The organism is [Mycobacterium] fortunisiensis (assembly GCF_019050325.1).
GTDB lineage: Bacteria > Actinomycetota > Actinomycetes > Mycobacteriales > Mycobacteriaceae > Mycobacterium > Mycobacterium fortunisiensis.
Genome location: NZ_VOMB01000009.1, coordinates 1 through 57,671, shown reverse-complemented (window position 1 = coordinate 57,671; position 57,671 = coordinate 1). Strand labels below are relative to the sequence as shown.

The following is a 57,671-nucleotide window of genomic DNA, read 5'->3' as shown; positions in this document are numbered from 1 at the left end:
GTACCTGCATTCCGGCCTGGCTCGGGACCGGCACGGCCACCCCGAGCCGGGCGCCCGGCGGCGGCTGTTGCTGCGCGTCACCCGATACGACGTCGGGCTGGCGATGCTGGTGGCCGGCGCGGTGAACCTGGCCATGCTGCTGGTCGCGGCCACCAACCTGCAGGGCCGCGACAACACCGACTCCATCGAAGGCGCGCATGCCGCGGTGCGCGACACCCTCGGCCCGACGGTTGCCCTGTTGTTCGCCATCGGGCTGTTGGCCTCCGGGCTGGCATCCACCTCGGTCGGCGCCTACGCCGGCGCGATGATCATGCAGGGGCTGCTGAAGCGCAGCTACCCGCTGCTGTTGCGTCGGGTCGTCACCCTGATTCCGGCCCTGGTCGTCCTGGCCCTCGGCGTCGACCCCAGCCGAGCCCTGGTGCTCTCCCAGGTCGTGCTGTCCTTCGGCATCCCGCTGGCCCTCATTCCCCTGGTCCGACTGACCGCCAACGCCGCCCTCATGGGCGGGGACGTCAACCATCGGGTGACCACCGCACTCGGTTGGTGTGTGGCCGGGCTGATCAGCGTGCTCAACGTCGTGCTGATCTATCTGACCGTCACCGGTTGAGTGACTAGCATCGGTTGATGCCCAACGATTTCCGCTTCGGGGTCAGCCTGCGTACCGCTGAATCCCAATCCCAGATCTCCGATGCGGCGCGTCGCGCCGAAGACCTCGGCTTCGACGTGCTGCACATTCCCGACCATCTCGGTGCGCCGGCCCCTTTCCCCACCCTGGCCGCCGTCGCCGCGGCGACCAGTACCTTGCGCGTCGGGACGTTCGTGCTCAACGCCGGCTTCTACAAACCGGCCCTGCTGGCGCGCGACGCCGAGACCCTGCGCGACCTGTCCGGCGGACGGTTCGACCTCGGCCTCGGCGCGGGCTACGTGCGCGAGGAGTTCGAGGCCGCCGAACTGCCCTTCCCCAGCGCGCGCAACCGCATCGACTACCTGCGCCACACCACCGAATACCTGCGCGAGCACACCCCCGACATCCCGATCCTGATCGCGGGCAACGGCGATCGGCTGTTGACGGTGGCCGCCGAGCACGCCAATATCGTCGGCCTCACCGGCGGCGAAGGCGTCGCCGCCGGTGACCGCGACCCGCTCGCGGAGCGAATTGACTTCCTGCGCAACGCCGCCGGCGATCGCTTCGGCCACCTCGAACTCAACATCGCCATCACCGCGATGCCCGCGCCGGGCAGCGAAGCGCCCAATCTCAAGATGCCGCGGCATTACCTGCCCGGCCTCAGCGACGAGCAACTCCTGAAGCACCCCGGGGTGTTGTCCGGGTCGGTCGACGTGATCGCCGAGCGGCTACGCGGGCTGCGCGAGACCTACGGGGTCAGCTACTTCATCGTGCAGTTCAACCACATCGAGGCGTTCGGGAAGGTCATCGCCGCGCTCCGGTGAACTTGACCCGCCGTTTCAGCCGCGCGCTCCTGAGCACCTGGACGGCCATGTTGGTGGACGTGAGCATCGGGATGACGCCGAGAAACGTGCGCTCCGACGGAGGATGGCCGTGCAACTGCTCGAGACTGCCGAACACGTAGAAGCATCCGAGGCAGAACAAGGTGGCGGGCACCGCCAAGGCCAGCACGCTGCCGCGATCCGCGAGCACCTCCCTCGCCAGACGCAGTTCGTCGTCGGTGAGCACGTCGCGGTCGCGGACCTTGCGCAGCGTTGCCGGCAGGGTGCCGACGGCCAGCGCGGTGGTGACGTGCGAACGGGCCCGCATCCGCCGGGTGAAGACGAAAGCGAGCGTGGCGAAAACCCAGATCAGGACGAAAGAGATGATCGCGAGGATGCCGAACAGGCTGGTGGTCGTCATCGCGCCCCTGTGCTCGTCGGTCGATGCTGTCGCAGCGGACGCTGCCGGACGAATGTGGGCCACCAGAACCAGGGGCCGCCGAAGCGCAACAGGCACGGCACGATGAACGAGCGCACGATCAGCGTGTCGAGCAGCAGCCCGATACTCACCGTGGAACCCAGCTGACCGATGGTGCGCAGATCACTGATCAACATGGCCAGCATGGTGAATGCGAACACCAGACCCGCCGAGGTCACCACCCCGCCGGTGCTGCCGAGTGCGCGGATGAGCCCGGTGTTCAGCCCGGCGGCCGTCTCCTCCTTCACCCGCGCGATCAACAACAGGTTGTAGTCGGAACCGACCGCCACCAGGATGATGAATGTCAGCGGCAGCACCAACCAGTGCAGGTGCAGCCCGATCAGGTGCTGCCATACCAGCACCGAAAGCCCGAAGGCGCCGGCATACGAGAACGCCACCGTCCCCGGAATGACCAACGCCGCCACCAGACTTCGGGTCAGATACAGCATGATCAGGAAGATCAGCACGAACGCGGCGATGGCCACGATGAGCAGATCCGATGCGGCGTAGGTCGCGATGTCATTGTTGTTCGAACCGGCCCCGCCGATGTAGATCCGGGCGCCGGCCAACGAGGTCTCCTTGAGCGCCGCCTTGATCGCGTCCGGGAACTGTTCGACGTGCTCGATGCCTTCCGGTCCCATGGCGTTGCCGTCGTGCGTGACGATGAAGCGGGCGGCCTTGCCGTCGGGCGACATCATCAGTTCCATGCCGGTCCTGACGTCCTCGTTGTCGAACGCCTCTCTGGGCAGGTAGAAGAAGTCGTCGTTGCGGGATCGGTCGAAGTCGTTGCCCACGTCGATCAGGTCGTCATACGTCTGATCGGTCTGGGTGGTCTGCAGGTGGCCCGGCCCGTAGTTGTTGGTGACGACGCCCAGCAGCGCACGGCTGTCGGCCATCATCCGCTCCAATTGCGAGATCATCTGCGGCATCAGCCGGTCGATGGCCTCGAACGAGGTTACGGCGTCGGCGATCTCGGCGTCGAGGCTGTCGATTCCGTCGAGCGCATCGAACAGCGAGCGCATCGCCCAGCACGCCGGGATGTCGAAACAGTGTGGCTCCCAGTAGAAATAGTTCTTCAACGGCCGCAGGAAGTCGTCGAGATCGGAGATGCCGGCGTTCATGTCGTCGGTGACCTGTTCGAGGTTCTCCAACGTCAACACCGTCGAATGTAGTTCGTCGGAAAGCTGTTGGGTGAGGCCGATGACCTGCTGCAGCACCTCGACCGACTGCTCCTGGATCTCGGCCTGCTTGTCGGCGTTCTCATTCTGCTGCTCGCTGAACGGCAACTGCTGACCACTTCCGCTGCCCTGGGCGGTGAACAGGTAGGGAATCGTGGCGTGTTCCAGCGGGCGTCCCAGCGGTCGGGTGATGCTCTGCACCATGGCGACACCGGGAAGCCGGATCAGGCTTTTGGCGACGCGGTCCAGCGAGATGAAATCGGCCGAGTTGCGCATGTCGTGGTCGGTTTCGATCATCAACATCTCGCTGAACAGCTTGCTCTGTGAGAAATGCCGGTCGGCGGCGGCAAAGCCGAGATTGGCCGACGCATCAGCAGGCTGGTACGCGCGGTCGTCATAGCTGACCCGGTAGGTGGGCACAAAGACTGCTCCGAGCAACACCACGGCGGTGGCGGCGACGAAAACCGGCTTGGGCCAACGCACCACGCTCGTCCCGATCCGCCGGTACAGGTGGCCCTTGGTAATCCGCTTCGGGTCGAAGAGACCGAACAGGCTGCCCAAGGTGAGCAACGACGGTGCAAGGGTCAGCGCGGCGGTGATGGTGAACAGCATGCTGATCGCGACCGCGGGCCCCATGGTGTGGAAGTAGTCCAGTCGCGCCAGGCTCAGGCAGTAGCAGGCTCCGGCGATGGTCAATCCGGAGCCGATGATGACAGGAGCGACGCTGCGATAGGCGGTGTAGTACGCGTCTTCTCGGCTTTCACCGGCTTGGCGCGCCTCCTGATAGCGGCCGATCAGAAAGATGCCGTAATCGGTTCCGGCTCCCAAGGTCAGCGCCACGACGATGTTCACCGCGAACGACGACAGACCGATGACACCGAAGTGCCCCAGGGTGGCGATGACGCCCTTGGCGACGAGCATCTCGATCAGCACGCTGACCAATGGCACCAGCAGGTTGGACACCGAGCGGTAGACCACCAGCAGCATGATCACGATGAGGATGATGGTCAGGATCGTGATGTTGTTGAGGCTGGAGTTGGCGATCGCCAGGGTGTCCGATGCCAGCGGTGCCGCGCCGCTGACGTACACCTTGAGGCCCGCCGGCGGGGTGTGGTCGGCGATGATGGTGCGCACGGCGTCGACCGACTCGTTCGCCTGGAGCTGGCCGATGTTGCCGGCCAGCCGCAACAGGACGAAAGTCGCTTTGCCGTCGACACTTTGGGCGCCCGCCGCGGTGATGGGTCTGCCCCACAGGTCCATCACGTACTGGACGTGTTCGGTGTCCTGCTTGAGCCGCTGCATCAGATCGTCGTAGAACCGGTGGTCGCCGGCGTCGAGCGGCCGGTCGGCCTCCAGCACCAGCATGGTGAGGCTGGTCGACGTCGACTCCTGGAACTTCTCGCCGATGCGCAGCATCGCCACCTGTGACGGTGCGTAGCTGGGGATCATCGACCCCGCGAGTTCCTCGGCGACCCGTTCGACCTGAGGGATGAAGGTGTTGGTGCCGATGGCCACCAGCGCCCAGAAGACGATGATCGGCACGGCCAGAACCCGCACGGCCCGCGCGATGAGCGGCCGGCCGGCCCGATGCCCGCTCACGCGGACTTCACCCGGCAGGTGACGTCCGCATCGGCATGAGTCGACGAGTGTTCGTCGCGCACAATGTCGTTCACGAGCATCCGGCAGCCCACCTGGCCGCCGTCGACCTGCACCGAGATGCTGCCGGACACCACGGTCAGCGTCGTCGTCTCGGTGTGCGTCCACGGCAGCTCGGTGAGGTCGACCCGGTGCGGGTGCCCGTCGATGTCGACGTAACTCAGCATCCCGCCGTCACCGACCGATCCGAACACCTCGTAGGTGAGCCGCTTCGGGGTGAACTGCTCAGGCGCCTGCGCGGCGAGAACGGTGGGAACCGGTCCTGGTTCGGAGATCTGGTGCACCTTCCAGACGCCGAGGCCTCCCGCTGCGACGACGAACAGGGTGACCAGTGGCAGCCAGGCTTTCGCCAGGATGGTCCGGAAGACCTTCATACCTCGACGATCACACCGGCGACCGTCGCGGCGAACCCCGGAAAGCCCGTAGTCTCCCCCGGTGCCCCCGAAGTTGGATCAGGTGCCGATGAACGGGCTGCGGAACAGGTATCGACTGGTCGGCACGGTGTCGATGTTCTCGTGAGCGCCGAATCTGATGCAGCTCTCGATCATCCGGGTGGCCCGGTCCTGCAGATCGGCCTCGTCGCGCGCGCCGTAGAACACCTGAAGGTCTGAGACCGCGCCGTCGGGGAAGAGTTCTTCGACGATGCCGTCGATGGCCGGGGCCTCCGGGGTGAGGGGCCGGACGACGACGTTCTGGGTGTAGCCGAACGTTGCCTGGGTGTCGATGGCCACCTGGGTGTGGTCGACGTGCCAGCGATGCAGCCAGGTGGCTTGATCCAGCTCGGCCGGCCGGCGCAGCAACGCCACATTGGCCAATCCCGGTGTACGCACGCCCGCGCCGGCGTCCGGCGGCGGCATCGGCGTCGACTCGGTGACCAGATAGGCATCGACAGCGTCGGCCTCGGCCCGCAACAACTCAATGGCCGCCCGGATCTGCTCGCCGTAGTACTGCTGGGTCCACAGGCTGATCACCGCGGCGCCCGGCGGGTCCAGCGTCGTCAACGTCATCAGCGAGTCGCGCACCGGCTCGTCACGGACGTTCACCGCCAACCCGGGCAGGCCCAGCTCCAGCAACGCGCTCGCCACGGGGCCACGGATTCCTCGGCACCACTGCTCGTCCACATTCGCGGCCCGCACGATGACCACCACTTTTTCCATGTACTGAACCTATCTCCCTCCGTGGTCATGGCTGGGCACGATGGTGATCTGGTGCCGTACCGCGTGCAGCCGGTGCAGCGTCTCCCACGCCGCATCCCGTTCGGCGTCGGCGAGCATCCCCGGGTAGGTCGCCTTTTGCCGAAACCGATCGACCTGGATCCGGCTCCACACCGCGTCCCCGGCGAGAAGAATTGGGCCAGAGTCTGTTTGGGCGAGTATCCCGATGCTCGCCGGGGTGTGTCCGGGCAGGCCGACCAGGATCACGGACCGGTCGCCGAATAGGTCGAGGCTGTGCGGGAAAGTCAGGATGGGCGGGCCGTCGAGGTCGTAGAGCGTCACCGGCCGGTCGCGCAACGCAGGACGCACTCCGCCGTGGGGGGCGAGTCGTCTGCCCGTCATCCAGGCGTGCTCGGGGCGATGAAGGTGCACAGGCAAGCCGGGAAGGTCGAGCAGCCCGGCGACGTGATCCCAGTGCAGGTGTGTGGGCAAGGCGAAGTCGATGTCGGCGTCGGCGATCCCGGCGAGGGCAAGCGCCTGGCGGATGTCGATGACATCGTGTCGCGGCGTCACCGCGACCCGCAGCAGCCACGGCAACTCGGACACCGCGCGAGCGATGACATCGGCACAGACGCCGGGGTCGACCAGGAAGGTCGCCTTGGGATGACGGACGACGAACGCGTTGATCAGGTTGGCGGTCCGGCCCGGTCGCCAGACTCCTTCGGCGATCGCCGGAGTCGGCACCATTCGTTCCCGTTGCGGCAGCGTGATCACCTCGACGGTGGCGCCGGCGGTGGGCAGGCCATGGTCGGTGAGCGACGCCAAGAATCGTCTGTCCGGGCGCCGCGGGTGGACCGCCCCCAGCGGCAGGCCGGCGAGCGCCTGGCAGCACGTCAGCAGGCTCGGTCGGGCGACGTCGGGATCAGTCATCAAGCCTCCCTGGCGATTTGACACCCGACCATGTCATGCCCACACGAAGTTTGCAACCTTTTAGGCACAAAAATTACCAATCAGGCAATACGGGGGCGTAGAGTTATCCCGTGGCAGAGCTCGAACACCATGACGACAGCTGGATCGGCAGGCGGGTCGGCGAGTATCGCAGGGACCGCAACTGGACGCTGGCTACCCTCGCCGAGAAGGTCGGCCTGTCCACCACGCAGCTCTCCCGCATCGAGTCGGGCACCCGCCAACCCTCGGTGGGCACCCTCATCCAGATCGCACATGCCTTCGGGGTGTCCCTCAGCCGCCTCGTCGACGAGCAGTACACCGCCCCTTACCATCTCACCCGCGCAGCCGATCGCGTCCCGCGCCAGGGAACGAAGAAGGGTCTGACGTTGCTCAGCGGCGACTTCCCAGGACTACAGGCCGTTCACCTGACCGTGCCGACCTCATCGGATGCGCCCGATGCCCGCCACAGCGGCGAGGAGTGGGTCTACGTGTTGACCGGCAGTGTCGATATCCGGATCGGCACCGACACCATCACCCTTGGCGCCGGGGACGCCATCCACTTCCCGTCACACACCACCCATCGCGTCCACAATCCCGGTGTCGCCCCTGCGGAGATCCTGCTCGTGGCCACACCCACCACCGGGTGACACGAATCGGTCGAGCAGCAGGAGTCAACGAGCCGCGTGATCGCGCCGGCCGACCACCTCGACAACCACCGGCGCCGCCAATTCGATGCCGAGCAGCAGATCATGGAACCGGTGCGGCCGGCCCAGAGTCGCCCGGGTGACGAGCCGCCCGATACCGCCCAACGCCATCAGCCCCGCCAGCGTCCGCATCCGGTTCAGGTCCGGCTGCGGGGCTGAGGCGGCGTCGAGCCAACCCAGTCCATATCCGGCGAAGACCGGACCCATGAAGCGGATGTGTGAGTCCACCGTCGCGTCATTGGTCATGCCCGGCTCTGCACGCACCCCGCCGATGAGCTGGATGCCTCCGATCGCGATGCAGGTCCAACCGGTCACGCGCCCCAAAATTCTCATCCCCGTCATGGCTTCAGCCTCCCACGGGTCCGGGTGCCAATCAGGTGATCGACACCCGACCGTCTGATTCCACCGGCTCGCCGGCCGTTCGGGGTTAGCGCGAAACCTTCTCCGCCGACCGCTATCCGACGAGGTCGAAGGACTGCAAATCGGCGATCGCCGCGCAGGAGCGGTTCGCCATGGTCAAGAACATCTCGTCGATGTCGGCCGAACGCTCGCCAGGTGAATACATGCAGCCAAGTGTGGTGATCATGGGCGCCTGGAGTTGACCCAGGCGGTAATCATCGAAACAGCGTTCGGCGCTGTAGCCACCGACTCCCTGACGTATCAGTTCGTCGTGGTACCTGCCCACCAAGCGCTGTTCTTCGCGCCGGCGGAGATCCACGTCGAGACTGGTCCCGAGGAAGTAGGCCACGTCGCGCGCGGCAGGCCCCAACGACAATGTCTGCCAGTCCACCGCGACAACGTCGGCGCCGGCAGAGAACATCAGGTTGTCCAGCCGGTAATCGCCGTGCAGAGGGGCGAACGGTTCCTGGCGGCTCTTGAGCCAAGCTGCGCTTTGCTCGGCAGCGGTACGCAACGTCGTGGCCGCGCCAGGCTCGAGTCGGTCGCCGAAGTACTCGATGAATGCCTCAGTCGCGCCCGCCTGCAACTGCGCAACGAAATCGGCTGTCGCACCGTAGAACTGCAGGCCATCATCGAGCAGAGTTTGATCATTCCACCGTGGGCCGTGCAGTTTCGCCACGTTCAGCAACGCGGATTCCGCTTGATCGACGGTGCAACCTCGGGCTTGCACCCCGGGTGTGGCGGGATCGAGGTCTTCCAGTAGCAAGGTGAATGTCGTCGCGTCCGGCGAGATCGCTGCGTAGCGGCAGGACGGTGCACGGACAGCCACAGTGGGAGCGAGCGTTTGATAGAAGGTGACCTCTTTGCGGTACCCGTCCGCCACCAAAGCCCGCACGTCCGGGTTCTCGGCGGCCAGTTTCGCGATAAGTCGGCTCGGTCCGGCTGCGCCGTCGGCGTAGTCCAGAAGAAGGCGATAGGTGGTGCCCATCTGGCCGGTGCCCACGCGCTCAGCAGCCACAGCCGCCACAGTGACCGCCTCTCCGGTCGTGCTCAGCGCGGCCGAGACCCACTCAGCGGTGAGGTCGCGAGCAGTCTCGGCGATCATCCATCCACTCCTTCACCTGCGGCGCGGAACCGTTTGCGCCGGAACGTCTTCAAAATCGATGATGCCCTACAGCGTGACACTTCTACGCACATTCGTAAAGCCCGTCCCGCACCGTCACGATGTCGCGGCATACCCGTCGAGAAAGCCGGTCAGGCCCGTCGGATGGTGCTCGCCCAGCGGGAACTGTTCGAGCACGCCGATACCGACCTGGTCACCCATGTACGCCCTGACCAGGTTCTGCACGTGGACCGAAGAAAAGTCGAGCGGATCGAAGTCGCCCACCGGGATCGATTCACGAGCAGTGGCGGATTCCCCGTGCAGGCTCGCGTGAGACCACTGTGGGTGCATGTACCCGAGCCCACGCATCCGGAAAGTGGTGATCTTCTCCAGTCGGATGTCGACGCGTCCGTCCGACGGATCATCGAAATGCAACCGAGCCGATTTCATCTCGCGGCGGCCCGGTTCCCATTCGATCTCGTAGCGGATGTCCCTGCACTCCCGTACGCCGGTTCTGCTCCACGGGGCGACCTCGGTACCCACCGGTTCGACCACCAAAGCGGTCTCCAGCCAGCGTGATCCATCGGTGTTCTCGTGCAGTGCCATGTGGGTACAACGATCTGCGAAATGCAGTGGCGCCCACAGCCAGAACACCTGCGGCAGCTGAAATTGTCGATTGGTCGCGACCTGGTCACCGACCGGACGTACACCCCATGACCTGTCTCGGGTTCCCGGCACTTGAGACGCGTCGATCTCTATACGCCGGCCGTCGACCTCGATGAAGCCCTCCCAGGCACCCCATTGGGTGAGGCGGGTGTGATCGGTCAGGACGATCCCCTCCGGGGAAAGTTTTCTTTGACGCGGTTCTTCCACTGCGACGGTGGTGGCGACAAACGTCAGGTCGGCGCGAATCCCGTGTTCGTTGGGTTCGACGGCAAAACGGATTCGCCGCATCGGATCGACAACGTCGATGCGCACCGGGCCAACGTTGGTCGAGCGGTCCAGCGGCATCGCGCCGGAGGCGAAGATCGAATGCTGGACCCCGTCGACCACGATGCTCAACGCCGCGTCGACAACCCCGCGTACCGGATAGTGCCCCATGGCTGCACCGAAGATGAACTCACCTGACTTGGCATGACCGTTGAACCAGTACCGGTCGTACTGGTTTGGGTCAGCGCTGGCGAGGTGTGCGATCGGATCGGCCGACGGATGAATCGGGAAGTCGTCAAAGGGACTCAGCACGCGGATACCTCACTGTTCTCTGGCTGGTTGAAATCCGTCAGACCTTCTCACCGGACTGAAACTGAACGTCATCGCCCGCAGGCTTCTGAACCTGCCGAGGTGAACCACCCGGCTTGCGTCAGGCCGGAACGGTGATGGTCTTGGGCTCGAGATAAGCAGCCAGACCCTCGTATCCCATCTCACGCCCGATCCCTGACTGTTTGACTCCCCCGAACGGCGCGGCCGGTTCGAGCGTCAGCGAGTTGACCGAGAATGTACCTGTCCGGATCTGGCGTCCGATCTCCACTCCACGTTGGACATTGCTGGTCCACACCGTCCCGTGCAATCCGAACGCAGAGTCGTTGGCGATGGCGATGGCTTCGTCGGTGTCGTGGTACGGGATGAACGCCACGACCGGTCCGAAGACTTCTTCTTGGGCAATGCGCATGTCGTTCTTCACATCTCTGAACACTGTGGGTGATACGAACCAGCCCTTGTCCAGATTCTCTGGTCGCGTGCCGCCGGCGGCCAGGGTGGCGCCCTCACGTTCGGCGATCTCGATGTAGTCGAGCACCCGTTCGCGCTGGCGCTGGGAGATCAACGGTCCGACAAAGGTGCCCTCGTCGAAAGTTCTGCCGACCGGAAGCGTGCCGGCGATCCCGGCGAACAGTGAAACCGCCTCGTCGTAGTGCTTTTCTTGGACCAGGATGCGCGATTGCGCGACGCAGAACTGGCCGCTCATCGTCATGGTCGCACCGATCAGGGCAGCCATGGTGGTGTTCAGATCGGCATCGTCGAGTACAACGGCCGCAGACTTTCCGCCCAGCTCCAAGGTGAGCCGCTTGAACTTCGGCGCCGCCAGTGCGGCTATGCGCTCGCCAACCTTGGTACTGCCGGTGAATGCGATCTTGTCGATTCCCGGATTACTGATCAGCAGTTCGCTCGATTCCGGCCCGGCGGCAAGGATATTGAGCACTCCCGGCGGCAGGCCCGCGGCGTCGGCCGCCTCGGCCAAAAGGTAGGCGTTGAGCGGGGTCTCCGGCGCGGCCTTGAGCACGACGGTGCAGCCGGCAGCCAAGGCCGGGGCGACCTTCAACATCGCCAGGTAGAAAGGAACGTTCCACGGCAGGATCGCCGCGACCGTGCCGACCGGCTCGTTGCGAACGATCGCCGGCCCGTACACGCCGTCGATACGCCGTTCCTGCTGCCAACCGGCGGCCAACTCCGTGTAGTAGTTCAGCACGTGCAGGCCGTTGTCGACCTGGGCCGGCCGCAGCAGCATCGCCGGCGTGCCGTTCTCAGTCCCGATGGTGTGGGCCAATTCATCTGCCCGGCGGGTGAGTTCGTCATGCAGCGCAGCCATCACAGTGGCCCGTTCTGCCGGTGACATCCGCGGCCAAGGTCCGTGGTCGAAGGCATGGCGAGCGGCATCGACGGCACCTGCGACATCGTCGGCGTCGGCAGCCGGAACCAGCGCGACAACTTCTTCTGTGCTGGGCGATATCACCGAGATCCGGTCGTCGGATGCGGCGGGAATCCACCGACCGCCAATGTAGATGTCATCCAATTCACGCATGAGATGTTCCCTCCTGCCGGCGGCCGCTACGGTGTCGCCGACACCTGTCCCTGGACCTCTTGCAAGCGTTCTGCAGACGGAAGCACGGGGCCGTCCTCGAACTTCTCCGTGATGCCGAGCTCGTTGAGGCCCACGGTGGTGAGCAGTGAAGTGCCATAGGCGGCCAGGACGAGTTTCTGATCATCGCTGTGGCCGGCGTCGACGAGCATGGCGCCGATCAGACAGATGACCGCCATCTTGTAGGCATTGAACGCGCGGTACCAGGGTCGGTTTTGCACAGTGATGCCGCTGACCGACTGATAGTGCGTCAGCAGCTCGTCGATAGTCAGGGCCGCGGGGTGGCTCGTGATACCCACCGGCTGCATCCACAGCAGCTCCAGCCATCCGATGTCGGTCAGTGGATCGCCGACCGTGGTCATCTCCCAGTCGAAGACCGCACTGACCTCGCCGTCGACAAACGCGAAATTGCCCGGTTTCGCGTCCCCGTGCACCAACGTCACCTCCGGCGATGGCGCCGGCTGACTGTCACGAAGTGCCGCGAGTAGATGCTCGAGGGCCGGCAGCGGCCCGCGCTTGACGCGGTCCATTTCCGACGCCCAGTGCGCAAGTTCACGGTCCAGGTGGCTGCGACCATCGTCCAACGCCGCCAAGTCGGTGCCCTCGATGTCCACGGTGTGGATCGCGGCCAGTTGTTCGGCCAAGCTGCGGCACATCCGGACCACGCGCTCATCGGATGCGTCAGCGGGAGGGTCCATTTCATAGACATCCCCACCGACACGTTCCATGACGAAGAACGGTCGACCCAAAACCTCTCCGGTGTCTTCGAGCCACAACGCCTTCGGCACCTCGACCGCCGAGGACTCGAGGGCACGCAGAATCGTGAACTGGCGCGCCAAGTCGTAGGGCTCCAACAAGGCCGGTGGCGTGGGGCGCAGTCGCAGTACGACGTCCTGACGGGCTTCGTCCCCTCCCTGACGGGTGACGACGGTGAGGACCATCATCTCGGCCGAGTGCCCAAAGGTGACCCGGTCGAGCCCTTCGATCCGTACCTCCTCGGCGTCGGGCTGCACGGTGCGCAACCACTGTGTCAGCGGTTCGACGAGATCGGTGCCGGGCGTCATGGGACTCGCTTTCGGTGTCGGGCTCAAGAGTTGACGTCGCTGTCGGCAGGTAACCGGTCAACTGGGGTCTTGTCCTGGGTGAACGACTTCATGTCCAGCGCGGTCCAGTTCGGGTATCGCTGGTATCCCTGACCACCCATCAGAATCTCGAAGATGCCCCAGCCGGCATCGCCGTCGTTCTCGAACCGCATCAGCTGGTCCAGGGCCATCGACTTGCCCTCGGTCTCGGTGAGCTGACCGGAATCAGTACTGTCCCACTGGAAGTGGATGAAGTAGGCACCACCACCAAGGTCCTCGTACTGGCAGTGAGACATCGGCAGGCCGTAGTAGGCGTTGACATCCTGGTGTGGCGCATCGGCAGTCATCCGGTAGGTCTTGCCGTCTTCGTCGGTGAACACCAGCGCTGCCTTGGCCGGCCGCCGGCGGTCACCATCGAACTCGACGTCGTGTTGGATACTGACGAAACGCTTCGACAACGTGCCGTCGTTGTGGGTGATCCCGCCATCGACGTATTGCACTGTACCATCGGTAGTTTCGATGACCCACGCCTCGAAGGCCCGGTCGGCGAAACCCGCATCCAGCCAGAGCCAGAAATCGATCTTGTCCGCCACCCGAACTCCGAACGTACGGTCCCGGCCACCGTGGAATCCATCGACACTGATCCGTTCGCCGTCGATCTCGACCCACCCGGTCCACCGGCCCGGCTCCTTCATGTGGTACATGTCGACGATCGCTTCACCGTCGGCACCGGTGACCTTCATCGGCAGCAATTCCCACATCGGCGCGGTCGGCTCGTAGTAGAGTTCCCACGCAATGCCAGATGCGTTGGGTTCCACGTCGAGTCGCCATTTCTTCAGTGGTTCCACACAGGTCCAGCGCAGCGGCCCGGCGCCCACATCCGCTCGGTCGGCTCCGGTCACCGGGCGTCCGGCCATCAGGTCCCAGTGACGACCATCGGCCAAGCTGACCTTGACGTATCCCATACCGGTTCCGGTGTTCGGGTTGTTGCCGTAGCCACTGGCCAACAGCACACTGCCGTCGGGGGAGGCCGCGAAGAAATAACACCGATCCGACCAACTGGAATCCGGGTGATGCACTTGGTCGAAAGTGGTCGGCAGTTGGTGCGTGAACGACTCGTCCGCAGCAGAGTAGCCCATGGCGCTACAGACCCATCTTCAGGCCGGCGCCGGCATCGACGAACAGCTGTTGTCCTGTGACATAACGGGATTCATCTGACGCCAGGTAGACGACCGCATGCGAGATGTCGGCCGGATCGACATACGGAACCGGCATGGCCTGCAGGAACGGGAACGACAGCTCGGCGTCGGCTCGAGTCGGCTGCTCAAGGTCGGGCCGGAATGTCTTGTACATCGGCTCGTTGTGCAACATGTCGGTATCGACATTGGTCGGGTGTACCGCGTTGACCCGGATGCTCTGCGGCCCAAGGGTCAACGCAAGCGCCTTGGTGTACTCCTTGACCATCTTCTTGGCCAGCCCATAGCCGGCTCCGCCAGGGCCTTGCAGGTTGCCACCGTTGAGGCCGGTGGCCGGCAGCAGACCCGCGATCGACCCGGTGACAATCACCGACCCGCCCGCCTTCAGATGAGCCAACCCCACGTGCACGGTGTTGACCACGCCGACGAAGTCCACGTCGAACGCGTCGATGAAGCCTTGGGCGGGAACGTGATTGCCCAGCGGGCAGATGGCCGCGTTGGCCACCACCACGTCCAGCCCGCCCAGCTCCGACACCGCCTCACCAAGAGTCGACTGTAAGGCGGCCCGGTCCCGCACATCCACCTGAGCGATGATCGCGCGCCGCCCGGACTTCTCGATCAGGTCCTTGGTTTCTTCGAGATCAGCCGGCCGCGCCAGCGGGTACTCGTTCGACGCGATGTCGTCGCAGATGTCCAGTGCGATGATGTCCGCACCTTCGTCCGCCAAGTGCACCGCATGGCTGCGGCCCTGACCTCGTGCCGCTCCGGTGATCAGCGCTACCTTGCCCGACAACCGATTCATGTGATGTCTCCTTAGCTCACTACGCCGCGCAGGGCGTCTTCTCCGAACATCGGTCCGACCATCGAGGAATAGTCGGGACCACGGCGTAGCATTTGCCCGCCGTCGACGTTGATCAGTTGACCGGTGATCCATCCGGCGGCGTCGCTGACGAGAAACAGCGCCAGATTCGCGATGTCGTCAACCTCGCCGACACGAGGCAACGGGGTGTTTATGCGGTAATCCTGCGCCAGCGGTTCCAACTCGAGTACCGGCGCCACCATTTCGGTCCGAGTCAGTCCCGGCCGGATGCCGTTGACCCGTACCCAGGACGGGCCGAGTTCATCGGCAGCAAGTTGCAGCAGATGGTCGAGGGCGGTCTTGCTGACGCCGTAGGCACCGAACCAGCGATGGGTGTTTGACGCCGCGATCGACGAAATGCCGACGAACGCTCCGCCACCGCCGTGGACCATCTCCCGCCCGGCATGCTTGATCAAGTACATCGTTCCGTTGACGTTCAAGTCGACGGTGTTGCGCCAGGCCTGCGAGTCGATCTGGGTCAGCGGGCCGATCGTCTCGGTACCCCCGGCGCAATGCACCACACCATCGAGACGCCCGGTCCAAGCTGCCGCGGCCGCGACAGCGGCGACCACCTGGTCCTCATCCGTGACATCAGCCGCGTGAACGCGTACCGCCGCATCACCGCCCGGTGCACCAGCCGCCACCTCCGATGCGGCCTTGGCCAGCTTGTCCACGTTGCGTCCGACCAAGACAACGTTGGCACCAGCGGCGGCAAGCGTCGCGGCCACCCCCTGCCCGATGCCACTGCCCCCGCCGGTGACCAGATACGTCCGATCGGTAACAGTCAATTCCACTGATATTCCTGCACTTTCGTAATTTTTCGAAACGCGCTCAGTTGCCGACCGGCGCTGTTGGCGTGAATGTCACCGGCATCTTCTCCAAGCCGCTGACGAAGTTGGCCGCGCGCAACGGCAACGATTCATCGGTCGCCAGCCGCAGGTCGGGCAACCGCTGCAAGATCTTGCGCATCATTATCGAGATCTCCAGCCGCGCAAGCTGATTACCCATGCAGAAGTGCGTGCCGAAACCGAACGCAAGATGACTGTTCGGATTCCGCTCGATATCGAATCGCAGCGGATCGACGAACTCGTCTTCATCGAAGTTGGCAGATTCGAACAGCAGCATGACCTTCTCGCCTTCGCGCAGCGAGGTACCGTAGAAATCAGTGTCCGACGTGAGCTGACGACACATGTTTTTCACCGGTGAGGTCCACCGCAGCATCTCCTCGACCGCGGTACCCATCAACCGCTCAGTGTCTGTCCGCAGCGCCGCGAATTGTTCCGGAGTTCTCAACAGTTGCGCGGTGCCACCCGTGAGCGTGTGCCTTGTGGTCTCATCACCACCTACCAGGATCAGCAGCGCGTCCTGGATAATCTCCTCATCGGTGAGTTGTTCACCATCGATCACCGCATGTGTCATCACGCTGATCAGATCCTCGGTCGGTTCCGCCCGACGCGCCTCGATAAGACCCTGAGTGAACTGCGTGAACGCCAGGTACGCATTCAAGGTGACCTCTAGATCAACCTCGGACATCTTGGAACTCAGGCTGGTCACCAGGTCATCTGACCACTTCAAGAACATCGCACGGTCCTGCGGTCGCACCCCGAGCAGATCGCCGATGACTGCCATCGGCAGCGGCGCGGCGATGTCCCAGACAAAATCACACTCGCCCCGTTCACACACCGCGTCGATGAGGGTGTCGCACAGGTTCTCGATCGAGGCAGCCAAATTCTGGACCCGCTTTCGCGAGAACCCCGCATTGACCAACTTGCGACGCCGCAGATGGCCAGGATCGTCCATGTCGATCATCATCGGCACCGGCGGCACATAGTCCGGCCGAATACCACCCGCGCTGGAAAACAGCTCGGGCCGGCGTTCCGCTTCGATCAATGCGCGATAGCCGGCGATACCCACCAACCCGTTGCGGTCCCGGAACACCGGCTCGTGGGCGCGCATCCATGCGTACGCAGTATGCGAATCACCCGCATAGAACTGCCCGTCAGCCAGATCGATGTCCGGCCGAACCAACGCGTGGGCGTCCACACTCATCGCATCCACCTTCCCACTGCGATCCTCGTCACAGAGTGACACTTTTGAATCAGATTGTAAAGCACGTATTCGCGCGGCCGCCGGCGGAAGATACCCCGGCAAGGCCATCGTCAGTATCGCCAGGTTGATCTATATCCGCTATTTACCAACTGTTTTCACGTATTTGCCCAAGCATCGACAGAGCCCTTGCCGAACCAGGTGCGTGTAGGACACTATCTATACAATGTCCGATGCCCCAGACGATAGGCCCATCTTGCCCATACCCCCGGCAGCGATCGATGACCGCATCATCCAGGCATTCACCGTTGTCAGCGGGATGCCCCAGACTCCGGAGCTGCGGGTGCTGCACACCCGGCTGAAAGCAGAACTGGTCGGCGATGCCGACACTGTCGCAGCCACCCTGACCCCGGACTTCACCGTGACGATGCACAACGACGATGCGACGTTATCGCTGGCCGCAGGCGCAGTGGTGGACGGTGTCCGCACTCAAGCGGCCGCCGGAATCCTGGTATGGACCGAGTTCGACACACTCGCCACCGGTCCGGGCACAGTCGCCGGTACCGGCCAGCTGTGTGTCATTGCCGCGTCCGCGCTGACTGTGACACCGATGGCGTTCGGCATCCGATTCACCGGCGACAAGATGTGCTCGGAAACCGTATTCCTCGCCGGAAGCAAACAAACAGACACCCTCGACGCGGACATCCTGCCCTCATTGGATCAGCTGCGCATCCGGCTGGCGTGACCATGAAAAAACTTGCGAATAAGGCAGTCTCGCTCACGAAGCTAGTCGGTCACCTGTCCCACGGCGCCCAGCGGGTGGTCACCGACACGGTGGTCGGAAGTCTCGCCGGCCTACCCCGACAGGCGGCGGACCTCGATCCCGCGACCCTGTCCAAGATTCTCGGAACACCCGTCACCGCAGTCTCGGTGCTGGGCGGAGACGCAGGCACATCATCGCGAGCTCGCCTCGAGCTGGCCGGCGACGGAGTCCCTCGGTCGGTGTTCGTGAAGATGCCCGCGCAGACGGCGGCCACCCGGCTGATCGGCGAGCTGGGCCGCTTGGGGCACACCGAGGTGCAGTTCTACAACCAGATCTCGTCGGCTCTTTCCGGGGTACCCCGATGCTACGGAGCCGCGTTCGAGCCTTGGTCCGGGCGGTACATCATCGTGCTGGAGGATCTGGCCGTACATGGCTGCGAATTCCCCGACACACTGCATCCCTTGAGCACCGCCCAGGCCGGCTTGGTCGTCGAGCAGTTGGCACGGTTACACGCCGCGTTCTGGGAAAAGCTCCCCGCTCGCCGTCGGCGAGGTCCGCTCAGTTGGCTGTATACCGCCTCAGGTGACGCTACCTCGCTGCTGACCGGCTCGCTCATGACGACTTCGATCAAGCGACTCGCCGACCAGTTGCCGGTGGAGAACGGCCGGTTCATCGCTGAGAACTACCGTGCAGTGGCGGAAGTAATAGACCGTCCGCCGCACACCGTGATGCACGGCGACGCACATCCCGGCAATGTCTACTTCCGGGACGGCGCCGCGGGCCTGCTGGACTGGCAGGCGGTGCGCCGCGGGCATCCTTCTCGCGAACTTGCCTACACCTTGATCACCAGCATGACCCCGGAGGATCGACGTGCAGGTCAACGCGACCTGCTCGATCATTACCGCTGGTCTTTGGCGACTGCCGGCGGTCCAGAACTGGACGCCGAAGAGCTGTGGCTGCGGTTCAGGCAAGGCGCCCTCTACGGGTACGTCGCCCCACTGATCACAGCCGGCATGGGCGGCATGCAGACCGACGACATCGCGATCGAAGGATTGCGCAGGGGTGTTGCCGCCCTTGACGACCTTGAAACCATTGCCGCACTGAAGAGTTCGATGTCCTGAGCCCCGCCGGCAGTCACGGCACCAGCGCACGGATCAGATAACGATCGACGAATCGCCGCTTGGCAGCCACCGGACGATGCCGCCAGTCGGTCGTCAGCAGGAACGATGTCGTCGCCGACATCCACTGCATGGTTTCGCGCAGATCGAGATCTGCGTAGATCTGGCCGTCGGCTTTCCACTGTTTGAACAACGGCGAGACATGCTCAGCCATCACGTCGACGACCGACTGGGTACCGGCCTCCAGCACCGGGACAAGAACACTGGTCTCATTGGCATATAGCGCGTGGTTGAGCGGATCGTCGTCGCTGACCGCAGCGACCGGCTTGAGCACGAGCTCCCGAATACTCCTGGCGGCGTCCCGGGGACGACGCAAGGAATGCACCCATCGGTTGAACGCGTTGTCGATTCTGCGCAGCACCAGACCCAACAGCAGGTCATCACGACTGGCGTAGTAGCGGTACAGCGTCGATCGGGCGACTCCCGCGTCGCTGGCGACCGCAGTCATTCGGATCTGGGTATCACCACGATCGACGATGCACCGCTCGGCCGCATCCAGAAGGCGGCTGCGCGCTTCCTCGTCATCCGCCGAGTCGCGGTCATCCGTCCAATGGCGAGTGTGCGACGGCGTCATGTGCCCGATGTTGCCATGCGGTGGGCGCTGGCCCAGACATCGGCCCCGGCGGGACCGAACGCGGGATCACCTCAGCCCTGGCGCACCCGGACCGGAACTCGCGCATAACCGTTGACACTGGTCAACGTCGTGCGCTTCACGTTCGCGACATCGACCTCATAGTCGGGCATGAAGTCCAGCAAGTAGTCGAGGGCGATCACGCTTTCCAGTCGGGCCAACGCGGCGCCCAGACAGCTGTGGATACCGTAGCCGAACGCCAGGTTCTGGGCCTGCGCCCGATCCCGGTTGATGTCGAAGATCTCAGCGTCGGTAAACGCCCGTTCGTCGCGGTTGGCCGCCGCGCCCAGCAACATGATCGCGGCACCCTGCGGAATCGTCGTACCGTGCAGCTCAACGTCTTTGGTGACGTAGCGACAGTCGTACTGCACCGGCCCCTCGTAGCGGAGCAGTTCCTCGACGGCGGCCGGGATCTTGCTGCGGTCTGCACGCAACTGTTCCCACTGGTCGCGATGCTTGGAAAACACCACGGTCGCGATGCCTAGCAGCTTGGCCACCGTCTCCGCGCCGGCACCGCCGAGCAAAGTGCAGAATCCGGCGATCTCGACGTCGTCCAGACTGGTCCTGGTGCCGTCCTCGCGCTCGACCTCAACCGCACACAGGCGACTGATCATGTCGTCCTGAGGCTCAACGCGTCGCTCCTGGATGATGTTGTAGTACAGCGCTCCGGTCTTCATCATGGCCTCGTTGCCGGCGCGGCTCTGGGTCATCCGGCCCGGCGGGCGTTCCAGTGAGGTCTCCAACCACAGTCGGACGTTCTGACGGTCCGCTTCCGGGACTCCCAGCATGATGGTGATCACCTCGACCGGGAACAGCGCCGAGAAATCGGCTACCACGTCGAAATTCGCCGGGTCGGCCTTGGACAGGTAGTGGGTGATCCTGTCCCGGATAACCTCCTCCTGCGCCTGGATGGCCCGCGGGGTGAACACCTTGTTCACCAGGCTGCGCATCCGACGGTGCTCGGGCGGATCCATCCAGATGATCGACTTGTTGTGGGAGTGCTGGCCCGACTGGATCTCCTCGAGAGTCACCCCGTACGCGGACGAGTATGTCTCGAAATCCTTGAAGGCCGCCGCGACGTCGGCGTGCCGACTCAGTGCGTAGAAGTTGTACTTTTCGCTGTAGTAGACCGGCGCCTCATCGCGGAGCCGCCGGTAAGTCCCGTACGGATCGTTGAAGTGCTGCTCGGAAAATGGATCGAAATCGATTGTTGCGCGAGTCATTACGCACCCTTTTCACTGAACAGGGGCTCTTCGTGAGCCGCCACACTGAGCACCTGATCCCGTGCCCACCGATAGTCGGGCTTGCCCGAAGGACTACGTTCGATGCTGTCCCGGAAGACAATTGCCTTCGGCAGCTTGTAGCGCGCGATCGACTGCGCCGCGTGCGTCACCAAGTCCTGCTCCGGGATCACAGCCCCGTCGGCGAGCGCGACGACCGCGACCACCTCTTGGCCCCACCTGGCGCTGGGTCGGCCGGCGACCACCACATCGGCCACGGCGGGGTGGGAGGCGATGGCCGCCTCGACCTCTTCGACGAAGATCTTCTCCCCGCCCGAATTGATCGTCACCGAGTCACGGCCGAGGAGTTCGATCGAGCCGTCGGCCCGATGACGCGCGCGATCGCCTGGGATCGAGTATCGGACTCCGTGGATCACCGGGAAGGTGGCAGCGGTCTTCGCCGCGTCACCCTTGTATCCCAACGGCACGTATCCGCGTTGTGCCAGCCATCCGATCCCCTCATGGCCCGGACTCAGAACCGAGCCGAGGTCCTCGGCCGCGACACACGTGTCCGGGCCGGGCTGGAAGACATTGCCGCCAGCGCGATCGCCGGTGGACAATTGGCGCATCTGCTGACCGGTCTCGGACGAGCCCACGCCATCCACCACGAGTAGGCCCGGTTTGGTCTCGATCAACCGCTGCTTGATCGACGGGGTCAGCGCAGCTCCCCCGTTGGCCCAAACCGCGAGGCTGGACAAGTCGGCGTTGCCGCGTTCGGCGGCTTCCAGGAACGGACGCGCCATCGCGTCGCCGACCGCACTGATCGAGAGCACCCCCTCGCTCTCGATCAGCTCAACGACCTCGTTGGCTTCCAAGCGCTGTACGGACGTCGGAAAGACCAATGTCTGGCCAGTCGTCATCGCGGTCATCGCCGTCCACTGCGCCGCCCCGTGCATCAGCGGCGGAAGTACCAGCAGTTTCGTCCCTGGCTGTGCCGACGCCTGCTCGGCGATCTGCTGGTGACTCTGCGCCACTTCTCCGGTCATGAAGTTCCTGCCACCGAAACCGGAGATGAAGATGTCATGCTGGCGCCACAGCACGCCTTTGGGGCTACCGGTGGTGCCGCCGGTGTAGAGGACGTACAGATCGTCGGGTGACGGCTGAACATCGAGAGGACCGCCGGGACCGGCACCGACAATCGATTCGTAGTCCACAGCGCCGTCGAGTAGCGCTGCATTCGAGTCGTCTGCGATCTGGATCAAAACCCGCAGATGCGGTAGCTCAGGAAGGATTTCGGCAAGCTGAGGTGCAAAGGCCGCGTGGTAGACCAATGCGGTCGCGCCGGAATCAGCCAGCAGATGGCGCAGCTCTTCCTTGACGTACCGATAGTTGACGTTGAATGGCGCCACCCGGGAGTGGAAAGAGCCCAGTAACGCCTCGACGTACTCGTTGCCGTTGTAGGCATAGATACCCAGAAGATCTTGTCCGACTTGATGATTGGCCAGATCGGGGCGTTCGGTCGTACAACCGAGACCGCACGATCGCAGAAATCGGGCGAGCCGTTGAGACCGTGACAAGATGTCGGCGTAGGTAAAGCGACGCGTGCCCTGGACGATGAACTCACGGTCCGGGACGGCTGCGGCAACAGCTTGTGCCACCGCGCTCACGGTGAACGACACTTCCCCGGAAGATGGGCCGCGGGTCATCGTTGTGCCTCGCGGCGGGGAAAGCAGCCAACCCAGGTTGGTTGCGACGCCCTGGTGTGGAGAATTTCGTCGCCGCACGGCACATCAGTCGCGAGAGCGGCTTTCAGGGCATGGGACTTGAAGGCGAGCCCTGCGCTACTGGCCCGGCACGATGTCTGCACGAGATGTGCTCCGACGCCTGCGGCAGGTACCGCTCCCCACATCACGACCTCTGTGGAGACGTCAGCCATTGCGCTGTCGATGCACCTGCGCACCGCGGGGTCGGCGTCGATCATCGCGGCATCGACTGCCAGCGCAGTCGGGGCGTAGCGACGCTTTCGCCGATGTTCCCGACGTACCGACGCCGCCAGAGTGGACAGATCTCCCTGGGAACACGGGGTCACCCCGAGCACACGCAACGGCAAGGACTCTTCGCCGTCCGGCAGGTAGACGAAAACATCCCATCCCGTCAACGCTCGGTCTGCCAACCAACCGCCCGCGGCGGCCACCACATCGACCGCCGACGATGCGATGACATGGAGGCGATGCCGGAACACCTCATCGCCAGATAACTCGACGGACGGGCTCCCACCGCGGGGGGCCAACTCCTCAGCCAACGCTTGAGCGGTCATGACCGGTCGCCTTCTCTAACACCACGAACCCTCATTTCGGCCGCGCTGCTGTCACACCATGGCAGCACGTGTCCCTTGATATCGGACAAATCGACGGTTTTGTAGTCACCGTCAAACCCGTAGCCAAGCGTGACAGTTTTCACTGATTTTGTAAAGTTCCCGGTGCCGCCGTCGGCCGGGGCAGGCGAACCAGGCCGTCAATCGGCACCGAAAGTCTGCAGAGTGGAGGAAATCGCACCGTAAGCCAGATCGGCTGCCGCCGACCAGGTTTGTCCAGCGTCGATCAGCAACGCAGCGGTGAAGTAGGGACTCAGGTGCGCGCACACCGTGGCATGCAACTCTGCCGGCACCTGGCCGGCGTGGCCGGTGGATGTCCACAGAACCTGCGCGATGTCGGTCATGGCCGCCCGAAATTCACCGAGCCGATTGACTTCCACCGCAGCGAGCTCGGGTGACAGGTCTCGCCGTGAGCTCAGTTCGAAAAATCCGCGCCCGATCGTCGCATTCATCTCATGCGCCGCCCGGCAGGTGCGTCGCAACCAATCCTGCGGGTCACCGGTCAGCGTGGGCAGCTGGGCACGGTAATCGAGAATGCCCGCTTCGAAGGCCGCCGCCAGCAGCTTGTCCCGGGTGGCGAAATGGCGGAACAAGGTGCGCCGGCTGGCGCCGCTGGCCTCGGCCACCTCGTCCATGGTGACGTCGAGGCCGGAAGTGAGGACCAGACGGCGGGCGGCGGCCAGGATGTGATCGATCGCTGCCCGACGTTTGACATCGGCCAGCGAACCGTGAGTGGCGGACACATCGAGCAGGATACCCACGTAGGCCATCTTGACACTCATGAGTGCCAGATAGACACTTGATAATGTCAGAGCATCCGATTTCCAAAGGACGGTCAACATGACGCGGCCCCGCCATCTGGACACGACAGCGATCACCGAGGACGACGCGGCAATCGCCGAGGCACTGGCGCAGACATCGGTGTCCGCCCTGGTCGCCGCGACGGTCACCATCACCGGTGATACGTCGTTGTTGCGAGGACCGATCCGACCGAACCAGTTCGTGCTCAACGAGTTCCAGGGCAAGCTGACCGTCGACGAACAGGATCAGTTGCGTCGGGACGCGCACAAACAGATCTGCGCCTGGCGCGATGCCGGGTGCCCGACCCCCGTACCGCTCGACGATGCCGTGATGCGCGAGATCATGGACTGGATCGCCTGCGAGCCGGTGCCCGATGACTACGCCGCTCTCTATGCCGAGGAAATGGACCTCGCCGGCGCCAACCCACGCTCGATCAGGTTGGCTCGTCCGCCCCGTACCGCGGCGGACTTTTCGGTTCTGATCATCGGATGCGGTGAGTCGGGATTGTTGGCCGGTATCCGCCTGCAGGAGGCCGGGATCGCATTCCAGATCGTCGACAAGAACGACGATGCCGGCGGCACATGGCTGGAAAACACCTACCCGGGTTGCCGGGTCGACGTCGCCAGCCACTACTACTCCTATTCATTCGAGTCCAACGGTGAGTTCAGCGAGTACTACACCCGCCAACCGGAGCTCCGCGACTACTTCCGCGAGGTGATGGCCGAGCACGACCTCGCCCGGCACGTACTGTGGCGCCACGAAGTGCTTCGCGCGCAGTGGGATCAGCACACCGGCCGATGGGCAGTCACGTTGCGCGGGCCCGACGGCTCCGAGACGACCCGCTGGGCCAACGCGATAATCAGTGGTGTCGGCATCCTGAACCGGCCGCACATCCCCGAGTTGCCGGGGATGGACCGGTTCAGCGGGCCGGTGTTCCACTCGGCGCAGTGGGACCACAGCGTGGATCTCTCCGGTAAGCGGGTGGCGCTGATCGGCGCCGGCGCCAGCGGATTCCAGATCGGCCCGGCCATCGTCGACGACGTCGCCGAGCTGGTGGTGTTCCAGCGCACCCCGCAGTGGATGGCCCCCAACCCGCGCTACCACGACCCGGTGGCCCCCGGTGAACGCTGGGCGATGCAACACTTGCCGGGATACGCGAGGTGGTATCGGTTCATGCTCATGTGGCAGTCGAGCGACCGGCTGTTGGAGCTGGTGCGCGCCGACCCCGCCTGGCCCGATTTTCCGCGCACCGCCAATGCGGCCAGCGCTGCCCGCCGCGAGCTGTTCACCGCCTGGATCGCCAGCCAGCTGGCCGATCGGCCGGACCTGATCGACCAGGTCACCCCGAACTATCCGCCGATGGCAAAACGCATGTTGCAGGACAACGGCAGCTGGTTACGCTGCCTGACCCGGCCACATGTCGAATTGGTGCGCGACGGTATCACCGATATCACCGCCACCGCCGTGTGCACCGACACCGGTCGTCACGAGGTCGACGTGATCATCCTGGCGACCGGTTTTCGGGCCAGTGAAGTGCTCTGGCCGATGGAGATCATCGGCCGCGACGGGGTGTCGCTGTCCGCCGTGTGGGACGGCAAACCCACCGCCTACAACGGCGTTTCGGTGCCGGGTTTCCCCAACTTCTTCATGATGAACGGACCCGGCACCGGGCTGGCCCACGCCGGCAGCGTGATCTTGATGTCGGAGTTGCAGATGCGCTACATCGGCGAGGCCCTGCGCACCGTGATCGACGGCGGTCACACCGCGATCGAACCGACAACCGTTGCCCACCAGCACTATCGCACCAGGCAGCAGGATGAACTGTCGACATTGATGTGGGGTCATCCCTCGATCGAACACTCCTGGTACAAGTCCGCCGACGGCAACGTCTACGTCCTGTCGCCCTGGCGCATCGTGGACTACTGGAACATGACCAACACCGTCCACGCCGAAGATCATCTCCTGCACAACTCCTGACGTGCACCTCTGTCCGCCAAACCCATTGCAACGGTGACGGACTCCACCACTTTCCTCGACGCCCTGCGCGGTCGCCTGGTCTGCAACCGGCGCCGATCACCCGACAGACGGTCGGCCCACCGACCTGCGCAGCTCGCGTCGGAGAATCTTCCCGGCGGTGTTCTTGGGCAGTTCATCGACGATCACCACCGACCGAGGGTATTTGTAGGCCGCCATGCGATCGCGGCAGAAGCCGATGATTTCCTGCGGGCTGGCGGTCGCGCCCTGGATCAACGACACGAACGCCTTGACAGTTTCGCCGCGATAGTCGTCGGGCACTCCGACGACCGCGGCCTCCAATACGGCAGGGTGCCGATACAGCACATCCTCGACGTCACGCGGAAAGACTTTGTATCCGCCGGCATTGATGACGTCTTTGAGCCGGTCGATGACGAACAGCCAGCCGCCGTCGATCATCTTGCCGATGTCGCCGGTATGCAGCCATCCGTCGACGATCGCCCGCGCCGACTCTTCGGGGCGTCGCCAGTAACCCGGCACCACCATTGGACCCGACACCACGATTTCTCCGGTACCGCCAGGCGGTAGGTCCACTCCGGTAGCAGGATCGACGATGCGCACCCGGGCGCCGGGGACGGGGATACCTACCGCAGTCGCGCCGGATTCCGGGTCAGTGGGTGGATCGACGGCGACCGGCCCCAGGTGGGTCGGCGACGTCGTCTCGGTCAGGCCGTACGCACCACGCAACGTCCAGCCGGTAGCGGCATGCACTCGATCAATCAGCGCCGGACTGACGGGCGCGCCACCCGATACGGCCTTGGTCAACGACGACACATCGATCTGGGCCAAATCCGGCTGGTTGATCAGCGCGATGAACGCCGTGCTCGCACCGATCATGAACGTGCCCTGCCATCGCTGGACCGCACGCAGCGTGTAATCGGCATCGAACCGATGCATCAGCACAATTGGCGCGCCGCCGAGGATGTGTACGCCGAGAACGGCGATAAGACCGGTGATGTGAAACAGCGGGGCCACCCCGACAATCACGTCGCGCTCCGCCCGAATATCCCACCAGCGGCAGTACACGGCGGAACTGTGCACCATCGCGCGGTGGGTGTTCATCGCGCCCTTCTGCGGGCCAGTGGTCCCCGACGTGTAGACCAGCGCTCCGATCTCAGCCGTCGCAGGAAATCTCCCCTGTCGCACCACATCTTTCGAACTGCCAGCGGTGATAGCGCGCCAATCCGATGCGGCATCGAAGATCTGCCGAGATGACATACGGGCAGCCAACGCGTCGGGAACCGCGGCGTCTGGGGTCATGTCGAGCGGATGCGTCGTGATGATATTGCACAGCTCGGTCCCTCCGGCGACTTCCCGAACCGACGAGTACAGGCTGTCCAGGCAAACGAGGGCGCGCGCACCGGAATCAACCAGGACGTGCCGCAGCTCTTCGGCGCGCAGCATCGGGTTCACCGCCACGGGCACGGCCCCGCACTTCCAACCTGCCAGCAGAGCCACCAACCACTGCGGGTCGTTCTGCAGATAGATTGCCATCCGATCACCCGGTTGCAGTCCGTCGTCCTGCAGCCGAACAGCCAACAGTGAAGCGGCCCTGTCAATCTCGGCGATGCTCAGCGTCACATCGAAGTAATGGACCGAGGGCGCACCCGGCCGTGTCTGCACCTGACGTTCCCACGCCTGCAGCATCGTCGCGAACTCGACCGGCAACTGCGAAGGAACCCCGGCCGGATAGTTCGTGGTCCAGGATGGGGTCGACGGTGACGGTTCGGCGGTCATACGCGCTACCGCAAAACCCGCACCGGAACGTTGTGCCACCCAGCGACGTTCTGCATGCTGACCCGGCGGCAGTGATCCCAGTCGATTTCGTACCGCGGCATGATGTCGAGCAATCGGTTCAGCGCAACAGCGCTTTCCATACGAGCCAACGCAGCCCCCAGGCAGCTGTGAATACCGTAGCCGAATCCCAGATTTTGGGCCTCGGTGTGGTCGCGGTCGATGTCGAACCTGTCAGGGTCGGTCCAGGCACGAGGGTCCCGATTGGCCGAACCGCCCACCAGGAATACCGGCTTCTCGGCTGGGATCGTCACACCGTGCAGGGTCACGTCGCGAGTCGAGCAGCGGACGTTGTACTGAGCCGGAGCCTCATATCGCAGTAACTCCTCGACGGCCAACGGCACCTTGCTGCGATCATCGAGCAGCTTCTGCCACTGTTCTGGGTTCTTGGCGAAAAGCACCACGGCGCTGCCGATCAGTTTGGTGACGGTCTCCGCGCCGGCACCACCGAGAAGCGCGGCGAAGCCGGTGATCTCGATGTCGTCGAGCCGGCGCGGCAGGCCGTCGTCGCCCAGGATCTCGGCGGCGATCAGTCTGCTGATCATGTCATCCTTCGGGCTGTCACGGCGCTGTTGGACGAGGTCGTAGCACCACATCCCGATCTCGATACCGGCCTGGATACCGTCCTCGTCCATGTCGATCTGGCCGGGCGCGCGGTGCAGCGATCGGTCGATCCAATGTCGAACCTGCTGTGCCTGGGACACGTCGACACCCATCATCCGCGTGATCACTTCCACGGGGAACAGAGCCGAGAAATCCTGGACCGCATCGAAATGATCGGTGTCTTCCGGAAGATGAAGCTCGATCTGTTCGGTGACCATGTGGGTCAGACTTTGAATGGCCCTGGGCGTAAAGACCTTGTTGACCAGGCTCCGCATTTGCCGATGGTCGGGCGGGTCCATGTAGATGATCATCTGCGGGCTGGGGTTCTCGCCTGCCGCGATCATCGCGCGAACCATCGACAAGTCCACTCCCCTTGCCGAGGAGAAGGTCTCGTGGTCTTTGAATGCTGCGGCCACGTCAGCGTGGCGGGTCAGCGCATAGAAATCGTAATCAGGGCTGTAATAGACCGGAGATTCGTCGCGCATCCGCGCGTAGGTTGCGTAGGGGCCATTGAAGAAGTCGTCCGAAAACGGGTCGAACATCAGCGTTGACGTTGTCACTTGCTCTCCAAGGTAGCGGTGGCGGTCGGATCTCAATGTTTTGCTCGGTCAGATGTTCTGCTCAATCAAACTTGCTTGCAACCGTTTTGGCGCCGTCACGGGTAGCGGCCCATTCGGCGAACCAGTGCAGCGCCTCGGGGTGATCGATCGACCACGGCATAGACTTCGGCCGAGCCCAGACGCACCCCGCCGCGGTTGAGCGTGGCGTCGGATCGGCCGGCGACGGCAACTGAACCATCACGCTCGATGATGACCCAGTCGCCCTGACACCAGACGCCGGGGTACGTCTCGAAATACGTTTCACGGTAACGTTTATGGTCGACATCGCCCCACAAGAAGAGCGGCATCGACGGCATCGCAGTGGTGACGATCATCTCACCCAACTGCTCGCACTGCGGCCGGCCCGCGTGATCCCACGCCTGTACCTCAACACCCAGAGAACAACCCGATATCCGCCCTGCGTGTACCGCCGTGAGCGGGTTGCCACAAAAGAACACCGTACACACTTCGGTGCCGCCGCAGATGGAGTCAACGCGGGCATCGAGTTCACGTGCCAGCCACCGCCACCCCGCCGGCGGCAGGGGCGACCCGGTTGGCATCACCAGACGCAGCGCACTCAGGTCGAGTCGATCGCGTAACACCATGTTCTGCTTGGCCAACGAGGTGATATAGGCCGACCCCAGACCCAGCACCGTGGTACCGGTCTGAGCCGCGACGGCGAAGAGTCCGTCGGACCGAGGACGTGCCGGGTCGGCACAGGAAAGCACCACCGACGCGCCGTGTAGCAATGCTCCGATACCGTAGTTCCAGGCCATCCAACTGGTCGAGCTGGCGAAGAACATCGTGTCCGCGGGCCCGACGTCGAGACACAGACCCAGCGATTTGAGGTGCTCCAAGACGATCCCGCCATGGCTGTGCACGATGCCTTTGGGCCGGCCGGTGGATCCGGAGGTGAACAACACCCACAGTGGGTGACCGGCCAACACCGCGGTGAACACCGGTGGCCGTGGTGTGGCAACCAGCTCCTCAAAGGCCAACGTGCCCAATGGTAGTGGAGCCTCTGGTTGTAGCTTGCGCACCATGATAGTGGTGTGCACCGACGGCAACTGTGCCCGAATTTCGGCGATCGCGTCGCGGCGATCGTGGATGTTGCCGCCGTAGCGATAGCCATCCACGACCAGCAGCACAGACGGCTCGATCTGGCCGAACCGGTCGATCACGCTGCTGGTGCCGAATTCCGGCCCACATGAGGACCACACCGCACCTATCGCGGCGGTGGCCAACAGTGCGATCACCGCCTCGGGAACGTTGGGCAGATATCCGGCCACCCGATCACCAGGACGGACACCTCGCTTTGTGAGCTCGTGGGACAAGGCACCCACCATGCCGGTGATCTGTTCGGTGGACCAACGCCTCGGTGGCTGATCCTCGGCAACCTCGATCAAAGCAGCACGATCGCGCGGGGCCCTCGCCAGGATGTTCTCCGCGTAGTTCAGGCGGGCTCCGTCGAACCAGCGTGCGCCCGGCATCGGGTCCGGGCTGACGATCTGGTCAGGCCCACGCTCGGCAATCACCCGATAGTAGGACCATAGTGCACTCCAGAACGCCGCCAGATCGCGAACCGACCAGGCCCACAGCTCATCCCACGTCTTGACAGTGATCCCACGGTGCCGGGACAGCCACGCCATGAAATCCGTGACGTTGGCTGCCGCGATGTCGGACGGCTTCGGCCGCCAGACGATATCGGCAGCGTTGTCACACTCAATCATGGCGACGATTCAGCTTCCTGGCAGGTTGGATCGAACACCGATCGTCAGCCGATGTAGCGCAGCACACTCTCGGCAACACAGGCAGGTTTGGCCGAGCCTTCGATCTCAACTGTGGTCGACACCGTCAGCTGAACGGTGTCGTCGCCGAGCTCGTCGACCCCCACCAAGGTGCTGGTGGCGCGTACGTTCGATCCGACTGGCACAGGGGCCGGAAAGCGGACCTTGTTCAGTCCGTAGTTGATGGCCAGTTTGATCCCGTTGACGGTGTACATCTGCGCCATCAGCCGCGGAAGCAACGACAAGGTCATGTACCCGTGCGCGATCGTGGCACCGAATGGGCCCTGGGCCGCCCGCTGCGGATCGACGTGAATCCATTGATGATCACCGGTCGCGTCGGCGAACAAGTTCACTGCGTCCTGGGTTATCTGCACCCACTCACTGGTGCCCAGGGCTTGCCCCTTGACAGCGACAAGGTCATTGATCGAATCGAAAACGCGCACGTTCATGTCCTTCTAACATTGACGAGCATCTCGTGTCCGACGGCACGAGCGGGAGACGGTTACATCACAGTGTGGCCGCCGCGGCGTCGGCGTCCATTGCGCGGACCGCCGGCATCACTTCGTCGGCGAACAACCGCATGCTCTTCTCGGCGGTCTCGATCGGCATGCCACCGAAATGGAACAGGCCCACGATCTCGCTGCAATTGGTGATTTCTCGCAGCCTCTGCACGCGCTCGATGCATTGCTCGGGGGTGCCGACCAGATGCAGGTCCATGTTGCCGACCAGACCGTTCTTGGCCTGGTCGAGCTGATATTCATACCCCTTGATGCCGTCCCAGTGCGCAGCGTCGCCGAGGTTGTAGTGATGGTTGGTCTCCACCCCGAGTTGCGTGATGTACCGCTTGCCCATCTTGCGGGCATCTTCTTCGGTCTCGGTGCAGTACACCCACTGGTGCACAATCGGTTTGGCTGCAGGCAGGCCCAGCCCGCTACGCAGATCATTGAATTCAGCCACCTGGCTGCGGATCACATCGGCGCTCTGGGCGGCGACGAACATCGGGTTGAGTCCGGCCTGGGCAACGGTGGTCAACGATTGTGGACTGGTGAATACGCCCAGCATGTTGTCGATCAGATCAGTTGAGCGCGGCCGTGGCCGGGTTGAGGTCTCGGGGATCTGGTAGAACTCGCCGTCGTAGGAGAACCGTTCCTTGGTCAGGGCGAGTTTGAGGATCTCGATGCTCTCGACGAACCGGCCCCGCGACTCGGCCATGTCGATGCCGAAACCGGCGAACTCGGACTGTCCCAGGCCTCGCCCCACACCGACCGACAACTTGCGGCCCTGCAGCAGGATATCGAACAGAGCGATCTCCTCGGCCACCTGTAATGGGTGATGCCAGGGCAGCACAATCACCATGGTGCCAAAGTCGATGGTTTTGGTGGCCCCGGCGAAATAGGCAAGCAGTTCAAGAGGATTGGGCTCCATGCAATGCGGTCCGAAGTGATGCTCGGTCGTCCACATCGAATCGAAACCCAACGGTTCGGCCAGCAGCCCCAGATGGATGTTCTCCTCCCACAGCACATGGTCGGGCACCACCGGTGGCCGAGTCCAGTCCTCGGCGATGACACGCTCCCAGTCGGCGGAATTCAGTGCCTGCAGGCAAATGCCGAATCTCATTGACTCATCCCTTCCCGAAACCCATCCGGTCGGACCAATACTACTACACTATCTAGTGTAAAGACTAGAGTCTCTAGCCTCAAAGGCCCTGAGCCGCTCAGTCGGTTTGCGGAACGACGCCCGCACCTGCGGTGACTTCCGCGAAAATCGCCGAGAAACCTTTCGGCAGACGATCTTCCGATTCGCCTTCCTTGGGCAACAGCCGAGGACGTTGCCTCGGCTCGATGGTGTAGGTCGGCTCGAACAGCGCCGGTACGACATTGCGGAGTTCCTCGACGGTGTAGCCGCCTTCCTTCGATACCAACCGCGACGGCACATACGGCGGGTACAGGCCGATTCGGCCCGATCCCGACACATCGAAGACATGCCCGTTGAGCCAGCCGGATTCCTCGCTGGCCAGGTACGCGACCAGCGGTGCGTTGCCCGCCGGCGGCCCGGCCAGTTTGGTGGCGATCGGTCCCAGGTCCCCGGGGATGCCCGATGGACAGATCGTGTTGACCGTGATGCCGTGCTCGTCGAGTTCGATCGCCGCAGCCCGGGCGAAGCCGAGGATGCCGGCCTTGGCCGCGCAGTACGGGGACATGTAGGCATCGCCAATGGTCCCGTCCACTGAGGACACCGCGATCACTCTTCCGTATTTCTTGTCGATCATCGTCGGCAGCGCGGCCTTCAGGACCGAGAAGTGTCCTTTCATGTGGATACCGATGACCCGGTCCCAGTCCTCCTCGGTCAGTTTGGTGATGGACTTGATCGCTACCTGACCGGCCAGCAGTACCAGTACATCGACGGTGCCGAACTGGTCCAGGGCGCGCTGAACGACCGCAGAACCGCCGGCCATTGTCGACACGTCGGAATCGTCGGCCACTGCGTTGCCGCCGGCGGCGACAATCTTGTCGACAATCTTTTGCGCCCGGGCAATGTTCACGTCGTTGACCACGACGCTCGCCCCCTCGGCCGCCAGCAGCCGCGACATTGCCGACCCCAGGCTGCCAGCACCTCCGGTCAAGATCGCCACCCGGCCCGCCAACAGTCCCATTCTCATCGCCTCCGTCGTGATAATCGGGTCACCAGATAGGTGCCCATGTTGGTGTGTTGAACAGATATGTCCGCCACCGCTCCCGCAGTTCCAGTTCGTTCCAGCCCAAGTCGTATCCGGCCGGCAGACCGTTGATCGCGTCATGCAGCCACGCTTGTGGGTCGACGATTCGGGACAGGGCCACCACTTCCCGTTCGATGCCGGATCCGAATGCGGTACGCAGGCCGAGCATGGGTTCCAGGTAGCTCTTGCCCTGCTGAGCGGGCTTCTTCAGCGCGCGCGCAAACCTCCCCGCGGCGGCGATGTATTCATCGAGCCTGCCTTCAAACGGCCAAAGCGTGTCCTCGATCCACAGTCCGGGATCATGCTCACCGGGGGTGATCGGAATGGCGTCAAATTCGAAGTCCTGAACCCAGTTATCCAGTGGCGCCAGAATTTTCGCTCTCACACCTCGCCGCAGGCCATCGGTCTTGACCGCGAGTGCTTTGAGGTCGCCGTGCTGGATGCGTTCGCCGAGCTGGTCCCACGCCGCGGCGTCGCGGACCGCGATGACGGTGACCACGGTGAACGCTTCGCCCACCACCGGTGGGTGTCGCAGGTACCATGCCAGCCTGGCCTCGGACGACCTGCCGAGCACCGGCAGCCACTCGTCACGAAAGGTGGCCTCGAACTCCGCCTCTTTCTCGCCGATCAGCGAATGCACCTCGTGGATGAACAGCATTCAGCTCGCCAAACGCACTGGCAGGTTCCGCAATTCGCGAAACGCGAAGATCTCGTCGCGACGCGCAGGCGCAGCCTCCAGAGACAGGTTCGGGAACCGTGACAGGAGTCGGTCGAAAAACACCTGACCTTCTTGGCGGGCCAGCGATGCGCCCAGACAATGGTGGATGCCGCCGCCGAACGACAACGGTGGCCCCTGACTACGACGGACGTCGAGCCGGTCCGGGTCGGTGAAACGCTCCGGGTCGCGATTGCCTGCAGCCAACAGCACGGTCAGCTGCGCTCCGGCCGGCAACTCGGTGCCGGCAATCTCCAGATCTTCGTGGGCCGAGCGCGCGGCCACTTGCACCGGCGGGTCATACCGCAGGAATTCCTCGACGGCACTGGGAATCACGGACCGATCATCAAGCAGGATCCGCAGCTGGTCGGGATTGCTCAACAGTGCATACAGACCGTTGCCGATCAAGTGTGCGGTGGTGGAGAATGCCGCGACGAACAGTGTCAGCACCAGCAGGTTGACCTCATCCTCGGCCAGCCGTTCGCCATTCTCCTCGGCCCGCAGGATGGCAGTGAGCAGATCGTCCTCGATCGGGTGGGCCTTGCGGTCTGCGACAAACTCGATGAAGTACGCCTTCATCTGTTCCGATGCCGCATAGGCCGCTTTGAGCTGGTCGATCGTGGCCCATGGTGATGCGCCGGCGACAGCGTCAACCATCAACGGGGCGAACAACATCCAGTCGCTTTCGGGAACGTTCAGCATCCGGCCCACGACCGCCACCGGCAGCGGTGTGGACAGATCCGCAATGACATCGATGACATCGCCGGACTCGAACTTGTCCAGCAGACCGTCGGCGATGGATGTCGTGTTGGGAAGCATCCGGTCGACCTGACGCTTGGTGAACGCCTTGGTCACCAGCCGGCGCAACCGGGTGTGCAGCGGCGGATCGAGATTGATCAATGCGGCCGGATCGGTGATGAAGGTGCCGTACTTGTCCCCTTCTCCGTCGGCGTCCTGTCCGACTGCCCGCTCCCCTACACCCAGTCGGCCGTCCCGCAGTACCTCGCTGCACTCGGCGTAGCCGCGCACCCCGTAGTACTTGGTACCGGCAATCTGGAAAATCGTCGGCGCGTGCTCGTGCAATTGCCGGTAGAGCGGATACGGATTGCCCCGTCCCTCGGTGGTCTGGGTCAACTGGATGAACACCTCGTCGGTGTTCACTGCTGCCGTCATGCCCCTGTTTCCTTCCACGACGAGCGCGAACCATGCCGACACCACACCTGGGGCGCCGCGTCAGGCCTGACAAAACCAAATCCAGACGACCGTACTTCGGCGAATAGTTCTGATACAAGAGTCTCTAGTAATTCACCGAGAGGTTCTTTGTGGTTCCATAGTTGCCATGCCCAAGACCTCTTCGGCGCCCAACCGCACCCGCCGGCCCGGCAGCACGTCCGCGCGACGCGACGACGTGCTCGTCGCCGCGCGAGACATGCTCGACGAGGAGGGCTGGGACCGGCTCAACATGGTGGCCCTGGCCGAGCGCGTCGGCATCAAGGGCCCGTCACTGTACAACCATGTCAAAAACCTCGACGACCTCAGGCGCGAGCTCTGGATGCTGGTGGTACGCGACATGGGAGAATCCATCCGCGACGCCGTGCTGGGACTGTCGGGGGATGACGCCGTGCGCGCCATTGCGACCGCATACCGGACATACGCGCACAAGTACCCGCGCCGCTATGCCCTGCCGGTGACCATCCCCGGGCTCAAAGGCCACGACATCGCCGCCGCGATCTCCGTGGCCACCGACACCGCCAATGCCGTATTCCGCTGGTACGGCATCACCGGAGAGAGCGCCGCCATCGCCAATACCCTGTTGACCGCGAACATGTCCGGATTCCTGGCCATGGAACTACAGGGCGCAATGCAGGTGGACCCGGACCGCGCCTACCGCATCATGGTCGAAAACTTCATCGCGGGTCTGCGACAGATGCAGTCAGACATGTAGACAGCCGTCCCAGACCCGGCGGCGAGTCTCAACGCAGCAGACGGAAGAACGAACGAACCTCGTCGACGAATGTTTCGGGTTGCTCGAATGCCGGGAAGTGTCCACCCGTGTCGAGTTCGTTCCACCAGCGCAGGTCGGGATAACGCTCTTGGGCCCAACGTCGCGACGAGCGGTATACCTCTTTCGGGAACTGCGAGCAGCCGACCGGCACCGTAACCGGATCTGTGTTGCCCTTTCCGAAACTTTCCCAGTAGAGCCGGGCCGATGACGCACCGGTGGCCGGCAGCCAGTACAGCATTACGTTGTCCAGCAGCTCGTCCCGGGTGAGAACGGTGAACAGATCACCGCCATGGTCGACCCAGGACCAGAACTTCTCGGCAATCCAGGCGCATTGCGCGCTCGGCGAATCGACCAGGCCGTAGCCGAGCGTCTGCGGACAGGTGGATTGTTGCGTTGAGTATCCGGTCCCGGACTTCATGTGCTCACCGACGGTGGACAGCATCGCCCGTTCGTCACCGGTCAGATCCGCCGTCTTCGCCGCACCGGGGCCGGGGGGCACCAGGTTGAGATGGATCCCGACGACATGTTCGGCGTCACGTTGGCCGATGCAGTTGGTGACGGCAGATCCCCAGTCTCCGCCCTGTGCCCCATAGCGGTCATAGCCCAGCCGCGCCATCAGCACCCCCCACGCATCGGCGATCCGCTCGATACCCCAGCCGGTGGTCGTGGGTTTGTCACTGAACCCGTAGCCCGGTAGCGACGGGCATACCACGTGGAACGCGTCGGCGGCCCGACCTCCGTAGGCAGGCGGATCCGTCAACGGCCCGATCACCTTGAGGAATTCGACGATTGAGCCCGGCCAGCCGTGACTGATGATCAGTGGCAGCGCGTCGCGATGTGGCGACCGGACATGCACAAAGTGGATTCCGAGGCCGTCGATCTCGGTACGGAACTGTCCGATCTCGTTGAGCCGCTTTTCGGTTGTCCGCCAGTCGTATTCATCGGCCCAATAGCAGCAGAGGTCGCGGACGGCCTGCAGTGGCATGCCCTGGGACCAGTCGTCGACGGTTTCTTTTTCCGGCCATCGGGTGGCGCGGATGCGGTGGCGCAGATCGGCCAGGTCGGCGTCTGGCACCGCGAGGTGAAACGGGGCGATGCTGCTCAAATCCTCAGCCTCCTGCGGCGCGCGCCAGTTCGGCCAGCTCGTCGCGGTCGACGATCACCACCGTGGCGCCTCGGCGTCCATAGGCGTTCGCCAGCGCGAACCCGATACCGCTGGCTCCGCCCGTGACCACGGCCGCGGCCGCCGACAGGTCGGGAGCTTTGTCCGGGGAGGTCATAGCAGCACGAACATCGAAGCCAACAGGACGAACACGACCGCGCAGTATCCCTCGAATCCGGCGCGCAGCCACCGAGGCGCCTCCCGCAACTCCATGAAGTAGAGGCCGACCAACCGGGCCTTGAAGACCGCGATGGCGATGATCACCAGGCTGAGGGCCATGTGCGTACCGGGGGAACCGTGTGTGCCCGCGGTCCAGGACGAGACGGTGAGCGCCACCAGCACCGCCCAGACGAGCGTGGTATTGCTGCGTAACAGAGTCGTCATGGTCACCTCACCAGGAATACGAGCGGGAAGATGATGATCCACAACAGGTCGACCAGGTGCCAGAAACAAGCGCCGCCCTCGAAGAACCCGATCCGCATCGGCGTCGGATCCGGTTTGGACGCCAACCGAGCCAACACGGCCAGCATCGCCAGGCCGATGATCACGTGGGCCAGATGCAGACCGGTGAGCACGAAGTAGTACATGAAGAACTCGTTGGTGCTCGGGCCGATCCCGGCAGCGAACTTCTGCTGGTACTCGAAGACCTTGACCACCACGAAGCAAGCACCGATCAGTGCGCCGCCGACCGTCAGCGGGGTTGCCAACGTACGAAGCCGGTCGTCGCGCAGTGCTTTCGTCGCAAGGACGATGAGCAGGGAGCTGGTCAACAGGATCAGGGTGTTGACGACGCCAAACGTCCGGTTCAAGTGATCTTGCGAGCTGGCGAACAGTTCGGGATCCTCGGCCCGGCGACTCAGGTACACGACGAACAGGACGGTGAAGATCACCAGGTCGCCGAACAACAGAATCCACAGCCCCGGCTCACCGGGCACGTGGGGGGCCGCCTCTGGGGCGCAGTCGACGTTCGTGTCGGCGGCGGCGTCGAGAAGTGGCTTCATACCGTCGCCGCCGCAGTCGTGGTGAGCGAACGCTGCTCGTCGTCGATCTGGGCGTCGATGGCGTTGAGAAGCAGCCTCGCGACCACCGTGAACCACACGCCAAGGACGATCGTCGGCAACCAGAACGCCAGCAGTCCGTTCCAGGCGAACGGCCCGGTACGGGTCAGAAAGGCGACGGCGCCCGCTTCGGTTCCCAGCGCCGACCACACGGTGAGGTAGCCGAACCACCGGGGAAACGGTGAGTGCACAACGGTATTGGGCACCAGGCAGATCACCGCCAACGCGACCCACAAGAAAATGAAGTACTGGGTTGTCGTGATGAAGACGAGCAGACCCAGCTCGTGCAGGGCGGCCGTCACCTCGGCCGCCCGGTCCGGTTTGAAAGCCGCAGCACCCCAGATGATCGGGGGCAGCACCATGAAGATCGACATCAGCGCGCCCCCGGCGGCGCCCACGGACGTCCAGACCGGCGCCCTGGCCGGCTCGTGGCGCAGCATCTGCATCGCCAGCACGATGGTCAGCGGCAGGACGAAGGGGGCCGTCCAGCTCATCACCACCGCGCCGATCAGAACCTGTGTGCTGTGGTCGGTGTAGAACTGCGCGATCTGGTCCGTTGTCCACTGCGCCGACGGTGGCGGGAACATGCGCAGCAGGAAGAAGTGGACGCTGCCGTAGATCCCGCCCCCGATGAACGTCCACCACAGCAGCACCTTCTGGCTGCGCAACGCGATCAACATTTGGCCCTCCACTTCGTCGTCGACGGGCTGATCGTCCTGCTCACTGATCTACGGGTGGCGCGGTAAGCCGGTCGTAGCGTGGATCGGTGCGGTCGCGGCTCGATTGCCAGTAGGCACTGAGGTCGTCGCCGGGGATCGACGCATCGGGCACCACGCGCCGGTAGGCAACCTTCCACCGCCCGTCGACGCGACGGAAATAGTCGATGTAACGACCGAAGCCACTGCCCGTTTGACCGCCGATCACCGAGTGCATGACGAAGAAGGTCTCACCCCATGCCTGGTCTCCGTCCACGTCGAACACCGACTGACCCAAAAGGTGGTGCATTGTCATTTCAGTGACGGATTCGGATGTCGCACAGATCATCTCGGCAAACTCGCGGCCCGTTCCCTTGAACGAGCCGTGATCGTCGAAGGAGTCTTCTGTGTAGCAGTCGATGATCGCCGGTCCGTCGGCGCGGTCGACGGCTGCCGACAACACCGCGATCACCTCCGCCAGCTCCGCCTTGTCGGCGAATGACCGCCAAGCCGAACTTTCGGTCACGATCGCGCCGCGAAGTCGATGTGCAGTTCGCTCAATCCCCGCAAGATCCACAGCGGAACGTATTCGAATCGACGGTCCTCCGGAGGACCGTGATGCACCTCATCGAGCCGAATATCGCTGATACGGTCCAGAATTCGGTCGACAGTGACCCGTCCTTCGATCCGAGCCAGCGGACCGCCCGGACAGCTGTGCGCACCCCGGGCGAAGGCTACGTTCTGCCGCGCGTTGGGCCGGTCGACCCGCAGCTCGGCCGGGCACTCAAAGCGCGCCGGGTCCCGATTCGCCGCACCGGGCAGCAGCATGATCTTCGTGCCCGCCGGGATGTCCACACCGGCGAGCGTGGTGTTCTTCCGGGTGAGCCGGAAATCGCTCTTGACCGGGCTCTCGACGCGCAGCATTTCTTCGACGAAGTTGGGGATGAGCTGGCGGTTCGAGCGCAGATGCTCCTGCAGCTCGGGCTTCTCGGCCAGCACGTGTAGCGCACTGGCCAACAGCCGTGCGGTGGTCTCGTGACCGGCGATGAACAGGAAGGTGGCGACCCGCACCACTTCGATCACGTCCGGCAACCCACCGTCCGGAAAGCGCTGCGTCGCCAGTTCGGTGAGGATGTCGGGCGTCGGCGTTTCCCGCCGATCGCTGATGTAGGTGGTGAACCACTTGTCCAGGTAGGCCAGCGGGTTGAGGTCCAGCGACCCGTCCTCGGCCGTCGTGGCCCACGGCTCGTCCTGGGTCGGACCGGTACCGGCCAACAGCGCACGGAACATGTCGTGGTCACCCTCGGGAACGCCCAACAGATCGGCGATGACCAGCAGCGGAAACGGCTGACCAAATGCGCCGACGAACTCCGCGTGGCCATCGGCGATGAACTCGTCGATCAACCGATCGGCGACGTCCCACATGAACTCTTCGTTCTCTTTCAGGCGCTTCGGCGTGAACAGCCCGTTCAGCAGCGCCCGGTGTGCGGTGTGCGTCGGCGGGTCAAACGACACCAGATGCTCACTCATCGGGAACTCCTCCCGATGCGCATCGATCAGATCGGAGATGTCGTCACCGACCGGTTCGAAGGGCAGCGGAAAAGGACCGGATGACGAGTTGATGGCCGAGAACGTGTCGCTGTCCCGGTAGACCGACACCAGCTCGTCATAGCCGGTGACCGCCACCATCCCCGTGCTTGCGACCGGGCAGACCGGTCCCTGCTCACGAAGATGCTCATAGTACGGGTAGGGATTCTCGGCAAGTCCGAGATCAGAGAAGAAATCGACTGTGTCGTACGCCGTCATGAAGCTGCCCGCCGCGCTGATTCGAAGGTCCCCAAAACCATGGCACGGACGTTAACATTGGCGACACCTAGTGTAAAGGATGTAAACGATGCTCGAATCCGCCGACGGCGCCAGTCAGGCGCGTCAGCGCATCCTGCAGGCCACCTTCAAGGTGCTGAGTCGCCACGGCTACAGCAAATTCAACCTGTCTGATGTTGCTGCGCAGGCCGGCATTTCGCGTCCGACGCTCTATAAGTCGTTCTCTTCCAAGGAAGATTTGCTGGCTGCGTTCAGCCAGTTCGAACTCGAGCTGGTGAGGGAGGAACTCGCCCGCTCGCTCGGCGACCGCAGCGGGCGAGAACGATTGGAGGCGGTGCTGCAGTTTCTGGTGGACTTTTACGGCTCCTACCAGATGCGCGGCCTCATCGAGATCGAGCCCGCGGTGGTGCTGACCCAGATGGGCAAGGCGCTACCAGCGCTCAGCGAGTTGATCGCAGGGGAGATCACCGGTCAGGTCGACGATCCAGTGGCCGTGGCCGCCGCACTGGTCCGGATCGCGGTGTGCCACTATCTGGTTCCCGGTGGCGACGAACATCTGCTACTCACCCAACTCCGCGTCGCAGCCGGGGTACGCTGACCCGCCGTGGGACGAGTTGACGGCAAGGCAGTACTCATCAGCGGCGGCGCCCGCGGCATGGGCGCGGCCCACGCGGCGGCTCTGATCGCCGAGGGCGCGGCGGTGGTGATCGGGGACGTCCTGGACGAAGCCGGCCACGCGACAGCCGAAACACTGGGCGACACATGCCATTACGTGTCATTGGACGTCACCCGGCCGGATCAGTGGGATGCGGCTGTGGCCGGCTGCATGGCCCGATTCGGCCGGCTGGACGCCTTGGTGAACAACGCCGGCATCGTGACGATGGGTTCACTGCGCACGGCACCGCTGGCAGACTGGCAACGCGTTCTCGACGTCAACCTGACCGGCGCCTACCTGGGTATGCGGTCGGCGCTGGATCCGATGATCGCTGCCGGCGGCGGGTCGATCGTCAACGTGTCCTCGGTGGAGGGGCTGGCCGGAAGCGCACACCTGCACCCCTACGTGGCCGCCAAGTTCGGTCTGCGCGGTCTCACCAAATCTGCTGCAGTGGAACTGGTTTCGCACAACATTCGGGTCAACTCATTGCATCCCGGGCTGGTGCACACCCCGATGAGCGCCGGAGTCACCGAAGAGTTCATGACGCCCATTCCGATGCGCCGTGGGGCCGCTCCGGCCGAGGTGTCGGCTTTTGTCGTATTCCTGGTCAGCGACGAATCCTCATATGCCACCGGCGCCGAGTTCGTCGTCGACGGCGGTTTGACGAGTTACGTTCCCGCCAATCTCTGACTCACGTGTAGTTCGCCGACTACTGCCATCGAACCCGGTCGGCGTACAGGTTGGCACAACGCGCGTGCCGCTCGGCGATGACGCGCCGTTGGACCTTCCCGCTCTCGGTGCGCGGCAACGGCCCCTCCCATAGCACGATCTGTTCGGGCAGCTTCCATTTCGCCAATCCGGCATCCACAAGTGGTGTCGTGATGAGCTCAAGGCTCATCGCGTCGGGAACATCTGCGATCACCGCTACCGCGACCCGCTCACCGGTCTCGGTGTCGGGAAGTGCAAAGGCCGCCGCTTCGCGGATTCCCGGCAGCGCCGCGACCCGTTCGTCGATCTCGGCCAGTGAAACCTTGAGTCCTTTTCGCGACGCTGTTTCGGTCAGTCGGCCCGCCACGGTGAGCCGGCCATGCTCCACTCGGCCGAGGTCTCCGGTGCGAAACCAGCCGTCACCGGCGAAGGCTCCCTCGTTGTGTTGCTCGTCGAGATAGCCGAGAAATCGGACGGGCCCTCGGACCAGCAGCTCCCCCGGGCCATCGACGCGCAACTCGGTCCCCGGTGCGCAGGCACCGTCGTCCCGGACGCGATCCGGGCCGGTGTCCGAAGGCAACGTCAGCACCGCGCACGGAGCTTCCGACGAGCCGTAGATACGCACCGGTGTGATGCCGTACCGCTCTGCTGCGACGTCGAGTAGGGCGCGCGGGATGACAGAACCGCCGACGAGCACACTGCGCAGCGGCAGTTCGCTGATGCCTTGCGCATCGGCTTCCGACAGGAGTTCTTCCAGTATGACCGGTGCACCACCGATCAGAGTGGCGCTCTCGTCGCATATGCGACGCAGCGAGCCGGCGCGGTCGAAGCGTTCCTCGAGAAGCAACGTGGCACCGCGATCGAGAGTCAGGTGAATCTGCACGATGCCGGTGACGCTGGCCAGTGGCGAGGACAGGAATGCCACGTCGCGGTCCGTGACGGCGACCGCCTCGGCCAGGTTTCGGGCCGCCGCTCGCACCGTATTCAGGCTGTGTACAACCGCTTTGGGCCGACTCGTGGTACCCGAGGTGAACAATACGACCGACGGCCGATCCGGGTCAGGTTCCACCCAGTCCGTGCATGATCGGTCGCCGGCCAACAACTCGTCGAAACTGGCGCGCGGGACGTCGCCCAGCTCCGACTCCAGTTGGGTGAGCAGCTCACCTGTCGAGACGATCAGTCCCACACCGGCGGTGGCGATGGCATGCGCGACCTCACTGCGACCGGCGCGCCGATCGAGCATGACGGCCACACCGCCGCTGCGGATGATCGCGTGATAGGCGATGACGGCCGCGGCACTCAACGGTGCCACGACCAGCGCGGCGGACCCGTGGCCCACGCCGCGACGACGCAGCACAGCTATCACTCGCGAGATAGCCTGCGCGGTCTGCTGATACGTCCAACTTGAGGCCTGATCACTGAGTGCGCGTCGGGTGGGATCGCGCAGCGCATGGGATTCGACCCCGTCGCGGAGCAACTCCCCGTTCCACCACTGGTGTTCGACATAGCCTTTGCGCAGGTCAGCCGGAATCGGCTGGGCACCGGATAAATCCACGTAATCTCCCATGGCGAATCAGATGCCGCTCACGCTGGGTTCTGGGGACGGGCACTGAGCCCGGAGGCGGTGATGAATTGGCACCGGCGTCGCCGGAACCGCCAGTGTCCTCCCACATTTACGAGTTCGTCGTCATAGAGCGCAGGCCGCAGATTGGAAGTGCCCGCCTCGACGAACAGGATCTGGGATCGCGCGGTGGCGAAACCGCCGTCGACATCGATTTGCGACGCGCCCGTCATGTGCAGACCGCGGGGTGCGTTGGTGAACATCTCCCGGATCCCATCGGGACCGGTGAAAACCCGTCCGTACACCTCGAACTCCGCATCGCTGGTGAACAGGCTCAGACAGTTTTCTATCTCGTCGGCGTCAAGGCTCAGCGCGTAGGCGGAAATCAATTCGCGGACAGCAGCGGCTTCTTCGGACATACAGGTCACCACGATCTGGGGAGTTGGAGGAGCTGAGTGGCAATCAGATTGCGGACAATCTCCGACGACCCACCAGAGATGGTCAGCGCACGCGACCACAACATGGCGTGCTCCAGACGAGCCGCCACCGGTTGGCCGGAGGGACGGAGTCTGCCGCCGGCCATCATGGTCATCGCGTAGGAGCACAGCGCGACGTTGAGTTCGGTGTAGGCCAGTTTGGCCAGCAATCCGTCGCTCGGATGGTCGGTGCCGGCGATCACCTGGCTGACCACGTCGGCCGCAAGGCACTGCACGGCGGCAACACGAGCTTTGAAGTCGGCCAGCTGCTCGGACACGACCGGATCATCGGCTGCCGGGCCGGAGAGGTAGTCGACGTGGCCGGAGAGCTCGACGATGTCGTCCAACAGCTGCGCGAGCAGCACCGAATTTGCACCGACGTACGCCCGTTCAGATGCGAGGCCCGAGTTGACCACCGCCCAGCCCTGGTTGAGCTCACCCAAGATCTGCTCCGGCGGTATCACCACCTGGTCGAGGTGAACCTCGCAGAACTCGTCAGACCCGGTCATCTCACGGATGGGCCGGATGCCGACACCCGGGGTGGTCATGTCGAGCAGGAACACCGTCAACCCGGCATGTGGCTTCGCAGATCGGTCAGTGCGCGCGATCAGCACACCCATCTGCGACCACTGCGCGTCGGTGGACCACACCTTCTGCCCATCGACGCAGAACGTGCCATCGGGTCGCTCAATGGCCTTGGTGGACAGTCTGGCCAGGTCGCTCCCGACGTCTGGTTCGCTGAACAGTTGACACCAGATATCTTCGGCGGAGCGGATTCTCGGCAGATACTTTTCGCGTTGAGCCTCGGTGCCGAATGTGATGATCAGGTGACTGGCCAGCAGCACCTGGTCAATGGGCCGCGGTGCTCGGGCCCGGACGATCTCCTCCATCACCACCGCGTCGTGTCGCAACGAGTGATCTGGGCGCCCACCGTACTGTGCGGGCCACGATCCACCGATCAGTCCGGCATCGAACAGCGAGGCGTACCAGCCGCGTAGTGCGCCCTCGGCGTCCGGACTGCGCGGCACACGGACACCGTCGTAGAATTGTCCGGTCGGCGCCTGTGCGGCAATGAAATTGCGTACCCGCGTACGAAACTCGTCTGTGTGCATGGTCACGCGTAACCATCTGCCAGTCGGTGATGCGGCCGGCCACCGCCTGCGGCCGCATTTTGGAAGACGCGGCGCAAGAAGAAGTGGTGGCCGAACTCCCAGGTAAATCCGATCGCACCGCAGAGTTGAATGCAGTCACTGATGAGATCGGAAGCCCGCGTCCACATGAATGCCTCGGCGACCGCGGCCTTGTGGGAGAAAGCCGCCTCGCCATCGTCGAATGCCTTCGCCGCATCTTCGATGAGCAATCGCATCTGACGATGCGTCAGGGTGTGATCGACGAGCCGGTGTGCCACCGCTTGGTACTTGCCGATTGGGGAGCCGAAAGTGCAGCGCTGCCTGGCATATTCGACAGTTCGGTGTAGCACGCGATCGACACAACCGAGAGTATCGGCACAATACAGCACCCGACGCAGCGCACTGGCCCGCTCGACCGCGGCTGTGGTCGGCCGCTGAACCGGCGAGGTCTGCCTCCGCACGAATCGGCGACTGACGTCGATCGAATGCGCCTGCTCCCACTGTATATCTGCTGCGGCGCCTGTTCTGAACTCCGGTCCGTCGACAATTACCACCGGGAACTCCGCAGGCACCGCAACCATGGCCGTGTTGTCCACCAGCGCTGAGGTATCTCCCACCACGTGGGAGCCCACCAACGTTTCCACAGCGGGGCCGGGATAGAGTGCGCGGCCGCATTCTTCTGCCACCACTGCCGCGGCCGACAGGGATCCGTCGGTCGGCTCGAGTGTCGACCACAGCCCCTGGGCTCCGAGCGCCTCCCAGTTGTCGATCCACGATTCCGACCAATGGTCATCGGGCCAAGCTGAGTAAAACTGCGCCAGCGACTCTCCCGCCGACGACCGCAACAACGCGAGTTCAGGTGCAGCGGAACGGAGATCGGCCACCGCTAGCCGACCAGGGTCAGGTCGGAGTCGAATGGGAATTGCCGCCGGTTACCACCGACAAACACCTCGATCGGTTCAACACGCGGATCCCGCACCCCCGCCGCATGCGGAGCAACTCCACTGCCGGATTTCACGATTGCACTCGCACGGGCACATTCGAATAGCCGGAGACGCTGGTCATGCTCACGCGCTTCAATCCGTCGTAGTCGACGGTGAACTCGGGCATGAAATCGAGCAGATGGTCAAGAGTGATGGCGCTTTCCATGCGCGCGAGGGCAGCACCCAGGCAGCTGTGGATGCCATAGCCGAATCCGAGGTTCTGAGCCTCGGCACGGTTCCTATTGATGTTGAACGTATCGGCGTCCGTAAAGGCCCGCTCGTCGCGATTGGCCGAGGCTCCCAGGAGCATCACCGCGCTTCCGGCCGGAATAACGGTGTTGTGGAGTGCCACATCTCGCATGGTGTAACGGCAGTCGTATTGGACCGGTCCGTCGAACCGCAACAGCTCTTCCACCGCGGCCGGGATTTTGCTCCGATCAGCCCGCAATTGCTCCCACTGGTCACGATGCCGGGAAAACGCCACCACCGCACTGCCCATCAGTTTGGTGACGGTTTCCGCGCCGGCACCACCGAGCAGAATGCAGAACCCAACGATCTCCTCGTCGCTCAAGCTCGTGCGGCTACCGTCTTCGCGCTCCACTTCGGCAGCGATGAGGCCGCTGATCATATCGTCGCGAAGTTCGGCACGCCGCTGCTGAACCAGGTCGTAATAGAAGGCTGCCGACTTCATCATCGCGTCACTGCCGCCGGAATCGATCTGCCCGGGCGCACGCTGCAGGAACTCATCGAGCCACAGCCGCAGCTGCTGACGATGCTGTTCGGGCACTCCCAGCATGCTGGTGATGACCTCCACCGGGAATAGCGCGGCGAAATCGGAGACCACATCGAAGCCACTCGGGTCGACCCGGGACAGATGGTAGGCGATCCGTTCGCGCACAACAGGTTCCTGCGCAGTAATCGCCCTCGGCGTGAATACCTTGTTCACCAAACTGCGCATCCGACGATGGTCGGGCGGATCCATCCAGATGATGGACTGCCCATGCTGAACCTCGCCGCCCTGGATCTCCTCCAGCGTCACACCCCGTGCCGACGAGTATGTCTCGAAATCCTTGAACGCCGCCGCGACGTCGCTGTGCCGACTGAGAGCGTAGAAATCGTACCGATCGCTGTAGTACACGGGCGCTTCGTCACGCAACTGCCGATACATCTCATACGGATCTTCGAAGAACTCCGCCGAAAACGGGTCGAACACCACACTTGCCGTCGTCATCGCCTCACCCTCACAACATGATCGCCCACTGCGGGCCGACAGTGGGCAGCCGTTCACAGGCCCGGCATCAACGTTCCACCCGCCGCACGCCAGATATGATCCGATTCACACCAACTGTGACACTTTTACATACTTTTGTAAAGACAGAATCGTGGGTCCCCGGCGACGATCACGAGACCTTCTGACACAGTGATAACGGCAGCTCAACCCCGACAGGCAGTCACTCCGGTGAGCTGAGATAGCCGTCCCAAGCCATGTCATAGACGTATATCAGGACCAGATCCGCCCACCGTGAAGTGTCACAGCGCCCCACGAATCGGCCGTGACCCCGACGGGCAACCCCGCGCGGATCATGCAGCGTTTCGGCCAGATAGTTGTGACATATTGCCGATTTATGTCCAGTGCCGGATCACGAAGATCTCGGTCGAGAGACACGGCCAGACCGCCGAACGGGTGCATCCGACGGTCGGAGACCCGCAGCGTGCCGCAACTGCGCCAAGAATTCATCTGCATCATCGCCTGACACCACATAGTGCGAGACAATGATCCGCATCACCGCCCCAGCCGCAAGCTCGGCGTCGTCCCCCGAAAGAATTGCTGCCAGACGACTTTTCAACGTCGGCATCAGCGCCGACATTCTTGCGATCACGTGGCCTGGCTCGATATCGATCATACGTAGGCCCGAGTACGAAGTTTGGTAGTCGACAAGGAATTTCAGGGTCGCGTCGACGCGGTCGACACCACGGAGCCCAGCTGTGGCCATCGCAAGACCGGCCTCGAGTCTGTCGGTCTCCCAGTTCGTATATTCGTTGATCAAGTGCTCTTTCGACGGAAAGAACCGGTACAGCGTCATTCGAGATATCCCGGCCTGGACTGCCACCTCGGACATGCTCAGCTTGGTGACGCCTCTCCGCTCAAGCACCTCAGCGGTGGCAACCAAGATGCGCAGCCGTGAGTCATTTTCCGTCGCCGCGCGACCGTCCCCGCCGACCGCAGTCGATGAACCCATCAGGTGATGATGGCAAAGAATCCGGCATGTGTCACTTGCTCGTCATGTGGATGATTTCGATAGAAAGCTCAGTTCATCTGGAACTATGCCCAAGTTGCCTCCACGTTCGCCACTCGTATGCGGCGCTTCCGACGATACATATCTGGAGAAGATGTAACTCTAGCTGTCAACGGTCGGCAGCGATGGAAGCGGCCGTGAGCATGAACCTTGCCCGTAGGACAAAGTCAAGTACAGCTCTGGTGTGAGGCCCGCCTGTCCGAGAGAGTGTCCGTATGACGTCGACACAGAGCAGCTCCCTTATCCGCACCTTCTTCGCCCTGCGATTCGCCACCGGTGTCGCAGCCTGGTTGGCCCCGAACAAGACGGGACGCCTCATCGGGCTCAATGCCGGACGCGACCAGCCGTTCACGACCCAACTCTTCGGGTCCCGTGAACTGACACTCGCACTGGCGATCACCGAAACGTCACCCGAACTGCGGAAACGCGCATTGCAGATGGGCCTGCTCACCGACGTGCTCGACGTCATCGCCGCCGCCCGGGGCATCCGCGCCCGCACCCTCCCGACGACCGGCGCGATCATCGCCGGAGGCGGCGCCGCACTGTTCGCCGGTCTCGGCATTGCCGCCTTGACCAACAACGGGCCGACTGCCGCCGCTGCGATAGCGTCGCAACGGTGAAGACTGGACCGACCCTGTACACAGCATCCGAGCCGCATGACTCGGGCATGCTGGCTGTCGGAGAGGGAAACCAGCTGTATTGGGAGGTATCCGGGAACCCGAAAGGAGTTGCCGCGCTGGTCCTTCACGGCGGACCTGGTTCCGGCTGTGTACCGGCGATGAGGCAATTCTTCGATCCGGCCAGATACCGGGTCATTCTTTTCGATCAGCGTGGCTGCGGCCGCAGCACTCCACATGCCAGTGATCCTGCGGTGAGTTTGAACGCGAACACCACCGACCATTTGATCGCCGACATCGAGCAGTTGCGCCGGCATCTCGGGGTGCGTCGCTGGGTGGTGGCAGGGTGGTCGTGGGGGACGACATTGGCGCTGGCCTACGCCCAGCAGCACCCCGACAACGTCGCAGCGCTGGTGTTGACCGCAGTCACTACGACCACAGAGCGTGAGGTGCAATGGATTACGCGTGACGTTGGGCGGCTCTTTCCCGCAGAATGGTCGCGATTCCGTGTCGGCGTGCCTGTCGCCGACCGAGACGGCAACCTGGCGCAGGCATACTCCCGACTCCTCAGCGACACCGATCCCGACGTGCGGCGGCAAGCTGCGCTCGACTGGTGCGAATGGGAGGATGCGCACGTCAATCTCGGTCCGCAACCGCGTCCGAGGCTGGTAAACACCGACCCCAGTTACCGAATGTGCTTCGCACGACTGGTTACGCACTACTGGCGGCACGCCGCGTGGCGCGGTCCATCTGAGCTCCTCGACAACGTCGACATCATCGCAGCCATCCCAGCGGCGCTCATCCACGGCCGACTCGACGTCAGCAGTCCACCCGACATCGCGTGGCAGCTACACCAGGGTTGGCCGGCGTCGCGATTGCACGTCGTCGCCGGCATGGGGCATCAGTCTGGCGGAGAAATGGGCGTCCGCACACTCGCTGCGCTCGACGAGTTCGCCGACATCGCAGCATGAGAACGGTCACCTTTCCAACACAGACGCGGTGGGCATTCACGACGCCTGTCGCCGGCTCTGAACGCCGGGGTGGCGCGGGAAAATTCCAAGTGGGACATGGTCGAATCGGGGGACGCGAACTCATTGGAGTGGTGTGACGGTCGATTCGGACATTGTCATCGACGCCGACATCGATACGCGCCTGGCCGATTGGATGACGCTCCCCCAAGTCGTTCGAATCAGCTCGCCGGTATCGTCAGCTGCCGAGCAATCAAGTTCATCCTGTAATTTCTTGATCGACGCGGCCGCTCCGCGAGCCGAGACGACCGACATCATGCTCGCCGCTTCCATTTTGATGCCGGCGGCCAGTGATCGCGTTCCAGGCCCACGAACTCGACGAGGCGAGACTAGCGCTTGTTGAGATATCCGGCGTCCACGGGCACCGTGATACCGGTGACATAACGCGCGGCGTCCGATACCAACCAGGCCACTGCTTCGGCGATGTCTTCGGGTTGTGCCACGTCCACCGGTAGCGCATTGCCCATGTCTACGGGCGTGTCCGCGGCCATCTCGGTGAGCCAGTTGCGGATGAACTCGTTGTTGATCATCGGTGTGTCGACGCCGTTGGGGTGTATCGAGTTCACCCGGATACTGTGCTGGGCGAGCAGGTTGGCGTAGACGCGCATCAACCCGACCACGCCGTGTTTGGCGGCGGTGTAGCCGATCGAACCTGCGTTGGGTGTGCCGATGCCTGCCAGTCCGGCAACTGAGCTGATCAACACGATCGAACCGCCGTCGCCCTGCTCGACCATCGTGGGGATCGCCGCCTCAACGGTGTTGTGCGTGCCGGTGAGGTTGACGTCGATCACGTCCCGCCAACCGTCGGCACCCGCTTGCATCGGTGCGATCCCGGCATTGGCGACCACGATGTCCAGACGACCGAACCGACTCACCCCGGTATCGAGTGCAGCCGACAGCGACGCCTGGTCACGGATGTCGCCCTGCGTGGCGACGATCCGGGCGCCGAGGTCCTCGACGAGTTTGACTGTCGCAGCGAGGTCGTCAGCGGTGGCCATCGGATAGGGCACGGACGCAATCTGGTCGCACAGGTCGACCGCGATGATGTCGGCACCTTCAGATGCCAGTTTCACCGCATGCGCGCGTCCCTGTCCCCGCGCGGCACCGGTGATGAAGGCGACTTTGCCGGTCAGCTGACGTTGCATCACAACGACCTCTCTGTGGTGAAGTCCACGTGCAACTCGGTCAGTCCACGCAGAATGTAGTCCGGTGAATATGCGTAGCGACGGGCACCGGCCGGTCCATGGTGTGCTTCCGAGATCCGAAAGTCGGTCATACGGTCCAGAATTCGCTCCAGACTGACCCGGGCTTCGATGCGAGTCAGCGGTCCACCCGGACAGCTGTGCACGCCACGCCCGAAGGCCAGGTGCTGGCGAACGTTGGGTCGGTCGGGCCGGAACTGCGCCGGGCATTCGAAATGTGCGGGATCGCGATTGGCGGCGCCGGGCAGCAGCATCACGGTGGTACCGGGGGCAACCGTTGTCCCGCCGATGGTGGTGGCGACCCGGGTCAACCTGAAGTGGCTCTTGATCGGACTCTCCAGGCGCAGCATCTCTTCGACGAATACCGGGATCTGCTCGCGGTGAGCCCGCAACGTTGCCTGCAGTTCGGGCTGCTCGGCGAGCAGTTGTATCGACGCGGCCAACAGACGCACAGTCGTCTCGTGTCCGGCGAAGAACACCGACGTGGCGAGGTTGACGATCTCCTTGATGCTCGGCGTCGAGCCGTCTGCGAATGTTGCGCACGCCAGTTCGGTGAGCAGGTCTGGCCGGGGTTCTCGGCGGCGGTCCTCGATGTAGGTGGTGAACCATCGGTCGAGTTCGGCCGACGGATTGATCACGATGTCACCGTCCGCCCCCACCCGCGAACCCATATCCGCACCAAACCACTGGCGGAACATCGGGTGATCCGAAGCGGGCACACCGAGAAGGTCAGCGATGACCAGGAGCGGAAACGGCCGGCCATAGGCTGCGACGAAATCGCAGCTGCCGTCGGCGAGAAACTCATCCAGGATCTGGTCGGCCAGACCCCACATGAAGTCTTCGTTCTCTTTGAGCCGTTTGGGAGTGAACAGCCCGTTGAGCAATTCGCGGTGCGCGGTGTGCTGTGGCGGATCGAAACAGACGATATTCTCTGCACCCCAGGGAAATTCGTGTCGATGGGCTTCGATCTGCGCCGAAATGTCGTCGCCTTCGGGCTGAAAGGGAAGCGGAGGGAACGGTCCCACTGCGGCATTGACCGACGAGAACGAATCGGTGTCACGATACACCGCGAGCACATCGTCGTACCCGGTGACGATCACCACGCCGTGGTGTGGCTCACGGAACGCCGGGCACTGCCCGCGCACCTGCTCGAAATACGGGTAGGGGTTCTCAACGACGGACGGGTCCGTGAAGAAGTCAATGTTGTCGGTCATGCCATTCCCTTGTTATTTGATCTCTCGCGCCAACTGCCCGGACAAGGGCTTCACAGTTCATAGGTGATCTGCGCAGGGGTCTTCAGTTCGGTGATGGGCCGCGCCAAACCCTGTGCGGCGCAGATGTCTTGCAATCTGGCCACCGTCTCGGCAACGCCGGGTCCGCGACGCGTGGCGGGCGTGAAGGTCGCGGGTAGGTGACGCATGCCTTGGATGACGCCGATGCTGTCGTAGTGCACCGTCTCCTCGGGTATGCATGCGTAGTCCGGCATCCGGTCCAGCACCGCGGTGAGCATAGATTTGAACACCGTGCGTGCGACGTTGGATCCGATGCAGCGATGCACTCCGAGCCCAAAGCTGAAATGGCGGTTACCTTTCCGATCGAGAACGACTTCATCGGGATCAGAGAACAAAGCAGGATCGCGATTGGCCATCGCCCATGACAGCCATACCCGCTCACCTTCCATGAGTGTCGTGCCGTTCAGTGCCATGTCGGTGGAGATCGTCCGGGCATCGCCGGGCGCCGGAGTGAAGAACCGCAGGAATTCTTCGATGGCCGAGTTGAGCAAGGTGTCGCGGTGTCGGCTCAAATTCGTACGCTCGTCAGGATGCTGAGCCAGCCACTCCAGTGCGTGCGCCGTCAATGCCGTCGTGGTGTCGAAACCACCACCGATCAACAGGTTCAGCATGCCGATCAACTCGACATCCGGGGGTGGCTCGCCCTCTATCCGCAGCCGGGCCAGCGCGTCGATGATGCCCGGTCGCGGATTGTCGCGGATCTCGACGAGGTTGGTGTACAGATCGACACCCATCTCCATGTACAACTCACGCACACGCGCCGCGTCGGGCGAATCCGGCGGTGTGTACACCGACGCGTGCGCCGGTTCGTTGTACATCGTCCACTTGTCCAGCGGCACACCCAGCATGGCCAGCGTCAACACGGCAGGCACCACATTGGCCAGATCGTCGACGAAATCGATACGCCCGGTCTCGATGTGGTCATCGACGCAGGCACGCACGATCTCATCGACAAAGGGCACCCACCGCTTGACCGCCGCGGGTGACAGGTAGGGATTCAGCACGGAGCGGTAGTGGTGGTGCTCGGGATCGTCCATCTCCAGCATTCCGCCACGAAAATTTGTCGCCTCGACCAGCAAGGGAATCGAAATACCCTTATAGCCACGGCGTTCATTGTTCACATCGTGGTCATTGGACACATGCGGACACCGGGCGAGTTCAAACACCTGCTCGCCGCCGGCGGCCACCCAGTGCCCGTCGTAAGTGTCGGTCCATGCGAGCGGGCACGTCCGGTGCATCTGGTGTGTGACCTCGCTGAAGCGCTCCCGATAATCGGCGCTGTGGCGGTCGAAGTGGAAGTGCCGCGAGGCAAAACGGTCGAGTTCCGCGCTCATCGCAAGGTACCGCTCTCGGAATCCACCTGGATGTTGTTGAGCTGCAACAGCAATCGTTCGATGCTCACCCGCAAGAACCTTCCCGCGATCTGCCTCCATCGACACACTGAGCGCGTCGCTGCCCGGCGTCTCGCCTCTTGCGGTAAAATTAACAGTCAATACACCAAGTGTAAAGAAGGTAAAGCCATGGGCCGGACGACCAGTGAGGGGCGGGCCGCCACCCGGACACGGATTCTCGAGGCCACCGCCACGGTGTTGGGGCGCTGCGGGCACAGCAAGCTCAACCTGTCCGACGTTGCAGCACAGGCCGGTGTTTCGCGGCCCACGCTTTACACGTTCTTCGCTTCGAAAGACGAGCTCCTCGACGCTTTCAACACGCACGAGCTGGAGCTCCTGAGCGACGAGATCACAGCGGCGACCGTCGGACTGGTTGGCAAACAGCGGCTAGATGCTGCGCTCGGTGTCATGGTCGACATTCATCAATCGCGACGGCTACGCCGCATGGTCGACATGGAACCGCACCAGGTGTTGACGCAAATGTCCCGCGCACTGCCGACGATGTTCGCATTGTTCCGGCCCGCATTCGAAGGTGCGGTCTCCGAACCGGACGTCGCCACCACCGCCGCCGTCCGCATTGGAATCTGCCACTACCTCGTCCCCGCCACAGACGACAGCCAACTCCTCGCCCAACTACGACTGGCCACCTACGGATCAATCATCGAAGCAGCCTGATGAAGTGCTACTCAACTGCCGGCTCGAATGAGCCGAAACTGCACCAACGCCGCTCGGTCAATCGAATCGCATTTCCTCCCGTCTGGACAAAAGTGGTCCAGATCCGATGACGTGGCGCTGGGGACTGGCGACTCGATTTCAGCTCTCATAGGTTTTGCATAGTTACCACCAATGTCCACCTCATGCCTGGGGCCGATGCTTTAACCATGACTCAGTTGATGGTTGACGCTCCTCACTCTGCGGTGTCGGTTCGTCCCGACGCGGTCGCGGTGGCCCGTGAGCGTGGTGTCCCGGTGGTCGACGTGGTGGTTCCGGTCTACAACGAGCAGGCCACACTGGCTGGCTCGGTGCGCCGCCTGCACCGCTACCTGGCCGAGTCGCTGCCCTATACCGCACGCATCACCATTGCCGACAACGCCAGCATCGACGACACTCCGCGGATCGCCGCGCAGCTGGCCGACGAACTCGACGGCGTCCGCGTTGTCCGCCTGGAGCAGAAGGGCCGCGGGCGGGCATTGCACACGGTGTGGTCGACCTCGGACGCGCCGGTGCTGGCCTACATGGACGTCGACCTGTCCACCGACTTGGCCGCGCTGCAACCGCTTCTGGCACCACTGATCTCAGGCCACTCCGATCTAGCCATCGGCACCCGGCTGGCCCGCGGATCGCGCGTGGTGCGCGGCCCCAAGCGCGAGGTGATCTCGCGCTGCTACAACCTCATTCTGCGGTCTACCCTGGCCGCGAAATTCTCTGACGCCCAATGCGGATTCAAGGCAGTCCGAGCCGACGTGGCGGCACGGCTGCTGCCTCACGTGGTGGACACCGGATGGTTCTTCGACACCGAGATGCTGGTCCTGGCCGAGCGCTCCGGGCTGCGGATCCACGAGGTCCCCGTCGACTGGGTCGACGACCCAGACAGCCGGGTCGACATCGTCGCGACCGCCACCGCGGACCTCAAGGGCATCGCGCGACTGCTGAAGGGCTTTGCCACCGGTGCGATTCCGGTGCGCGAGATCAGCGCGCAGCTCGGCTCGAGCCGGGCCGCCGCGCCCCGAAACCTGCTGCGCCAACTGGTGCGGTTCGGCGTGGTCGGCATCGCCTCGACCCTGGCCTATCTGCTCATCTTCAGCGTCCTACACACCTCCGTCGGAGCGCAGGCCGCGAACCTGGTCGCACTCCTGGTCACCGCGATCGCCAACACCGCCGCCAACCGTCGCTTCACCTTCGGGGTCCACGGCAGTGCCGGCGCGGCACGCCATCACGCCGAGGGGCTCGCGGTTTTCGGGCTGGCCCTCGCGCTGACCAGCGGATCGCTGGCAGCGGTCAACGGACTCATCGCTCCGACCCCGCACTGGCTGGAACTCGCGGTGCTGATCACCGCCAACCTCACCGCCACAGCACTACGCTTCACGCTGCTGCGCGGCTGGGTCTTCCACCCGAACCGCGACTGACCCACCTACGCAGCGATTTGTGGAGCGTCAACCGTCACGGACACGGCCAACGCTCCACAAACCACTATTGAGAGGACCACTTGATGGCCGTCACCACCGACCCGAGCACTGTGGCGCTCGCCCCGGACAGACCCGTCGATCCGCGATGGGCGCGACCCGGTCTGGCATTGTTGTTGATCGCCACCGCGGCGTTCTGGTGCATCGGACTGGGCCGCAACGGCTGGGCCAACGCCTTCTATTCGGCAGCCGTGCAGGCGGGGACGAAGAGCTGGAAAGCGTTTCTGTTCGGTTCCTCGGATGCCGCCAACGCGATCACCGTCGACAAACCGCCGGCCGCACTGTGGCCGATGGAGATCTCGGCTCGCATCTTCGGCGTGAACACCTGGTCCATCCTGTTGCCGCAGGTGCTGCTCGGCGTGGCCTCCGTCGCCCTGCTGTACGTGATCGTCAAGAGACACTTCGGCCCGGCCGCCGGCCTGATCGCCGGGGCAGCCCTGGCACTGACGCCCGTCGCCACCTTGATGTTCCGCTTCAACAACCCCGACGCGCTGCTGGTTTTCCTGATGGTCGGTGCTGTCTGGGCCCTGCTGCGTGCCGTGGACGATGGCCGGACCCGGTGGATTGTCTTGTGCGGCGCGCTGATCGGCCTGGGCTTTCTCACCAAGCAATTGCAGGTGCTGTTGGTATTGCCAGGGCTGGCGCTGACATACCTGATCGCGGGCCCGCCCCGGATGCGCACCCGCGTGCTGCAACTGCTGGCCGGTCTGGCCGCGATGATCGCCACAGCGGGCTGGTGGGTGCTGCTGGTCGAGGTGTGGCCGAAAGACAGCCGCCCCTACATCGGCGGCTCCGAGAACAACAGCTTTCTCGACCTCACGTTCGGCTACAACGGGCTCGGCCGGCTGAAGGGCGGCGACACCAACTTCCCTGGAGGAGCGCCACCCGAGATGCCCGGCGGTTTCCATCCGTTCGGGCAGGCCGGCATCGCCCGGATGTTCACCGGCGAATCCGGCGGGCAGATCTCATGGCTGCTTCCCGCCGCACTGATCCTGCTCGTCGTCGGACTGATCGTCTGCGGACGCAGGCCGCGCACCGACGCCCAGCGCGCCCAGTTCCTGGTCTGGGGCGGATGGCTGGTCGGCAC

General features: G+C 63.7%; 57 protein-coding genes (1 of these 57 running past the window's edge). 14 read left to right on the top strand and 43 right to left on the bottom strand.

Annotated elements, in window-relative coordinates:
• Nucleotides 1–607: the 3' end of an Nramp family divalent metal transporter gene (locus tag FR943_RS06320; protein ID WP_217155568.1), read on the top strand. It extends 620 nt beyond the left edge of the window; only the last 607 of its 1,227 coding nucleotides appear in the window; the start codon falls outside the window, past its left edge; the stop codon is at nt 605–607.
• 17 nt (nt 608–624) lie between these two features.
• Complete coding sequence (locus FR943_RS06315) at nt 625–1,449, top strand: LLM class F420-dependent oxidoreductase (RefSeq protein WP_217155503.1); 825 nt, start codon at nt 625–627, stop codon at nt 1,447–1,449.
• Here the strand turns inward: FR943_RS06315 and FR943_RS06310 are convergent.
• The 5 genes from FR943_RS06310 to FR943_RS06290 all read right to left on the bottom strand — a co-directional run bounded on the left by FR943_RS06310 (nt 1,430) and on the right by FR943_RS06290 (nt 6,842).
• Nucleotides 1,430–1,867 carry a hypothetical protein gene (locus FR943_RS06310; protein WP_217155502.1) on the bottom strand — a complete coding sequence of 146 codons (438 nt, stop codon included), beginning with the start codon at nt 1,865–1,867 and terminating at the stop codon, nt 1,430–1,432. The genes FR943_RS06315 and FR943_RS06310 overlap by 20 nt on opposite strands.
• Nucleotides 1,864–4,701: an MMPL/RND family transporter gene (locus tag FR943_RS06305; RefSeq protein ID WP_372448084.1), complete on the bottom strand. Its 2,838-nt coding sequence runs from the start codon at nt 4,699–4,701 to the stop codon at nt 1,864–1,866. Before FR943_RS06305 ends, FR943_RS06310 begins: the two co-directional genes overlap by 4 nt.
• Complete coding sequence (locus tag FR943_RS06300; RefSeq protein ID WP_217155501.1) at nt 4,698–5,132, bottom strand: MmpS family transport accessory protein; 435 nt, start codon at nt 5,130–5,132, stop codon at nt 4,698–4,700. Before FR943_RS06300 ends, FR943_RS06305 begins: the two co-directional genes overlap by 4 nt.
• 78 nt (nt 5,133–5,210) lie before the next feature.
• Nucleotides 5,211–5,915, bottom strand: a complete 705-nt coding sequence (locus FR943_RS06295; protein ID WP_217155500.1) for an EthD domain-containing protein — start codon at nt 5,913–5,915, stop codon at nt 5,211–5,213.
• Between the two features lie 9 nt (nt 5,916–5,924).
• Entirely contained in the window at nt 5,925–6,842 is a 918-nt protein-coding gene (locus tag FR943_RS06290) for an MBL fold metallo-hydrolase (RefSeq protein ID WP_217155499.1), read from the bottom strand.
• A 110-nt stretch (nt 6,843–6,952) separates the two neighbouring features.
• Between FR943_RS06290 and FR943_RS26740 the strand changes: the two genes are divergently transcribed.
• A complete protein-coding gene (locus FR943_RS26740; protein WP_217155498.1) occupies nt 6,953–7,507 on the top strand; it encodes a helix-turn-helix domain-containing protein in 555 nt (184 codons plus the stop codon).
• A gap of 24 nt (nt 7,508–7,531) precedes the next feature.
• Here FR943_RS26740 and FR943_RS06280 read toward each other — a convergent pair whose 3' ends face one another.
• The 9 genes from FR943_RS06280 to FR943_RS06240 form a co-directional block, all read right to left on the bottom strand.
• Nucleotides 7,532–7,897 carry a DUF4345 domain-containing protein gene (locus tag FR943_RS06280; RefSeq protein ID WP_246584886.1) on the bottom strand — a complete coding sequence of 122 codons (366 nt, stop codon included), beginning with the start codon at nt 7,895–7,897 and terminating at the stop codon, nt 7,532–7,534.
• 121 nt (nt 7,898–8,018) lie between these two features.
• On the bottom strand, nt 8,019–9,068 hold the full coding sequence (locus FR943_RS06275; RefSeq protein ID WP_217155496.1) for a phosphotransferase: 1,050 nt from the start codon (nt 9,066–9,068) through the stop codon (nt 8,019–8,021).
• 114 nt (nt 9,069–9,182) lie between these two features.
• On the bottom strand, nt 9,183–10,307 hold the full coding sequence (locus FR943_RS06270; protein WP_217155495.1) for an Rv3169 family protein: 1,125 nt from the start codon (nt 10,305–10,307) through the stop codon (nt 9,183–9,185).
• Nucleotides 10,308–10,425: 118 nt separating this feature from the next.
• The gene (locus FR943_RS06265; RefSeq protein ID WP_217155494.1) at nt 10,426–11,862 is read right to left on the bottom strand and encodes an aldehyde dehydrogenase; all 1,437 of its coding nucleotides are present in this window, start codon (nt 11,860–11,862) and stop codon (nt 10,426–10,428) included.
• Nucleotides 11,863–11,888: 26 nt separating this feature from the next.
• Nucleotides 11,889–12,983, bottom strand: coding sequence for a phosphotransferase family protein (locus tag FR943_RS06260; RefSeq protein WP_217155493.1), 1,095 nt, complete (start codon nt 12,981–12,983; stop codon nt 11,889–11,891).
• 23 nt (nt 12,984–13,006) lie between these two features.
• The gene (locus FR943_RS06255; RefSeq protein WP_217155492.1) at nt 13,007–14,140 is read right to left on the bottom strand and encodes an Rv3169 family protein; all 1,134 of its coding nucleotides are present in this window, start codon (nt 14,138–14,140) and stop codon (nt 13,007–13,009) included.
• Between the two features lie 4 nt (nt 14,141–14,144).
• Complete coding sequence (locus tag FR943_RS06250) at nt 14,145–14,999, bottom strand: mycofactocin-coupled SDR family oxidoreductase (RefSeq protein WP_217155491.1); 855 nt, start codon at nt 14,997–14,999, stop codon at nt 14,145–14,147.
• A gap of 11 nt (nt 15,000–15,010) precedes the next feature.
• On the bottom strand, nt 15,011–15,850 hold the full coding sequence (locus FR943_RS06245; RefSeq protein ID WP_217155490.1) for an SDR family oxidoreductase: 840 nt from the start codon (nt 15,848–15,850) through the stop codon (nt 15,011–15,013).
• Nucleotides 15,851–15,887: 37 nt separating this feature from the next.
• Entirely contained in the window at nt 15,888–17,105 is a 1,218-nt protein-coding gene (locus FR943_RS06240) for a cytochrome P450 (RefSeq protein ID WP_217155489.1), read from the bottom strand.
• Nucleotides 17,106–17,328: 223 nt separating this feature from the next.
• Here FR943_RS06240 and FR943_RS06235 point away from each other — a divergent pair, with 223 nt between their 5' ends.
• Nucleotides 17,329–17,847, top strand: a complete 519-nt coding sequence (locus FR943_RS06235) for a hypothetical protein (RefSeq protein WP_217155488.1) — start codon at nt 17,329–17,331, stop codon at nt 17,845–17,847.
• 2 nt (nt 17,848–17,849) lie between these two features.
• Nucleotides 17,850–18,986 carry a phosphotransferase gene (locus FR943_RS06230; protein WP_217155487.1) on the top strand — a complete coding sequence of 379 codons (1,137 nt, stop codon included), beginning with the start codon at nt 17,850–17,852 and terminating at the stop codon, nt 18,984–18,986.
• Between the two features lie 13 nt (nt 18,987–18,999).
• On the opposite strand, the gene FR943_RS06225 is transcribed toward FR943_RS06230, so the two are convergent.
• The 5 genes from FR943_RS06225 to FR943_RS06205 all read right to left on the bottom strand — a co-directional run bounded on the left by FR943_RS06225 (nt 19,000) and on the right by FR943_RS06205 (nt 24,050).
• The gene (locus tag FR943_RS06225) at nt 19,000–19,617 is read right to left on the bottom strand and encodes a TetR/AcrR family transcriptional regulator (protein WP_217155486.1); all 618 of its coding nucleotides are present in this window, start codon (nt 19,615–19,617) and stop codon (nt 19,000–19,002) included.
• A gap of 71 nt (nt 19,618–19,688) precedes the next feature.
• Entirely contained in the window at nt 19,689–20,897 is a 1,209-nt protein-coding gene (locus FR943_RS06220) for a cytochrome P450 (RefSeq protein WP_217155485.1), read from the bottom strand.
• A complete protein-coding gene (locus FR943_RS06215) occupies nt 20,897–22,600 on the bottom strand; it encodes a medium-chain acyl-CoA ligase Mig (protein ID WP_217155484.1) in 1,704 nt (567 codons plus the stop codon). Before FR943_RS06215 ends, FR943_RS06220 begins: the two co-directional genes overlap by 1 nt.
• Entirely contained in the window at nt 22,597–23,211 is a 615-nt protein-coding gene (locus FR943_RS06210) for a hypothetical protein (RefSeq protein WP_217155483.1), read from the bottom strand. The genes FR943_RS06215 and FR943_RS06210 overlap by 4 nt, the downstream gene beginning before the upstream one ends.
• A 197-nt stretch (nt 23,212–23,408) precedes the next feature.
• Nucleotides 23,409–24,050: a TetR/AcrR family transcriptional regulator gene (locus FR943_RS06205; protein WP_217155482.1), complete on the bottom strand. Its 642-nt coding sequence runs from the start codon at nt 24,048–24,050 to the stop codon at nt 23,409–23,411.
• A 58-nt stretch (nt 24,051–24,108) separates the two neighbouring features.
• Here FR943_RS06205 and FR943_RS06200 point away from each other — a divergent pair, with 58 nt between their 5' ends.
• Nucleotides 24,109–26,046: a flavin-containing monooxygenase gene (locus FR943_RS06200; RefSeq protein WP_217155481.1), complete on the top strand. Its 1,938-nt coding sequence runs from the start codon at nt 24,109–24,111 to the stop codon at nt 26,044–26,046.
• Nucleotides 26,047–26,142: 96 nt separating this feature from the next.
• On the opposite strand, the gene FR943_RS06195 is transcribed toward FR943_RS06200, so the two are convergent.
• The 8 genes from FR943_RS06195 to FR943_RS06160 form a co-directional block, all read right to left on the bottom strand.
• Complete coding sequence (locus FR943_RS06195; protein WP_217155480.1) at nt 26,143–27,840, bottom strand: class I adenylate-forming enzyme family protein; 1,698 nt, start codon at nt 27,838–27,840, stop codon at nt 26,143–26,145.
• A 5-nt stretch (nt 27,841–27,845) separates the two neighbouring features.
• Nucleotides 27,846–29,060 (bottom strand): cytochrome P450, encoded by a 1,215-nt coding sequence (locus FR943_RS06190; protein ID WP_217155479.1) that lies wholly within the window; start codon nt 29,058–29,060, stop codon nt 27,846–27,848.
• A 95-nt stretch (nt 29,061–29,155) separates the two neighbouring features.
• Complete coding sequence (locus FR943_RS06185; protein WP_218045361.1) at nt 29,156–30,829, bottom strand: acetoacetate--CoA ligase; 1,674 nt, start codon at nt 30,827–30,829, stop codon at nt 29,156–29,158.
• A 44-nt stretch (nt 30,830–30,873) separates the two neighbouring features.
• The gene (locus FR943_RS06180) at nt 30,874–31,329 is read right to left on the bottom strand and encodes a MaoC family dehydratase (RefSeq protein ID WP_217155478.1); all 456 of its coding nucleotides are present in this window, start codon (nt 31,327–31,329) and stop codon (nt 30,874–30,876) included.
• A 64-nt stretch (nt 31,330–31,393) separates the two neighbouring features.
• Nucleotides 31,394–32,503 carry an LLM class flavin-dependent oxidoreductase gene (locus tag FR943_RS06175; protein ID WP_217155477.1) on the bottom strand — a complete coding sequence of 370 codons (1,110 nt, stop codon included), beginning with the start codon at nt 32,501–32,503 and terminating at the stop codon, nt 31,394–31,396.
• A gap of 97 nt (nt 32,504–32,600) precedes the next feature.
• On the bottom strand, nt 32,601–33,539 hold the full coding sequence (locus FR943_RS06170; protein ID WP_217155476.1) for an SDR family NAD(P)-dependent oxidoreductase: 939 nt from the start codon (nt 33,537–33,539) through the stop codon (nt 32,601–32,603).
• Between the two features lie 28 nt (nt 33,540–33,567).
• A complete protein-coding gene (locus FR943_RS06165; RefSeq protein WP_217155475.1) occupies nt 33,568–34,260 on the bottom strand; it encodes a hypothetical protein in 693 nt (230 codons plus the stop codon).
• Nucleotides 34,261–35,490: a cytochrome P450 gene (locus tag FR943_RS06160; RefSeq protein WP_217155474.1), complete on the bottom strand. Its 1,230-nt coding sequence runs from the start codon at nt 35,488–35,490 to the stop codon at nt 34,261–34,263.
• Nucleotides 35,491–35,656: 166 nt separating this feature from the next.
• Here FR943_RS06160 and FR943_RS06155 point away from each other — a divergent pair, with 166 nt between their 5' ends.
• Complete coding sequence (locus FR943_RS06155; protein WP_217155473.1) at nt 35,657–36,262, top strand: TetR/AcrR family transcriptional regulator; 606 nt, start codon at nt 35,657–35,659, stop codon at nt 36,260–36,262.
• A 28-nt stretch (nt 36,263–36,290) separates the two neighbouring features.
• Here FR943_RS06155 and FR943_RS06150 read toward each other — a convergent pair whose 3' ends face one another.
• From FR943_RS06150 to FR943_RS06120, 7 genes are read right to left on the bottom strand one after another with little or no spacing between them, the layout of a single operon-like run.
• Nucleotides 36,291–37,427 (bottom strand): epoxide hydrolase family protein, encoded by a 1,137-nt coding sequence (locus FR943_RS06150; protein WP_218045359.1) that lies wholly within the window; start codon nt 37,425–37,427, stop codon nt 36,291–36,293.
• 4 nt (nt 37,428–37,431) lie between these two features.
• Entirely contained in the window at nt 37,432–37,602 is a 171-nt protein-coding gene (locus FR943_RS06145) for an SDR family NAD(P)-dependent oxidoreductase (protein WP_217155472.1), read from the bottom strand.
• Nucleotides 37,599–37,868: a cytochrome C oxidase subunit IV family protein gene (locus FR943_RS06140; protein ID WP_217155471.1), complete on the bottom strand. Its 270-nt coding sequence runs from the start codon at nt 37,866–37,868 to the stop codon at nt 37,599–37,601. The genes FR943_RS06145 and FR943_RS06140 overlap by 4 nt, the downstream gene beginning before the upstream one ends.
• A gap of 2 nt (nt 37,869–37,870) precedes the next feature.
• Nucleotides 37,871–38,485 (bottom strand): cytochrome c oxidase subunit 3, encoded by a 615-nt coding sequence (locus tag FR943_RS06135; RefSeq protein WP_217155470.1) that lies wholly within the window; start codon nt 38,483–38,485, stop codon nt 37,871–37,873.
• Complete coding sequence (locus tag FR943_RS06130; RefSeq protein ID WP_217155469.1) at nt 38,482–39,222, bottom strand: hypothetical protein; 741 nt, start codon at nt 39,220–39,222, stop codon at nt 38,482–38,484. The genes FR943_RS06135 and FR943_RS06130 overlap by 4 nt, the downstream gene beginning before the upstream one ends.
• 40 nt (nt 39,223–39,262) lie before the next feature.
• Nucleotides 39,263–39,763 (bottom strand): nuclear transport factor 2 family protein, encoded by a 501-nt coding sequence (locus FR943_RS06125; RefSeq protein WP_217155468.1) that lies wholly within the window; start codon nt 39,761–39,763, stop codon nt 39,263–39,265.
• Nucleotides 39,760–41,043: a cytochrome P450 gene (locus FR943_RS06120; RefSeq protein WP_217155467.1), complete on the bottom strand. Its 1,284-nt coding sequence runs from the start codon at nt 41,041–41,043 to the stop codon at nt 39,760–39,762. Before FR943_RS06120 ends, FR943_RS06125 begins: the two co-directional genes overlap by 4 nt.
• Before the next feature lie 88 nt (nt 41,044–41,131).
• Between FR943_RS06120 and FR943_RS06115 the strand changes: the two genes are divergently transcribed.
• A complete protein-coding gene (locus FR943_RS06115) occupies nt 41,132–41,659 on the top strand; it encodes a TetR/AcrR family transcriptional regulator (RefSeq protein WP_217155466.1) in 528 nt (175 codons plus the stop codon).
• A 6-nt stretch (nt 41,660–41,665) separates the two neighbouring features.
• Nucleotides 41,666–42,406, top strand: a complete 741-nt coding sequence (locus FR943_RS06110) for an SDR family oxidoreductase (RefSeq protein ID WP_217155465.1) — start codon at nt 41,666–41,668, stop codon at nt 42,404–42,406.
• A gap of 19 nt (nt 42,407–42,425) precedes the next feature.
• Here the strand turns inward: FR943_RS06110 and FR943_RS06105 are convergent, their stop codons facing one another.
• The 6 genes from FR943_RS06105 to FR943_RS06080 form a co-directional block, all read right to left on the bottom strand.
• Nucleotides 42,426–43,979 (bottom strand): class I adenylate-forming enzyme family protein, encoded by a 1,554-nt coding sequence (locus FR943_RS06105; protein ID WP_217155464.1) that lies wholly within the window; start codon nt 43,977–43,979, stop codon nt 42,426–42,428.
• 29 nt (nt 43,980–44,008) lie between these two features.
• Complete coding sequence (locus FR943_RS06100) at nt 44,009–44,404, bottom strand: nuclear transport factor 2 family protein (RefSeq protein ID WP_217155463.1); 396 nt, start codon at nt 44,402–44,404, stop codon at nt 44,009–44,011.
• Between the two features lie 5 nt (nt 44,405–44,409).
• Nucleotides 44,410–45,573 (bottom strand): acyl-CoA dehydrogenase family protein, encoded by a 1,164-nt coding sequence (locus FR943_RS06095; protein WP_246584884.1) that lies wholly within the window; start codon nt 45,571–45,573, stop codon nt 44,410–44,412.
• A 2-nt stretch (nt 45,574–45,575) separates the two neighbouring features.
• Nucleotides 45,576–46,475, bottom strand: a complete 900-nt coding sequence (locus tag FR943_RS06090) for an acyl-CoA dehydrogenase family protein (RefSeq protein WP_217155461.1) — start codon at nt 46,473–46,475, stop codon at nt 45,576–45,578.
• Between the two features lie 130 nt (nt 46,476–46,605).
• Nucleotides 46,606–47,805 (bottom strand): cytochrome P450, encoded by a 1,200-nt coding sequence (locus tag FR943_RS06085; RefSeq protein WP_217155460.1) that lies wholly within the window; start codon nt 47,803–47,805, stop codon nt 46,606–46,608.
• Nucleotides 47,806–48,214: 409 nt separating this feature from the next.
• Nucleotides 48,215–48,814 (bottom strand): TetR/AcrR family transcriptional regulator, encoded by a 600-nt coding sequence (locus FR943_RS06080; RefSeq protein WP_217155459.1) that lies wholly within the window; start codon nt 48,812–48,814, stop codon nt 48,215–48,217.
• A 272-nt stretch (nt 48,815–49,086) separates the two neighbouring features.
• Here FR943_RS06080 and FR943_RS06075 point away from each other — a divergent pair, with 272 nt between their 5' ends.
• Both FR943_RS06075 and pip read left to right on the top strand, forming a co-directional pair.
• Entirely contained in the window at nt 49,087–49,491 is a 405-nt protein-coding gene (locus FR943_RS06075) for a hypothetical protein (protein ID WP_217155458.1), read from the top strand.
• Nucleotides 49,488–50,459, top strand: a complete 972-nt coding sequence (gene pip, locus FR943_RS06070; protein WP_217155457.1) for a prolyl aminopeptidase — start codon at nt 49,488–49,490, stop codon at nt 50,457–50,459. The genes FR943_RS06075 and pip overlap by 4 nt, the downstream gene beginning before the upstream one ends.
• A 386-nt stretch (nt 50,460–50,845) precedes the next feature.
• On the opposite strand, the gene FR943_RS06065 is transcribed toward pip, so the two are convergent.
• The 3 genes from FR943_RS06065 to FR943_RS06055 are packed head-to-tail and all read right to left on the bottom strand — an operon-like array spanning nt 50,846 to nt 54,344.
• Complete coding sequence (locus tag FR943_RS06065; protein WP_218045358.1) at nt 50,846–51,661, bottom strand: mycofactocin-coupled SDR family oxidoreductase; 816 nt, start codon at nt 51,659–51,661, stop codon at nt 50,846–50,848.
• Entirely contained in the window at nt 51,661–52,932 is a 1,272-nt protein-coding gene (locus tag FR943_RS06060) for a cytochrome P450 (protein ID WP_217155455.1), read from the bottom strand. Before FR943_RS06060 ends, FR943_RS06065 begins: the two co-directional genes overlap by 1 nt.
• Before the next feature lie 50 nt (nt 52,933–52,982).
• Nucleotides 52,983–54,344, bottom strand: a complete 1,362-nt coding sequence (locus FR943_RS06055) for a cytochrome P450 (protein ID WP_217155454.1) — start codon at nt 54,342–54,344, stop codon at nt 52,983–52,985.
• Between FR943_RS06055 and FR943_RS06050 the strand changes: the two genes are divergently transcribed.
• The 3 genes from FR943_RS06050 to FR943_RS06040 form a co-directional block, all read left to right on the top strand.
• Nucleotides 54,291–55,076 carry a TetR/AcrR family transcriptional regulator gene (locus tag FR943_RS06050; protein ID WP_308170478.1) on the top strand — a complete coding sequence of 262 codons (786 nt, stop codon included), beginning with the start codon at nt 54,291–54,293 and terminating at the stop codon, nt 55,074–55,076. The two genes, FR943_RS06055 and FR943_RS06050, sit on opposite strands and share 54 nt — an antisense overlap.
• A gap of 206 nt (nt 55,077–55,282) precedes the next feature.
• Complete coding sequence (locus FR943_RS06045) at nt 55,283–56,527, top strand: bifunctional glycosyltransferase family 2/GtrA family protein (protein WP_217155453.1); 1,245 nt, start codon at nt 55,283–55,285, stop codon at nt 56,525–56,527.
• 83 nt (nt 56,528–56,610) lie between these two features.
• Nucleotides 56,611–57,671, top strand: a 1,061-nt coding sequence (locus tag FR943_RS06040) for a glycosyltransferase family 39 protein (protein ID WP_217155452.1), incomplete at its 3' end; no start/stop codon positions are given.

Coding starts and splice junctions, on each gene's coding strand:
- FR943_RS06315 (WP_217155503.1), top strand. CDS start 625: ATGCCCAACGATTTCCGCTTCGGGGTCAGCCTGCGTACCGCTGAATCC.
- FR943_RS06310 (WP_217155502.1), bottom strand. CDS start 1,867: ATGACGACCACCAGCCTGTTCGGCATCCTCGCGATCATCTCTTTCGTC.
- FR943_RS06300 (WP_217155501.1), bottom strand. CDS start 5,132: ATGAAGGTCTTCCGGACCATCCTGGCGAAAGCCTGGCTGCCACTGGTC.
- FR943_RS06295 (WP_217155500.1), bottom strand. CDS start 5,915: ATGGAAAAAGTGGTGGTCATCGTGCGGGCCGCGAATGTGGACGAGCAG.
- FR943_RS06290 (WP_217155499.1), bottom strand. CDS start 6,842: ATGACTGATCCCGACGTCGCCCGACCGAGCCTGCTGACGTGCTGCCAG.
- FR943_RS06280 (WP_246584886.1), bottom strand. CDS start 7,897: ATGAGAATTTTGGGGCGCGTGACCGGTTGGACCTGCATCGCGATCGGA.
- FR943_RS06275 (WP_217155496.1), bottom strand. CDS start 9,068: ATGATCGCCGAGACTGCTCGCGACCTCACCGCTGAGTGGGTCTCGGCC.
- FR943_RS06265 (WP_217155494.1), bottom strand. CDS start 11,862: ATGCGTGAATTGGATGACATCTACATTGGCGGTCGGTGGATTCCCGCC.
- FR943_RS06260 (WP_217155493.1), bottom strand. CDS start 12,983: ATGACGCCCGGCACCGATCTCGTCGAACCGCTGACACAGTGGTTGCGC.
- FR943_RS06255 (WP_217155492.1), bottom strand. CDS start 14,140: ATGGGCTACTCTGCTGCGGACGAGTCGTTCACGCACCAACTGCCGACC.
- FR943_RS06250 (WP_217155491.1), bottom strand. CDS start 14,999: ATGAATCGGTTGTCGGGCAAGGTAGCGCTGATCACCGGAGCGGCACGA.
- FR943_RS06240 (WP_217155489.1), bottom strand. CDS start 17,105: ATGAGTGTGGACGCCCACGCGTTGGTTCGGCCGGACATCGATCTGGCT.
- FR943_RS06235 (WP_217155488.1), top strand. CDS start 17,329: ATGTCCGATGCCCCAGACGATAGGCCCATCTTGCCCATACCCCCGGCA.
- FR943_RS06230 (WP_217155487.1), top strand. CDS start 17,850: ATGAAAAAACTTGCGAATAAGGCAGTCTCGCTCACGAAGCTAGTCGGT.
- FR943_RS06225 (WP_217155486.1), bottom strand. CDS start 19,617: ATGACGCCGTCGCACACTCGCCATTGGACGGATGACCGCGACTCGGCG.
- FR943_RS06220 (WP_217155485.1), bottom strand. CDS start 20,897: ATGACTCGCGCAACAATCGATTTCGATCCATTTTCCGAGCAGCACTTC.
- FR943_RS06215 (WP_217155484.1), bottom strand. CDS start 22,600: ATGACCCGCGGCCCATCTTCCGGGGAAGTGTCGTTCACCGTGAGCGCG.
- FR943_RS06210 (WP_217155483.1), bottom strand. CDS start 23,211: ATGACCGCTCAAGCGTTGGCTGAGGAGTTGGCCCCCCGCGGTGGGAGC.
- FR943_RS06205 (WP_217155482.1), bottom strand. CDS start 24,050: ATGAGTGTCAAGATGGCCTACGTGGGTATCCTGCTCGATGTGTCCGCC.
- FR943_RS06200 (WP_217155481.1), top strand. CDS start 24,109: ATGACGCGGCCCCGCCATCTGGACACGACAGCGATCACCGAGGACGAC.
- FR943_RS06195 (WP_217155480.1), bottom strand. CDS start 27,840: ATGACCGCCGAACCGTCACCGTCGACCCCATCCTGGACCACGAACTAT.
- FR943_RS06185 (WP_218045361.1), bottom strand. CDS start 30,829: ATGATTGAGTGTGACAACGCTGCCGATATCGTCTGGCGGCCGAAGCCG.
- FR943_RS06175 (WP_217155477.1), bottom strand. CDS start 32,503: ATGAGATTCGGCATTTGCCTGCAGGCACTGAATTCCGCCGACTGGGAG.
- FR943_RS06170 (WP_217155476.1), bottom strand. CDS start 33,539: ATGGGACTGTTGGCGGGCCGGGTGGCGATCTTGACCGGAGGTGCTGGC.
- FR943_RS06165 (WP_217155475.1), bottom strand. CDS start 34,260: ATGCTGTTCATCCACGAGGTGCATTCGCTGATCGGCGAGAAAGAGGCG.
- FR943_RS06160 (WP_217155474.1), bottom strand. CDS start 35,490: ATGACGGCAGCAGTGAACACCGACGAGGTGTTCATCCAGTTGACCCAG.
- FR943_RS06155 (WP_217155473.1), top strand. CDS start 35,657: ATGCCCAAGACCTCTTCGGCGCCCAACCGCACCCGCCGGCCCGGCAGC.
- FR943_RS06145 (WP_217155472.1), bottom strand. CDS start 37,602: ATGACCTCCCCGGACAAAGCTCCCGACCTGTCGGCGGCCGCGGCCGTG.
- FR943_RS06140 (WP_217155471.1), bottom strand. CDS start 37,868: ATGACGACTCTGTTACGCAGCAATACCACGCTCGTCTGGGCGGTGCTG.
- FR943_RS06135 (WP_217155470.1), bottom strand. CDS start 38,485: ATGAAGCCACTTCTCGACGCCGCCGCCGACACGAACGTCGACTGCGCC.
- FR943_RS06130 (WP_217155469.1), bottom strand. CDS start 39,222: ATGTTGATCGCGTTGCGCAGCCAGAAGGTGCTGCTGTGGTGGACGTTC.
- FR943_RS06120 (WP_217155467.1), bottom strand. CDS start 41,043: ATGACGGCGTACGACACAGTCGATTTCTTCTCTGATCTCGGACTTGCC.
- FR943_RS06115 (WP_217155466.1), top strand. CDS start 41,132: ATGCTCGAATCCGCCGACGGCGCCAGTCAGGCGCGTCAGCGCATCCTG.
- FR943_RS06100 (WP_217155463.1), bottom strand. CDS start 44,404: ATGTCCGAAGAAGCCGCTGCTGTCCGCGAATTGATTTCCGCCTACGCG.
- FR943_RS06095 (WP_246584884.1), bottom strand. CDS start 45,573: ATGCACACAGACGAGTTTCGTACGCGGGTACGCAATTTCATTGCCGCA.
- FR943_RS06085 (WP_217155460.1), bottom strand. CDS start 47,805: ATGACGACGGCAAGTGTGGTGTTCGACCCGTTTTCGGCGGAGTTCTTC.
- FR943_RS06080 (WP_217155459.1), bottom strand. CDS start 48,814: ATGGGTTCATCGACTGCGGTCGGCGGGGACGGTCGCGCGGCGACGGAA.
- FR943_RS06075 (WP_217155458.1), top strand. CDS start 49,087: ATGACGTCGACACAGAGCAGCTCCCTTATCCGCACCTTCTTCGCCCTG.
- FR943_RS06065 (WP_218045358.1), bottom strand. CDS start 51,661: ATGCAACGTCAGCTGACCGGCAAAGTCGCCTTCATCACCGGTGCCGCG.
- FR943_RS06060 (WP_217155455.1), bottom strand. CDS start 52,932: ATGACCGACAACATTGACTTCTTCACGGACCCGTCCGTCGTTGAGAAC.
- FR943_RS06055 (WP_217155454.1), bottom strand. CDS start 54,344: ATGAGCGCGGAACTCGACCGTTTTGCCTCGCGGCACTTCCACTTCGAC.
- FR943_RS06045 (WP_217155453.1), top strand. CDS start 55,283: ATGACTCAGTTGATGGTTGACGCTCCTCACTCTGCGGTGTCGGTTCGT.